41 protein-coding genes (2 of these 41 cut by a window edge) are annotated in these 57,671 nt (G+C 43.6%); 24 read left to right on the plus strand and 17 right to left on the minus strand.

The annotated features are described in order from the left end of the window. Nucleotides 1-522: the 3' portion of a gliding motility protein GldB gene (locus DXD68_RS16270; RefSeq protein ID WP_122362578.1), read on the plus strand. It extends 474 nt beyond the left edge of the window; 522 of the gene's 996 nt are visible here — the last part of the coding sequence; its start codon lies off the left edge, out of view; its stop codon occupies nt 520-522. 77 nt (nt 523-599) lie between these two features. Here DXD68_RS16270 and DXD68_RS16275 read toward each other — a convergent pair whose 3' ends face one another. The 5 genes from DXD68_RS16275 to DXD68_RS16295 form a co-directional block, all read right to left on the minus strand. Beyond that, the gene (locus DXD68_RS16275; RefSeq protein WP_122362579.1) at nt 600-2,216 is read right to left on the minus strand and encodes an ABC-F family ATP-binding cassette domain-containing protein; all 1,617 of its coding nucleotides are present in this window, start codon (nt 2,214-2,216) and stop codon (nt 600-602) included. Between the two features lie 340 nt (nt 2,217-2,556). Next, entirely contained in the window at nt 2,557-3,450 is an 894-nt protein-coding gene (locus DXD68_RS16280) for an aldo/keto reductase (protein ID WP_122362710.1), read from the minus strand. Between the two features lie 37 nt (nt 3,451-3,487). After that, complete coding sequence (locus tag DXD68_RS16285) at nt 3,488-4,066, minus strand: lactate utilization protein C (RefSeq protein WP_122362580.1); 579 nt, start codon at nt 4,064-4,066, stop codon at nt 3,488-3,490. Between the two features lie 43 nt (nt 4,067-4,109). Then, nucleotides 4,110-5,477 (minus strand): lactate utilization protein B, encoded by a 1,368-nt coding sequence (locus DXD68_RS16290; RefSeq protein ID WP_122362581.1) that lies wholly within the window; start codon nt 5,475-5,477, stop codon nt 4,110-4,112. Next, on the minus strand, nt 5,474-6,214 hold the full coding sequence (locus tag DXD68_RS16295) for a (Fe-S)-binding protein (RefSeq protein ID WP_122362582.1): 741 nt from the start codon (nt 6,212-6,214) through the stop codon (nt 5,474-5,476). The genes DXD68_RS16290 and DXD68_RS16295 overlap by 4 nt, the downstream gene beginning before the upstream one ends. 308 nt (nt 6,215-6,522) lie before the next feature. Between DXD68_RS16295 and DXD68_RS16300 the strand changes: the two genes are divergently transcribed. Together DXD68_RS16300 and DXD68_RS16305 are read left to right on the plus strand one after the other, a co-directional pair. Beyond that, complete coding sequence (locus tag DXD68_RS16300; RefSeq protein ID WP_122362583.1) at nt 6,523-6,747, plus strand: hypothetical protein; 225 nt, start codon at nt 6,523-6,525, stop codon at nt 6,745-6,747. Next, complete coding sequence (locus tag DXD68_RS16305) at nt 6,738-7,034, plus strand: type II toxin-antitoxin system RelE/ParE family toxin (protein WP_122362584.1); 297 nt, start codon at nt 6,738-6,740, stop codon at nt 7,032-7,034. The genes DXD68_RS16300 and DXD68_RS16305 overlap by 10 nt, the downstream gene beginning before the upstream one ends. A 62-nt stretch (nt 7,035-7,096) precedes the next feature. Here DXD68_RS16305 and carB read toward each other — a convergent pair whose 3' ends face one another. From carB to DXD68_RS16325, 4 genes are all read right to left on the minus strand, one after another. Then, entirely contained in the window at nt 7,097-10,321 is a 3,225-nt protein-coding gene (carB, locus tag DXD68_RS16310) for a carbamoyl-phosphate synthase (glutamine-hydrolyzing) large subunit (RefSeq protein ID WP_122362711.1), read from the minus strand. A 195-nt stretch (nt 10,322-10,516) separates the two neighbouring features. Next, nucleotides 10,517-11,674 carry a glutamine-hydrolyzing carbamoyl-phosphate synthase small subunit gene (gene carA, locus DXD68_RS16315; protein ID WP_122362585.1) on the minus strand — a complete coding sequence of 386 codons (1,158 nt, stop codon included), beginning with the start codon at nt 11,672-11,674 and terminating at the stop codon, nt 10,517-10,519. A gap of 22 nt (nt 11,675-11,696) precedes the next feature. Beyond that, complete coding sequence (locus tag DXD68_RS16320; protein ID WP_122362586.1) at nt 11,697-13,583, minus strand: amidophosphoribosyltransferase; 1,887 nt, start codon at nt 13,581-13,583, stop codon at nt 11,697-11,699. Between the two features lie 237 nt (nt 13,584-13,820). Beyond that, a complete protein-coding gene (locus DXD68_RS16325) occupies nt 13,821-16,760 on the minus strand; it encodes a DEAD/DEAH box helicase (RefSeq protein ID WP_122362587.1) in 2,940 nt (979 codons plus the stop codon). 81 nt (nt 16,761-16,841) lie between these two features. On the opposite strand from DXD68_RS16325, the gene DXD68_RS16330 reads away from it, so the two are divergent. Continuing rightward, on the plus strand, nt 16,842-17,390 hold the full coding sequence (locus DXD68_RS16330) for a DNA-3-methyladenine glycosylase I (RefSeq protein ID WP_122362588.1): 549 nt from the start codon (nt 16,842-16,844) through the stop codon (nt 17,388-17,390). A 3-nt stretch (nt 17,391-17,393) separates the two neighbouring features. Here the strand turns inward: DXD68_RS16330 and rhuM are convergent, their stop codons facing one another. The 3 genes from rhuM to DXD68_RS16345 form a co-directional block, all read right to left on the minus strand. Next, nucleotides 17,394-18,248 (minus strand): RhuM family protein, encoded by an 855-nt coding sequence (rhuM, locus tag DXD68_RS16335; RefSeq protein WP_122362589.1) that lies wholly within the window; start codon nt 18,246-18,248, stop codon nt 17,394-17,396. Between the two features lie 72 nt (nt 18,249-18,320). Continuing rightward, nucleotides 18,321-18,701 carry a hypothetical protein gene (locus DXD68_RS16340; RefSeq protein WP_122362590.1) on the minus strand — a complete coding sequence of 127 codons (381 nt, stop codon included), beginning with the start codon at nt 18,699-18,701 and terminating at the stop codon, nt 18,321-18,323. Between the two features lie 19 nt (nt 18,702-18,720). After that, nucleotides 18,721-19,146, minus strand: coding sequence for a hypothetical protein (locus tag DXD68_RS16345; protein WP_122362591.1), 426 nt, complete (start codon nt 19,144-19,146; stop codon nt 18,721-18,723). 128 nt (nt 19,147-19,274) lie between these two features. On the opposite strand from DXD68_RS16345, the gene DXD68_RS16350 reads away from it, so the two are divergent. From DXD68_RS16350 to DXD68_RS16370, 5 genes are all read left to right on the plus strand, one after another. After that, nucleotides 19,275-20,267 (plus strand): helix-turn-helix transcriptional regulator, encoded by a 993-nt coding sequence (locus DXD68_RS16350; RefSeq protein WP_122362592.1) that lies wholly within the window; start codon nt 19,275-19,277, stop codon nt 20,265-20,267. Nucleotides 20,268-21,164: 897 nt separating this feature from the next. Next, nucleotides 21,165-22,190: an acyltransferase family protein gene (locus DXD68_RS16355; protein ID WP_122362593.1), complete on the plus strand. Its 1,026-nt coding sequence runs from the start codon at nt 21,165-21,167 to the stop codon at nt 22,188-22,190. 80 nt (nt 22,191-22,270) lie between these two features. After that, a complete protein-coding gene (locus DXD68_RS16360) occupies nt 22,271-22,966 on the plus strand; it encodes a hypothetical protein (RefSeq protein ID WP_122362594.1) in 696 nt (231 codons plus the stop codon). Between the two features lie 54 nt (nt 22,967-23,020). Continuing rightward, nucleotides 23,021-23,212 (plus strand): hypothetical protein, encoded by a 192-nt coding sequence (locus tag DXD68_RS16365; protein WP_122362595.1) that lies wholly within the window; start codon nt 23,021-23,023, stop codon nt 23,210-23,212. A 156-nt stretch (nt 23,213-23,368) separates the two neighbouring features. Then, nucleotides 23,369-24,952, plus strand: a complete 1,584-nt coding sequence (locus tag DXD68_RS16370) for an SIR2 family protein (RefSeq protein WP_122362596.1) — start codon at nt 23,369-23,371, stop codon at nt 24,950-24,952. A 142-nt stretch (nt 24,953-25,094) separates the two neighbouring features. Here DXD68_RS16370 and DXD68_RS16375 read toward each other — a convergent pair whose 3' ends face one another. Together DXD68_RS16375 and DXD68_RS16380 are read right to left on the minus strand one after the other, a co-directional pair. Continuing rightward, nucleotides 25,095-28,166, minus strand: coding sequence for a DEAD/DEAH box helicase (locus DXD68_RS16375; RefSeq protein WP_122362597.1), 3,072 nt, complete (start codon nt 28,164-28,166; stop codon nt 25,095-25,097). 95 nt (nt 28,167-28,261) lie between these two features. Then, complete coding sequence (locus DXD68_RS16380) at nt 28,262-28,969, minus strand: DUF169 domain-containing protein (RefSeq protein WP_122362598.1); 708 nt, start codon at nt 28,967-28,969, stop codon at nt 28,262-28,264. Between the two features lie 155 nt (nt 28,970-29,124). On the opposite strand from DXD68_RS16380, the gene DXD68_RS16385 reads away from it, so the two are divergent. From DXD68_RS16385 to asnB, 6 genes are all read left to right on the plus strand, one after another. Beyond that, complete coding sequence (locus DXD68_RS16385) at nt 29,125-29,580, plus strand: GNAT family N-acetyltransferase (protein WP_122362599.1); 456 nt, start codon at nt 29,125-29,127, stop codon at nt 29,578-29,580. A gap of 100 nt (nt 29,581-29,680) precedes the next feature. Then, nucleotides 29,681-31,225, plus strand: coding sequence for a sensor histidine kinase (locus tag DXD68_RS16390; protein WP_122362600.1), 1,545 nt, complete (start codon nt 29,681-29,683; stop codon nt 31,223-31,225). A gap of 306 nt (nt 31,226-31,531) precedes the next feature. After that, nucleotides 31,532-36,085, plus strand: coding sequence for a glutamate synthase large subunit (gltB, locus tag DXD68_RS16395; protein ID WP_122362601.1), 4,554 nt, complete (start codon nt 31,532-31,534; stop codon nt 36,083-36,085). A 34-nt stretch (nt 36,086-36,119) separates the two neighbouring features. Continuing rightward, entirely contained in the window at nt 36,120-37,553 is a 1,434-nt protein-coding gene (locus DXD68_RS16400; RefSeq protein WP_122362602.1) for a glutamate synthase subunit beta, read from the plus strand. 109 nt (nt 37,554-37,662) lie between these two features. Beyond that, nucleotides 37,663-37,824 carry a hypothetical protein gene (locus DXD68_RS24140; RefSeq protein WP_158585902.1) on the plus strand — a complete coding sequence of 54 codons (162 nt, stop codon included), beginning with the start codon at nt 37,663-37,665 and terminating at the stop codon, nt 37,822-37,824. Nucleotides 37,825-37,829: 5 nt separating this feature from the next. Next, the gene (gene asnB, locus DXD68_RS16405) at nt 37,830-39,494 is read left to right on the plus strand and encodes an asparagine synthase B (RefSeq protein ID WP_122362603.1); all 1,665 of its coding nucleotides are present in this window, start codon (nt 37,830-37,832) and stop codon (nt 39,492-39,494) included. A gap of 117 nt (nt 39,495-39,611) precedes the next feature. Here the strand turns inward: asnB and DXD68_RS16410 are convergent, their stop codons facing one another. Then, nucleotides 39,612-39,950: a cupin domain-containing protein gene (locus tag DXD68_RS16410; RefSeq protein WP_122362604.1), complete on the minus strand. Its 339-nt coding sequence runs from the start codon at nt 39,948-39,950 to the stop codon at nt 39,612-39,614. Nucleotides 39,951-40,129: 179 nt separating this feature from the next. On the opposite strand from DXD68_RS16410, the gene DXD68_RS16415 reads away from it, so the two are divergent. From DXD68_RS16415 to DXD68_RS16425, 3 genes are all read left to right on the plus strand, one after another. Next, on the plus strand, nt 40,130-42,349 hold the full coding sequence (locus DXD68_RS16415) for an alpha-N-acetylglucosaminidase (RefSeq protein WP_122362605.1): 2,220 nt from the start codon (nt 40,130-40,132) through the stop codon (nt 42,347-42,349). A gap of 329 nt (nt 42,350-42,678) precedes the next feature. Continuing rightward, a complete protein-coding gene (locus DXD68_RS16420; RefSeq protein ID WP_122362606.1) occupies nt 42,679-43,257 on the plus strand; it encodes an RNA polymerase sigma-70 factor in 579 nt (192 codons plus the stop codon). Between the two features lie 62 nt (nt 43,258-43,319). After that, complete coding sequence (locus tag DXD68_RS16425; protein WP_122362607.1) at nt 43,320-44,342, plus strand: FecR family protein; 1,023 nt, start codon at nt 43,320-43,322, stop codon at nt 44,340-44,342. A gap of 251 nt (nt 44,343-44,593) precedes the next feature. Here the strand turns inward: DXD68_RS16425 and DXD68_RS24535 are convergent, their stop codons facing one another. Further along, a complete protein-coding gene (locus DXD68_RS24535) occupies nt 44,594-44,776 on the minus strand; it encodes a hypothetical protein (RefSeq protein WP_233577193.1) in 183 nt (60 codons plus the stop codon). On the opposite strand from DXD68_RS24535, the gene DXD68_RS16430 reads away from it, so the two are divergent. The 6 genes from DXD68_RS16430 to DXD68_RS16455 all read left to right on the plus strand — a co-directional run bounded on the left by DXD68_RS16430 (nt 44,775) and on the right by DXD68_RS16455 (nt 57,123). Then, entirely contained in the window at nt 44,775-48,059 is a 3,285-nt protein-coding gene (locus tag DXD68_RS16430; RefSeq protein WP_233577195.1) for a TonB-dependent receptor, read from the plus strand. The two genes, DXD68_RS24535 and DXD68_RS16430, sit on opposite strands and share 2 nt — an antisense overlap. Before the next feature lie 18 nt (nt 48,060-48,077). Next, on the plus strand, nt 48,078-49,790 hold the full coding sequence (locus DXD68_RS16435; RefSeq protein ID WP_122362609.1) for a RagB/SusD family nutrient uptake outer membrane protein: 1,713 nt from the start codon (nt 48,078-48,080) through the stop codon (nt 49,788-49,790). A 407-nt stretch (nt 49,791-50,197) separates the two neighbouring features. Further along, the gene (gene dapF / locus DXD68_RS16440) at nt 50,198-51,007 is read left to right on the plus strand and encodes a diaminopimelate epimerase (RefSeq protein ID WP_122362712.1); all 810 of its coding nucleotides are present in this window, start codon (nt 50,198-50,200) and stop codon (nt 51,005-51,007) included. 66 nt (nt 51,008-51,073) lie between these two features. Continuing rightward, nucleotides 51,074-52,300, plus strand: coding sequence for an LL-diaminopimelate aminotransferase (locus tag DXD68_RS16445; RefSeq protein WP_122362610.1), 1,227 nt, complete (start codon nt 51,074-51,076; stop codon nt 52,298-52,300). 401 nt (nt 52,301-52,701) lie between these two features. After that, nucleotides 52,702-54,888: a glutamine synthetase III gene (locus DXD68_RS16450; protein WP_122362611.1), complete on the plus strand. Its 2,187-nt coding sequence runs from the start codon at nt 52,702-52,704 to the stop codon at nt 54,886-54,888. A gap of 303 nt (nt 54,889-55,191) precedes the next feature. Beyond that, on the plus strand, nt 55,192-57,123 hold the full coding sequence (locus DXD68_RS16455; RefSeq protein ID WP_122362612.1) for an NAD(+) synthase: 1,932 nt from the start codon (nt 55,192-55,194) through the stop codon (nt 57,121-57,123). Between the two features lie 92 nt (nt 57,124-57,215). On the opposite strand, the gene DXD68_RS16460 is transcribed toward DXD68_RS16455, so the two are convergent. Beyond that, a protein-coding gene (locus DXD68_RS16460) for a Gfo/Idh/MocA family protein (RefSeq protein ID WP_122362613.1) crosses the window boundary here: on the minus strand, nt 57,216-57,671 show its end. Its footprint extends 948 nt past the window's final position; only the last 456 of its 1,404 coding nucleotides appear in the window; its start codon lies off the right edge, out of view; the stop codon is at nt 57,216-57,218.

Raw genomic sequence — 57,671 nt, forward strand, 5'->3', positions numbered from 1 at the left:
ATCGATAAATATATGGGGCAGGATTATCCGCTATACCAGGATTTTTTCTATGATTATCAACTTCGCAAGATGCAACCGTCACATATAGTTCCCGATTATGTCGCAGGTTGGCTGATGTCCGAATATCCTTTCACCGGCAAAGAGAATGTACTACTCGACCGGATGGTCTATGAAGGTAAGATCAAATATCTGGTTTTATCTGCCTTACCGGATATGTCTCCCGCCCAATTGTTCGGTTACACGGACGAAGCATGGGAATGGTGCAAAAACAATGAAGCAAATCTTTGGAAAGCGATTGTCGAACGTAAACATTTGTACACACCGGATCAGATGGCTACTACAAAATATTTTGAAGATATGCCCGCACAATTCCTGGCAAGCGATGCTCCCGGCAATATCGGAAGCTGGGTAGGACTGCAAATCATTCTGAAGTATATGAATGAAACCAATGCAACCCCCGAAGCACTGATGAAAAACGAAAATGCACAGGATATACTAACTCTATCTAAATATAAACCATAAGACATAAAAAAACCGCCCTATTCTCACGAACAAGACGGATAACCTAATCTAACTTAATTCTAATACCATGAAAAACACTATATCTTAATAACAGGGGTTGAAGAAAAAAGTTCAACGAACCTGTTTATTTTTATTTCTTTCACAAAGTAAAGATCGTGCGAAACCAAAAGCACTGTACCATTGTAGTCCTTGATGGCCGCTGTTATTATACTAACACTCCGGATATCCAAATTGTTCGTTGGTTCATCCAAAACAAATATATCCGGCGTGCTATTACTGACCATCAGGCAGCAGATAGCAAGCCTCATCTTCTCCCCACCGCTTAATTTTGAACAGTTTTTATCCCATGTACCGACCGGAAAAAGGAAACGGCTCAGGATCATTTTTAACTCATGCTCCGGTTTGGCAAACAGGTTGAATTGCTCCAACTGTTCAAAAACCGTCAGGTGAGGTTTCACGATCGAATATTCCTGGTCGATATATACATATTTGAAGTCTGCACGGGTAATCGTTCCCTCAGTCGGTTCCAATTCGCCCAGCAGCAACTTCAGCAATGTCGTTTTTCCCGCTCCGTTATTTCCGCTGAACTGGATACGGTCGCCACTCCGAACCTGCAGGTTCAACGGTTCTTTCCATAAACCATCCTGACCATAGCCAAAGTTCATATCCTTTACAGTGATCAATATTTTACCGGTATGAAGATTGGGGGAATTGAAATCCGTCTTCATCTGTTTCATATCCGGCAGCGTGTTCTGGATATCCGTAATGGTGGAATTGATCGAACCCATTTTCTCATCGTGTATATCCTTCAATTTAACGGTACTTTGTTCGGCATGCTGTTTCATGGCTCCCATCATTATCCGGGGAATGCCTTTCTTTATGGCTGCTTTCTCCCCTCTTACACTCGATTTGCTCTTTCTTTCAAGTGTTTCCCGGGCAATCTTCTTTGCCAACCGCAACTCTTTTTCTTTCTCGCTCAATTGATTCTGCAAGGCTGTCAATGCGAACTCTTTCTGTTTTTTATAAAAGTCGTAATTTCCACCATACAATGTAATCTTACTTCTTTCCAGTTCACAGGTGTAAGGCAGCAGGTTGAGCAGTGTCCTGTCATGGCTGACAATAAGCATGGTGGCACGGCTCGACTCGATAAAGCTATAAAGTTTCTTTCTGCTATTTACATCCAGATGGTTGGTCGGTTCGTCCATCAGGATGATCTCAGGAGAATGTATCTGAATACCGGCTAAATACACTTTCGTCTTTTCACCGCCGCTCAATGTACTCATCGATTGGTTCAGCCGGATATGTTCCAATCCCCAGGAGGAAAGGGCGGCCAGGCTTCGTTCTTCAATATTCCAGTCATCATCCAGAACGGTAAAATTATCGGCCGACGCATCTCCCGCTATAATGGCATGTAATGCATTGATTTTGGATTCGACCAACAAGGCTTGTACCACAGTCAACTGATCGTATTGACCGAAATGTTGCGGCACATAATAGGGTTTGGAAGAACAAACGACCTCCCCGGAGGAGGGTTTCAGACTTCCTTCAATAATACGTAACAAAGTTGATTTACCGGAACCGTTATTTCCCACTAATGATAATTGCTCCCCTTTGTTTACCGTCAAACTGATATCTTGAAATAGTGGTTCTTTATCCGCATGGATATAGCAAAGCTGTTGTACTGATATGCACATAGTCTATCTGCTTTAAAAATGTTAGAAACTAAAATCTGGAAATAAAAAATGCGCCAGGATACAGCGCAGGACATAGCCGAAAGGTTATACAGAAACTTACTCCCGTTTAGATCGGGAGCTACTCATAAATATGTTCTGAAACCGGCTTACTTGGATATTTTCATCGGACTATTTATAAAATTATGGGGCAAAGATAGGCGTTTTTTTGAAATAACAAGAATGTTCTGCACTAAAACCGTAAAATACACGATATTATCAGCAGGATCAATGCGATTCCTGCTAATATATATCGAAGATTTTTATTTGTCACCGTTGCCCCTAAACAAGACAATGCGTAGCACTATCGGATATTTTTTACATTCCTCATTACCCTTTCAATGGCATCATCCATCTGGGCGATCGACTCCAGGCCAAGCGTCATACAGTGTAAATTGCTCCCGGTAACAGCAAACCGGATCGAACGTTCGCGTTCATCATCTGCAACATGCTTTCCTTCACCGAATATTTTCATTCCCATGATACCTTTTCCATTCTCCCGGGCCTTCCCTAAAAGAGCATTCACATCTTCAGGTGTTCCGTCCATATGGCTCTGGAAAGGATTCAGACGGGCCAGAATAATATCGCACCACGGATTATCGGCTGCTTCCTTCATAGCCTCCCAGTTATGGCAGGATATTCCGACAGCCTTCACAATACCCTCTTCTTTTGCCTGGGCAAGACCGTCCATATAGAATTTACGTGTTTCAGGCCAGTCACCGCTGGTCATGCAATGCATCAGTAAGATATCGAAATATTCGGTACCGGCTTCCTGACGGAAACGGTCGAGGGTTTTCCTGACCGGTTCTCTTTTCTCCGATCCATCATCATACGTCCACATCTTTGTCATCAGAGTTACTTTTTCACGAGGCAGTTCTTTTAAGGCCTTACCCACGAAAGGCTGGGAACCGTACATATCGGCCATATCGAAGAAACGGATTCCCCTTTCATAGCCGTGATGAGCCAGTTTCAGGAAATTATCCATTCCGATACGGGTTTGGTTGGATTCATAATTCCATCCTTTCGTTCCGGTACCCAAAGCGATACGGGAAACTTCCAGTCCCGTTTTGCCTAACTCCACTTTATCGACCGTCACATCGGAAGGAAGTACCCGCTGCATATCAGCCCAACCAACCTGTGCCAGCGACAAACCAGCTACTCCGGCAACACCTGTCCGGATAAATTTTCTTCTGTTCATCATTTTTATGTTGCTCATGGTAAAAGAATATTGAGTATTATTTTAATACAACCAAGACATTCATCGGTCCATGTGCACCGAACACCAATGCCTGTTCTATATCGGCTGTTTTGGACGGACCGGAGACAAAAAAGCCATACTTATAATCGGTTCCTTCCACCCGCTTATAAGCTTCGTGCATATTATTAACCAAATCTTCCTTATTGATAAGGATCACCAATCCGGTCGAGATGAAATAAAGTGCTTTATGTTTTACTTGCTGCGTAATCCATACGGCACCATTCTCGGCAACCCCGAAACAACCCTCCACAATAGCAAGGTCTGTATTATTCAATTCCCTGGGGTCGGATACCGAATCAGGATCGAAAGTGGCACAAGTTATTTTAGACAGATTCGACGCAATACGTTTCGCGTCAGGAAAATGTTTCCGGATCAGCTCATTGATATCTTCCCCCGCTTGCAGAACAACGGCCTCACCACCTGCAGCCTTTAACGATTCGGAAAACTGTCCGGTTTTATCTTCATAATGAATGGCATCCAGTATGATTTCCGGCTGCTCGTAACGAGTACCGGTATGACTACGGATACGGGATAATATAGATTCTTTACTACTCATTCTTTCCTATGTTTTTACAGGCAGGCAAACCCTACCCCTACAGTTATTGTATCTTGTTTTTCTTCCACATATCATTGAACGATTCTTTGGCAAAGGTCGGTAACTCACGCCCCTTTCCCCAGGCATTCAATCCGTTATAGATCATAAAACGAGGTAATTTATTTACCAGAGGAGCAAACTTCAACGCTGTATTGAACAGTGCCGGACGCTCCATCAGGAACTTCATACCGCCCGACATTACTTTCTTCTCCGAGCTGGCCTTTCCAATCTTGTCCAGATCCTGACGCCAACGGTAAATCTGTTCGCCCAGGTCTATCTTTACAGGACAGACATTTGAACAGGATAAACACAGGGAACAAGCCGAAACATTATCAGAATACTCTTCCGGATTTTTCAACATGCCCAGATTGATGCCGATCGGACCGGGTATAAAATAGGTATAGGAATAACCGCCAGTCCGACGATATACCGGGCAGGTGTTCATACATTCGCCGCAACGGATACAATTTAGCGTACGGATATGATCCGGCTTTGCCAAAATATCACTACGCCCGTTATCTACGATGATTAGATGAAACTCACCACCATCCTGAGGTTTACGGTAATGAGAAGTATAAGAGGTTATCGGCTGTCCGGTACCGGAACGGGCAAGCAGGCGGGTAAAGACGCCCAAAGCCTCCTGGTTGGGAACGATCTTCTCCATCCCGAATGTAGCGATATGGACTTTAGGGAATGAAGTCCCCATATCTGCATTTCCCTCATTGGTACAAACCACAATTTCACCGGTCGAAGCAACGGCAAAGTTGGCTCCCGTCATAGCAACATCAGCCGTCAGGAATTTTTCACGCATATTCTTACGAACAGCATGTGTCAGATAAGTTGGATCTGAATTGCCTTTCTCCGTACCCAGCACACGTTCCATCATCTCGCCCACCTCCTGGCGTTTGATATGGATGGCAGGCATCACGATATGGCTCGGATGAAGGTGCATCCATTGAAGGATACGTTCACCGAGATCACTCTCGACGATGTCATACCCTTTTCCGAACAGATACTCATTCATACCGCATTCTTCCGTCAGCATAGATTTGCTCTTGATCAGCGTATGTGCATTATGCTGCTGAAGGATCTTTTCGACGATCTCATTGTGCTCCTTCGCATCTTTCGCCCAATGTACGATGGCTCCGTTGGCTATGGCGTTCTTTTCAAACTCTTCCAGCAACGTATCCAAATGGCTGTTGGAATACATTTTGATATCACAGGCCAACTCACGCAAACGCTCCCATTCGGGAAGCGAATGACTCATCTTATCTCTTTTGGCACGTACCATCCAAAGGGTCTCATCGTGCCAGGCTTCCTGTTTCCTGTTAGCTATGAAACGGGCAGCTGCTATTGAATGTTTCGTACTCATAATCCTGCGGCTAATATTTGAGTGATATGAATGGTCTTTATCGGCAGGTGTTCACGCTCGATGACACCCTGCATATGCATCAGACAGGAACTATCGGCTCCGGTGATATATTCGGCCCCGGTACTCATATGGTCTTTCACCTTGTCATGTCCCATACAAACAGAGACTTCCGGCTCTTCGACGGCAAACATTCCTCCGAAACCGCAACATTCGTCGATGCGCTTCGGTTCGAGTATCTCGATGCCTTTTACCAACTGCAACAGATCACGCAGTTTGGAAAAGTATGGGATATTCATTTCGCTGGGGGATGACAGATGCAACTCGCGCACCCCGTGGCAACTGTTATGAATACTCACTTTATGGGGGAAAACAGAAGGCAGTTCTTCCGGTTTCACTACATCATGCAGAAACTCGCAGATATCGTATATCTTACTGCTGTTCTGACAAACATGTCCGGCCTTTTCCAGGATGCCGGGATGATTCTCTTTTACGAATGCAACACAACTGGCAGACGGTCCGACCACATAGTCGTACTGTTTAAATAAATCTTCCATACGGAGAGCCAGTTTCAGGGATTCGTTTTCAAAACCGGCATTTGCCATCGGCTGGCCGCAACAAGTCTGGTCTAAAGGATAATCGACGTCCAGGCCCAAATGCTTCAAGAGTTTGTAGGAGGCTACGCCAACCTCCGGATACACCGCGTTGATATAACACGGGATAAATAGTCCTATCTTCATATTGGTTGAATTATAACATAAGTATAACTGTTCTCTCTTAAGATATGTTTTCCAACGAACTACAAAATTAAAATAACTTCTTAACTATTCTCCATATATTTGTGCAACTAAAGCTAATAAATTTAAATGGATATTTTAATTTTATATGCAAACCCATATCATCGGTTTCCACACCATCCGAAAAGATGATTCAGCTTCCATAAAGTTATATAAACCATTTGCTGTAATTCTGTTTTGATATCTCATGCGGTGTAAAATATTATACTTACATTTGTTGCATAGTATAAACAACTTAATCTATAATCTTTATGACAACAAAGCCTTACAAAAATGAGAACAAGCCATCCGACAAGGTTTCCGAACCTGTGGTAAGTTATGCCGTAACTGAAAAAATATCCCTTAACGACTCAGGAATATCTTCTAACACATTCAATAATCTGGTTGAAAGAGCAGAAACTGATTTTGCGAATGGACAGTACATCACAGCAACCGATCTGTTACATAAAATCAAACAACAACGAGGATGGTTGTAATTTGGTCTGCATTAGCGGAAGAACAACTTAACAATGAAATCGATTATTATCTTAAAGAAGTCAGTCTCTCCGCGGCTAAAACCTTACTGGAAACACTTATTTGCTCTACCAATCGCCTTACAACATTCCCCTATTTAGGCATACTAATTGTTGAGAATCCTCTATATCGTGTATTGGTAGAAGGTCATTACAAAATAATCTATTCTGTAGAAGAAGAATATATAAGGGTTGCTTTCTTATTCAATACCCGTCAAGATCCTGAGAAATTACAATCTTTTTTACGATAAGATTATGAGGATATAAAAATGGGGCCATAAAAGCCCCATTTTTATATCCTCATAATTATCTGTTACCTATATTCCTGCCAGCTCTTAATCTGTATATCATCTACCGTCAGCGTACAGAACGCTTCGATAAAGGCACTTGCCAGACGGGCATTTGTGATAAGTGTCGTATTCAGGTCGATAGCGGCACGGCGGATCTTATAGCCGTTATCCAACTCACCGGCGGAAAGGTCACGCGGGATATTTACTACCATGTCGATCTTTTTTTCGTGGAGCATAGTGAGTGCCTGCGGCTGTTTACCTTCCTCGCTCGGCCAGTAAACACGGGTGCTCGGGATACCGTTCTCTTTCAGGAAACGATGTGTTCCGCCTGTCGCAAAGAGATTGTAACCCTTTGTCGCCAACATCTTGGCAGCATCCAGCATCGCCACCTTCTGTTTCGGCGTACCGGTCGAAAGCAGAATATTCTTTTCCGGGATACGCAGACCGACGGAAAGCATACTCTTCAGGATCGCTTCGGAGACATCATCGCCGATACAACCCACCTCACCGGTCGAAGCCATATCCACACCCAGTACAGGGTCAGCTTTCTGTAAGCGGTTGAAAGAGAACTGGGAAGCCTTGATACCTACATAATCGAGGTCGAACTCATTCTTATTCGGCTTTTCGACAGGCAAACCCAACATGATACGGGTAGCCAGCTCGATAAAGTTTATCTTCAGGACCTTGCTCACGAACGGGAAGCTGCGCGAAGCACGGAGATTACACTCGATTACCTTGATCTCGTTGCCTTTAGCCAGATACTGGATATTGAACGGGCCGGAGATATTCAATTCCTTCGCAATCTGCTTGCTGATACGTTTGATACGGCGAACCGTTTCCACATACAACTTCTGCGCCGGGAACTGGATCGTTGCATCACCGGAGTGTACGCCTGCAAACTCGATATGCTCGCTGATCGCATACATTACGATCTCCCCATGATCGGCTACCGCATCCATCTCCACCTCCTTGGCATGTTCGATGAACTGGCTTACTACCACCGGATGCTTCTTGCTGACGTTAGCCGCCAGTTGCAGGAAGCGTTCCAGTTCCTCCTTGTTGGAGCAGACATTCATGGCCGCACCACTCAGTACGTAACTCGGACGAACCAATACCGGAAAACCAACTTCCTCCACAAACTGATTGATATCTTCCATACTACTCAACTCTTTCCAGCGAGGCTGATCCACCCCGATACGGTCGAGCATGGCTGAGAACTTCTCACGGTCTTCCGCATTATCGATACTCTTGGCCGATGTTCCGAGGATATTGACATGCTGTTCATCCAAACGCATCGCCAGGTTATTCGGGATCTGGCCTCCGGTAGAGACAATCACACCGTGCGGATTCTCCAGTTCGAGAATATCCATTACACGTTCGAATGTCAGCTCATCGAAGTAAAGACGGTCGCACATATCGTAGTCGGTCGAAACCGTTTCAGGATTGTAGTTGATCATAACAGAGCGCCAACCCTCCTTGCGGATCGTGTTGAGCGCCTGCACACCACACCAGTCGAACTCTACCGAGCTACCGATACGGTAAGCACCCGAACCCAGCACCACGATAGAGCGTTTATCTCCCAGATAATGCACATCACTTTCCGTACCGCTGTAAGTCAGGTACAGATAGTTGGTCTGTGCCGGATATTCAGCAGCCAACGTATCGATCTGTTTCACCACCGGAAGGATGCCGCGGTATTTACGGTCCTGACGAACCTGAAGGATTGCCTTTTCACCGTCTTCCATCTGATCTTTGAAGATAGCACGGGCAATCTGGAAATCAGAGAAACCTTGCTTCTTCGCCAAACGGAACAGATTGTCGGGGATATCGACTATCCGGCTGAAACTTTCCAAAGCTCCTGCGGTCTGGATAATATTATATAGTTTCTGAAGGAACCATTTGTCTATCTTTGTCAGGTCATGGATTTGGTCGATCGTATAGCCGGCACGGAAAGCCTTGCTTATTACGAAGATACGATGGTCGGTCGGTTCATTCAGCGCCTTGTCGATATCCGGGATAAGCAGCTCTTTGTTTTCCACAAAGCCGTGCATACCCTGACCGATCATACGCAGACCTTTCTGAATAGCCTCTTCAAATGTGCGGCCGATAGCCATCACCTCTCCTACCGACTTCATGCTGGAACCCAGTTCGCGGGCAACGCCATGGAATTTACCCAGGTCCCAACGCGGTATCTTGCAGACCACATAATCGAGTGCCGGTTCAAAGAAGGCACTGGTCGTTTTCGTTACCGAGTTCTTCAGGTCGAACAAGCCGTAGCCTAAACCCAATTTAGCAGCGACAAAAGCCAGCGGATAACCTGTAGCCTTCGATGCCAATGCCGAGGAACGGCTCAGACGGGCATTCACCTCGATCACTCGGTAATCCTCGCTTTCAGGGTCGTAGGCATACTGCACGTTACATTCTCCCACAATTCCGATATGGCGGATGATGCGGATAGCCAGTTCGCGCAGTTTGTGATAATCCGTATTGCTCAGTGTCTGTGAAGGAGCGATCACAATCGATTCGCCGGTATGGATTCCCAGCGGGTCGAAGTTCTCCATGTTACAAACCGTGATACAGTTGTCGAAACGGTCGCGCACTACTTCGTATTCCACCTCTTTCCAACCTTTCAGGCTCTTCTCAACCAAGACCTGCGGAGAGAAAGAAAAGGCTTTTTCAACCAGCACATCCAGTTCTTCTTCATTATCACAGAAGCCCGATCCCAGACCACCCAGTGCATAAGCGGCACGCACGATCACCGGGTATCCCAGTTCGCGAGCAGCACGGCGTGCATCTACGATGTTTTCTACCGCTTCGCTCTTGATCGTCTTTACATCGATCTCGTCGAGCTTGCGAACGAACAGTTCACGGTCTTCCGTATCCATGATGGCCTGTACCGGAGTACCCAGCACACGCACGTTATATTTTTCAAGCACGCCGCTCTGATAGAGAGCCACCCCGCAGTTCAGCGCCGTCTGTCCGCCGAATGCCAGCAGGATACCCTCGGGACGTTCCTTTTCGATAACCTTTTCTACAAAGAAAGGAGTAACGGGCAGGAAATAAACCGTGTCCGCAACCCCTTCTGAAGTCTGTACCGTTGCAATGTTCGGATTGATAAGCACCGTCCGGATGCCTTCTTCCTTGATGGCTTTCAACGCCTGGCTGCCTGAATAATCGAACTCGCCCGCCTCACCGATCTTGAGAGCGCCGGAACCTAATATCAGGACTTTCTTTATATCTTCTTTCATATTGACCATATTTTTCTTATTAACATTTTTTAGGCGCACCGTCTAACCAATGTTGGTCAGGCCGACGAACCCTCTCTGGTCAGGAAGCCTTCCTAACGTTGGTCAGCCTCCCTAACCAACGTTAGTCGGAGTGTCTAACTAACAGTTGGTCAGATAGCCTAACCAAGGAGAGGAAGAAAATACCTACCTCACCACCTATAGTAACTCAACGAATTTATCAAACATAAACTCCGTATCCGTCGGCCCGCTACAAGCCTCGGGATGGAACTGCGACGAGAAGAAAGGTTTCGTTTTATGCTTGATACCTTCGTTCGTACCGTCATTCATATTGATAAAAAGCGGTTCCCAATCGGCACCCAGCGTCGTGTTATCCACCGCGTATCCATGATTCTGCGAGGTGATGAAACATTTCTCCGTTCCAACCATCCGGACCGGCTGGTTGTGGCTGCGGTGTCCGTATTTCAGTTTATAGATGGAAGCACCTCCTGCTTTTGCCAGCAACTGGTTTCCCATACAGATACCACAAATAGGTTTGTCGCCTGCCAGCGCTTTGCGGATATTCTGAACGGCTGCGTCGCAGGTATCGGGGTCGCCGGGACCGTTGCTAATGAACAGGCCGTCATATTCCAGTGTATTGAAATCATAGTTCCAGGGGACCCGGATCACGGTCACATTCCGTTTCAGCAGGCTGCGGATGATGTTATGTTTCACGCCGCAATCGAGAAGCGCAACGCGCTTCAATTGAGAATTGAGAATTGAAAATTGAGAATTAGAAAAGCCTTCTATCGAAAAAGTATGGCTGATTCCGTCCGGCTGATAACAGATAATCTCCTTACAAGACACCCTGTCCACATAATTGACATCCCCATAATTCTCCATTTTCAATTTTCCATTTTCAATTATATTATCGGCCTCGCCGATAATAACGCGTCCCATCATGACACCGTGCTCACGCAGTTTCTTGGTCAGCGCACGTGTATCGATTCCGTAAATTCCGGGAACACCCTCTTCTTTCAACCAGCTTCCCAGGCTTCCGACAGCATTCCAATGACTGTATTCATGACTGTAATCACTTACAATAATCGCCTCCGCATGGATCTTTTCACTTTCCATAAACGTGGCGATCCCGTCCGGACCGAATGTACGGGGAGGTACACCGTAGTTACCCACCAGCGGATAAGTCAGAACCATCAGCTGACCGGCATAAGAAGGATCGGTCAAACTCTCCGGATATCCCGTCATGGCTGTGTTGAACACTACTTCGCCTGTAACCTCCTTCTCGCAGCCGAAAGAAAGACCGCGAAAAACAGTCCCGTCGTCTAAGATCAATGTTGCTGTTTTTTCTGTTTGCATAAACTTATGTTTGAGTTGACAGTTATCTGATTAAATATTCTTCTTCCATATAATGGATGAAAGCCTTGTTCACCATCCGTGCACCGCCCGGTGTCGGATAATCACCGGAGAAATACCAGTCTCCCGGATGATTCGGACAGGAAGCATGCAAGCCGTCCAATGTCTGGTAAACGATCTCTACCTTGGCACGTGTACCCGCCGGAGTCAGCAAATCGACCATCTTGGCCGAAATCTCCTCATCAGTGAACGGTGCGTAAATTTCCTTTACAAAATTCACGATCGTACCGTCCTCCTGTGCCTGTTGTTTCTTGGCTTTCCAATAAGCATCCGTTATCACCGACTCCATTCCCCGCTCTTTCAGCAAAGCCACCGCTGCCCTGAAAGCGATAAACTCGTTCATCCGCGACATATCGATCCCGTAATAATCCGGATAACGCACCTGCGGAGATGAAGATACGATCACGATCTTCCGCGGATGCAGACGGTCCAGGATACCGATGATACTTTGTTTCAGGGTCGTTCCGCGAACAATGCTATCATCTATTACAACCAGATTATCGACGAATGGTTCGATACTTCCGTAAGTAACATCGTACACATGGGCTGCCAGGTCGTTACGGCTGTTACCTTCGGCGATAAAGGTACGCAATTTTATATCTTTAATCGCTACTTTTTCAGCACGAACGCGCATGGAAAGTATCTGATCCAGTTCTTCTTCCTGCAAAAGATGACTGCGGTCGGCGATCCATTCTTTTTTCAGTTTGTTCAGATAGTTATTCAGTCCTTCCTGCATACCGAAATAGGCGACTTCCGCCGTATTGGGAATGAAAGAAAAGACAGTATGTTTGAGGTCATAATCGACAGCTTTCAGTATCGGGTGAACCAGATTCTCTCCCAACTTCTTACGTTCGCGGTAAATATCCACATCGCTACCGCGGGAGAAATAGATACGCTCGAAAGAGCAGGCTTTATTCACCTTCGGCTCCACGATCTGCGAAGTGCGGAAACGGCCGTCTTTACTGATAAACATCGCTTCGCCGCGTTGCAATTCCTTTATATCTTCGGCCTGCACGTTCATCGCCGTCTGGATGACCGGACGCTCGGAAGCCAGTACCACGATCTCATCATCCGCATAATAGAACGCCGGACGGATTCCCCAGGGGTCACGCACGCTGAACGATTCGCCGCTACCGGTCAGACCGCAGATCACAAATCCTCCGTCCCAGGTCGGTACACAACGTTTCAACACGTTCGACAAATCGACATGTGCCTCGATCGCATGGGTTATATCCATCCCCTTCATTCCTTCGTCTTCATACTTCTGGTATAAACGTTCGATCTCCCGGTCCAGACGGTGTCCCATCTGTTCGAGCATGATATACGTATCGGCAAACTTACGCGGATGCTGGCCGATCGCTGTAATTTCTTTAAAGATGTCGTTTACGTTTGTGAGATTGAAATTTCCGCAAAGAGCGAGGTTCTTGGCTCTCCAGTTGTTGCGGCGTAAAAAAGGATGGACGTAGGAAATACCGGACTTACCGGTCGTACTGTAACGGAGATGACCCATATAAAGCTCTCCGGCGAAAGGAAGATTTGATTTTGCGAAAAGCGGATCATTCAATTTACCGGGCGGTAAATCTTTGTAATGTTCATGAACGGCGGCGAATATCTCGGTTATAGCTCCTGTTCCCAATGCTCTTTCCCGAAACATGTATTCTTCACCGGGGGTTGCTTCTAACTTCACGCAGGCTAAACCGGCTCCTTCCTGTCCCCTGTTATGCTGCTTCTCCATCAGTAAATAGAGTTTATTCAGCCCATACATCCAGGTACCATACTTTTGATGATAATATTCTAAAGGTTTCAGTAACCGGACCATGGCGACTCCACACTCATGTTTAAGTTGTTCCATCTGGTTCTATCTTGTTTATTTCGACCACAAAGATACGCACTTTATCAAACACAATGTTCATATTAATGCAAAATAATTGACACATTAATAGAAATAATCATTTTATCCGGCATTTGGTTAAAATATTATATATTTCCGTATTGTTTCGACAAAGTTACAATTACATAGCCGAAAACCACTCCCGACATAAAATTTGTAAGGAGAACGGGGGTATACGATATAATTAATAACACTTATTCATAATAGCTCTTCCCAATCCTTATCTGTCAGCGACTTGAACGGATCGTTTTCCGTAATAAATGTTTCAGCCAGCTCACTCTTGGATTCCTGGAGGTTACGGATCTTTTCCTCGATCGTATCGGCAGTGATGAAGCGATAGGCAAAGACCTGTTTATCCTGCCCGATGCGATGGGCACGGCTTTCCGCCTGCATCTCAGCCGCCGGATTCCACCAGGGATCGATAATAAATACATAATCGGCATCCGTCAGGTTCAGTCCTACCCCACCCGCTTTCAGCGAGATGAAAAAGGCGGACACATCCTGGCGGGTTGAAAAACGGGCTATTTCGCCCTCCCGGTCCAATGTACTGCCGGTCAGCATTGCATACTGCCATCCATGTTGCGTAAAAGCATCCGCCAACAATTTCAGGTGTGTGACAAAAGAAGAAAAGATCAATACTTTATGCCCTTCGCTCACCAGTGTTTCAAAAGCATCCAGCACCTGTTCCATCTTTCCCGAACCACCCGTATATTCCGGTAAAACCATTTGCGGATGATTAGCCAGCTGACGTAAACGGGTGATACCATTCAAGGCGACAAAAGAATTTTTGTAACGTTCCTGCAAGATCGTGTTCCGCAACACATTCTTTTCTTTCTGATACACTTCGCGTTGCTCCGGTGTCATTTCACAATACACGACCTCTTCCGTCAATGGCGGAAGTTCCGGTGCCACCTGTTGTTTGGTTCGTCGCAAAAAGAAAGGACGGATGATTTGTTGCAAACGTTTACGGGCATTCTCATTCCCCTCCCTGGTAATCGGATGGATGAAATGTTTCCGGAAACCGTCTGCCGATCCCAATAAACCGGGATTGATAAAATTGAATTGTGCCCATAGATCTTTCAGTGAGTTTTCGATAGGTGTTCCGGTCAGTACCAGCCGGTGTTCACATTGCAGACGGACCACCGAATGATAGGTCATGGAAGCCGGATTCTTTATGTTCTGGCTTTCATCCAGTATCACATAAGTATAACGATACTTCTCCAGCAGTTCGATATCACGCCGCAACAGTCCATAAGTGACCAGCACGATATTATACCGGTTGAAGTTTTTACAGGGATCTTTCCTTTTCTGATCTCCGGTATAAGTATAGACACTCAACATGCTGAACTTACGGATTTCCCGTTTCCAGTTAGGCAATAAAGAAGTAGGCACAACAATCAGGGAAGCGGGAATAGCCTCTGATTCTTCCTGCCTGTCCTTCACTTCCTCATAGAGTTTGTCATCCGGCGAATCTGTTCCGAAAAAGGAAAGTTGCCCGCTTTGATCGACTGTAACATTCTCCGGAGCGGATGGAGAAATCGTGGCCTCTTTAGGTTCCTCCGGATCATATATCTGTTGCAGCAAGGTAATAGTCTGCAATGTCTTCCCCAATCCCATATCATCCGCCAGGCAACCACCGAAACCATTCGCCGCCAAATGGACCAACCAGGAAAAACCTTCCTGCTGATACGGACGTAACGTCGTCTTTATCTTTGGTGGAATAGCAACCGATTCTTTCTGCACATACTCCTTCGATACGGATTCATCCTGCTCCAAGGCAGAGACAATTCCCAAATGCATCTTACGGACTCTGATCTCCCCGGTCCGGTCATCGCCGAAAGCAAACAGATCGCTATATTTCTCAAACCAATCTTCTGGCAATAAGGCGACTTGCCCGTCCGGTAAAACAAACTCACGCTTCCCCTCCAGAATATGTTTTCTGAAACGGATAAAAGGGAATTGAAAATCACCCATACGAACCGTGATACGAATATCGAACCAATCGGGAGAAGGGGAAATTTCCTGTGTCAGCGAAATATCTCCCAGATAGAACCGCAAAGAGGTATCGGTCTGCACAAAAGAGAAACAGGCTTCCAACTCGCTTTTATGTTGTTGCAGCCAATCGATAAATGTATAACCACCCGCTTCTGTGGTCCGAACGAACTGTACATCGGTTATCTGCTTGAAATGCCATTGTTCAAGTAAGCTGATGTACGTTTGTTCCAATTGCAAATCACGTGTAAAATAATAAATGACCGGTTTCCCTTCGACATGTTCCAACCGGGGATAAGCGAACTGGTTTCTTTTTCCCGGCGTAAAAGAACGTTCTCCATACCTGAAACGCAGTTGAAGTGCCGGTTCATCATTGATAGAACGCTCCACTGACAATTCCGGGACACAAGTGCGAGGCTCATGGATCATATCAAATCCGGAAGAACTGGCCGGATAATCACTAATCAAAGGAAGTGCCACCAGTTCCAGATATTTTTCAGTCTCAGCCAACGGAACTTCCACGTATTTCCGTGAAAGGAAAGGTGTAACTTTCGCCGCTTCTATTCGTTTGAATACTAACAACTGGTCATCCAGCAGGAATATAGCAGGCTTTGATGATAACAACAGAAACCGCCTCTTTTTCAACAAAGACACTTCCACTCCATTCATGTGACATAAGGCTGTGTACCGAAAAGAATGGTCTGTTATCTCGAAACGAAAAGAAATCTCAGCCTCCTCCCCGGAAAAGCGCACCCGGTCATGTTCATAAAGCAACTTACTTCCTGCTTCCTTTATATATACAGACAAATGGTTTGCCTGTATCAACCGGACCATCTCCCTTATCTTTTTATCGATGAACGGTCGGAGTTGTTTCTTCAGCATCTCCAGTGTCACCAAATTCAGAAAGCCGGTAACTGTCTGTTGCCGGGAATACACCTGCATCAGTTTCTTTTCCGAGTAACTCTGTGCAATCGCGATTGCCCGTTTCTCCAGATCAGACAACCTAGCTTCATTTCCGGCGTGCGTGGCTTGCTCTTCCACGCTGATCACTTCCGGCGATACAGTTCTGGCAAAATAAGGAATAAGCAAAGGTCCCAAAACAGGATGGTTACTTAACGCAATGATCAATATTTGATTTTCGGGCATCAACGGTTCATTTTTATTAAAACTACAAAGTTACAAGAAAAACAATTATCTTTATCTCCCATAACAAACAAAACAGAATTTATGTCCTATTGCGAATATGTAAAAACATCTAAGGATTCAGCCGTCGAGCTTAATAAAGCCTATCATGATACAAGTTACGGTTTCCCTATCGAAGACGATAACGAGCTATTCGGCAGACTTCTCCTGGAGATCAATCAGGCGGGCCTAAGTTGGTCGACGATATTAAAGAAAGAACCGAGCTTCCGTTCTGCTTACGATAATTTCCATATTGAAAAGGTTGCAAATTACACGGAAACAGATGAAGCCAGACTTTTATCCAATTCCGGCATCATCCGGAATAAATTAAAAATAAAAGCAGCCATCCACAATGCCCAAGTCATTGTACAACTGCAAAACGAATACGGCTCATTCAAAAACTGGCTGGACCATCATCACCCTAAAACCAAAGATGAATGGACCAAATTATTCAAAAAGACATTCAAATTCACCGGTGGTGAGATCGTCAACGAATTTCTGCTAAGTACCGGCTATCTTGAAGGGGCCCATACACCGGATTGCCCCATATATCAAAAGATTCTGGAAAAGAATCCGGCATGGAACAAACGGTAAAAATCAAACAATCTTTCTCATTATATCATTCATGTCAAGATTGAGTTTTGAAAAGGCGAACCATTTCTTTCCCAGGTCTTTCAAAGAAGCACCAATATGGTAAATATCCTTTTCATCGATCAACAGAAAACGATCGTGCGATTGTTTGAATTGTTTGATTATGATAGGTTCGTATTGAGCATTGTGCCGTTGCAAATCCAAGGTCAGTTGTTTCGATATCTGTGCTGTATAAATTGTTGCTGCAACATTTACATCTCGTTTAGTTAGCAACATCAATACACTTTCATCCACGTAATTATCTATGAGGATAATTGATTTGCGAGCAGACTTTATCAAATCTGCCGCAAATTTATAAGCATCAAATAGCTGACCGTCAAAGAAGATGCCTTCAACAGGAGGAAGAGAAGTACGAATAAAAAAGTCAAACTTCTGATCATATTCAGAAAATTTAGTATCCATGCGTTCTTCAATATGCTCTATCCGCTTATTAAAAGAACTCCCTTTCAACAAATAATCTCTTATTATTTTCATGGCCCACTGACGAAATTGAGTACCACGTTTAGACTTAACACGATAACCAACAGATATTATCACATCTAAATTATAATATTCTATCTTTCGCTTAACAGAACGATCTCCTTCTTTTTGAACTGTCAAGGAATACTTGACAGTTGAACTTCTTTCTAACTCATTTTCTTTATATACATTATTGATATGTAAACTGATATTCTGTTTTGTGGACTGGAACAATTCCACCATTTGCGCCTGAGTCAGCCAAACAGTCTCGTCTTCTAAACGAACTTCTATTTCGAGGGTATTTTCGGGATGATAAAGAATGATTTCTCCTTTATTTTTCATAGCCTAACGTTTTTGTTGGCTACAAAGTTAAAACTATTTCCGAATATATTTAATATTTTATTCGGTTTTTAGTTAGACATGTTTTCGCATTGCCGGAACAAGGAACAGGACTGCCCCCAATAAGAAAAATAAAGTCCAAATAATTGTCGAAACTTCTCCCTGTTTCCAAAATACAAATTGCTGAACTGCCCTGACAAACCAAAACCCTGCACTACCTATCAGGAAACACTTTCCAAGTTTTGTTGTCAGGAGTTCTTTCGGAAACACAAAGCAAATAACAGCAGTAAAGATAAAGTAGTAGATTATCTGAACGTTTAGAATCTGCATAATCCACCTATTGATAAATGATAACTTTTCTAATTCAGTGTCCCAGCTCCATATTTTCCAAAATCCGCAGTGAAACAAGGCAAGAATAACATTATATATTCCTCCGAATAAGATCATCCTTTTCATTTCTTTGATTTATTGATTTCTAATTACTTACAGTCTCTTTTATTCTCCATTTTTTAATTCCGCCGATCAGATATAATAGTCCAACGAAAACAGCGATCAATGAATAACAAGTATCTAAAGTAGGATATTTTGATTGACTTGCAATTATGGGAATAAATCCAGCGATACCTCGAAGTAAATAGATTCCCGCAATTATAAAAATAGCCGGTTTCAAAAATGGTAACTTCCTGAATTTGTCGTCAGCCGACAAACCATATAATCCAAAAATAAGAAAAGCGACCACAACTAAAATAGTCAGTAAATATGGCAGCGTTGAATGTATTTGCATTAGATATGCCATCTCATCAGCAACACCTGTCAATTCAAATACTTGCTCAGCCCACAAAAGGCTGACTACATGCCCGATTGCTATTAAAATATTAATATATCCTCCAAGTTTCAGCATAACTTATTATTTAAATTTTGTTGTGATAAATTGAGTGCTAATCATAATGCAAAGATATGGAAGGCCGATAGTATGATTATTGAAAATAAAGCCATATTTTTGTCCTTTTACGACAAAAATGATTTCACATGAAGAATGTCTCAGTAGGATTACTTAATATTTTCTTAACGCAATTTAGAGAGTTAAATATTGATCTGAATCGGATTTTAAATGAGTTCGAAACAAATCGAAGTGTACTCGACAATCCAATCAACCAAATAGATATGGGAATCTTCGGTCGTTATATGGAAGAAATTGTAAGATTATCCGGGAATCAACATGTTGGTTTTGAAGCAGGTTTTATGATCCCGTTTATGGTGACTACCACCTACTTCAATTTATACCATGATTGCAAAACGGTCGCCGATTTTTTCGATAAATTAGAGAATATCGAAGACGTTGATTCAATAACACGTCACAAGACATTTACTGATGGTGAATATTTTCATTATCAGATCATTTCCTCCGAAAGTTTTACAGAAAAGTACCCCGTTGCCGCACGACAATGGAACGAAGCCCAGTTTGGTATTGGACTTCAATATGCTTACGGTTATTCCGGTAGATTCTTACGACCTAAATTTGCATATACAATTTATAGCGAAGACAACAATGACAAGCTGATAGAGGAGTATCTGGATTGCCCTGTATTCTATGAAAAAGAACGGATGGGTATGGCATTCAAAAAAACGATCTTGAATCTTCCTATTCGAACTGCAAACAAAGAGTTATTGCCGATCTTTGAAGAAATGATGGCAGAAATGAAACATATGCAAAACAAGGACTTGCTGTCGAGTAGTGTCCGCAGATATCTTACACATAGCCTTTTAACGTCTGACCTTAGTCTTAAAACAATCGCAGAGAGATTCAATATGAGTGAACGAAATTTCCAGCGAAAACTGAAATCAGAGGAAACTTCGTACCAACAAATTCTTGATAATTTGCGTATAGAATTAGCTCGGAAATACCTTCGGGAAAGAATACCATTAGCTGAAATAGCTTTTTTGTTAGGATTCGAGAGCCAAAGTGCCTTCAACAAGTTCTTCAGCAAACATTTTCATACAACACCAAGCCAATTCAAATAAATAGATTTATAGATGAGTTATCTAAATACCCCTTCATAGGCAATCTCATCTTTGCCAAGATACCCGCCAAGCGTACCGATCTTGCTGCAAATCTAAAAACAGATCAAAAATGATTACGCACTACCCGATACAGATCAGCCGTACTTTCATCGCCGCAGGAACGTTTATCCTCTTCCTGCAACAGCATCTGTCCATAAAAATTTCTTTTCTTCATACTCTTTCTCCATTTTATTCGGATTAATCAAAAAGATAAAGATAAACATTCATTGCTTTCAGAATGTTCGATTTTTACTATTCAGGCTAACAGCGGTTTTCAGTCACATACCCGTTCCGGAAGAAAAACCCGCCTTATCAGCCTGTTTTCCACTCTTCATAACCTCTCCTTTCGGAAATCATTGCAATGATTCTTCCCTATCATCGCAATGTCCGGACGGAGTCATCACAATGACTTCACGCACTCATCACAATGAACCGGAACAATCATTGTGATGAAAATTTAACACTACAAAATATAAGGAAATTATCTTCGGGATTATACTCTAAAACCAGGTTTACGTGTCTTTCTGAGAGTTAGAAGCTCTTTCTGAACAGTTCATTTTCAGTTGACAGATTGCAGCAAATTTTGCTTTTTCCCTGTCACTAGCCCTGAAATCATCACGATGATTGTTTTATTGTCTTATTAAATTTCTTTTCTATCTCCTACAAAAATCTTTATGATAAACCTCAACCTCTGCTGAGGCCTCCCAAGAGCATTTCTCACCTACCCTTCTCCATACAAAGCAAGAAAATGAAGGGATAATTATCAAAATAACAATCTGTAATGATTAGACGAATCGTTAGGACGTGAGACTACTTTAAATTATCTTTGCAGCCCTAATAAGAAATAAAAATTCAGACATGATAAAACCTCTTACCTCGTTAAGGTTTATATTTGCATTGATGGTATTTGTCGCACATTGTTATGTGATCGATCCTCATTTCTCCCATTTTTTATATAAAGAAGGGTTTGTCGGGGTAAGTTTTTTCTTTGTATTAAGTGGTTTTATCATCGCATATAATTATCAACGAAAATTTGAATCCAAAAGTATATCTCGTCGTGAGTTTTGGATAGCCCGCTTCGCACGAGTTTATCCATTGCATATCGCCACTCTTATGTTGTATCCTCTAGTCGGAGGGGCTCTATTGGCTATGAACTGGGACACGGTATTAAAACTTGTGTCACAATTATTTTTGGTTCACCCGTTCATTCCGCAGACGGACTACTTCTTTGCTTTCAACTCCCCCTCCTGGAGTTTGGGATGCGAACAATTGTTTTATTTCTTATTTCCATTTTTAGCTTTATGGCTAAGCGATACCCGTAAGTTATTTTGGATATTGATTGCAACAGGTTTAATAGTCGTCTGTGGTATGTATTTTACTCCTGAAGAACAGATACGGGCTTATTGGTATGTGAATCCATTGACTCGACTACCGGATTTCCTGGTAGGAATGTTGCTTTTCAAACTGTATGACAAGAGTACAGGAAATTGGAGTATAAACCGGGCGACATGGTTTGAAATCGGGGCGGTAGCATTATTCATTGCATTTTATTATTGTGGTTCAGCCGGTGTACTACCTAAAGTATATCGGTATTCGGTATATTATTGGTTACCTGTCTCTTTGCTTCTTTACGTCTTTGCAATAAACAAAGGAATGATTTCCCGTTTTCTGAGTAATAAATATCTTGTAATTGGTGGCGACATAAGTTACGCCATGTACCTTATCCACCTGTTTATTATAGAATTATACAAAAGCACCGGTTGGAATTATCCGTGGCAAATAGTAATCCCAATCTTACTCCTGATTACCATCTGTTGCAGCCTACTGTCGTACCGCTATTTTGAAAAACCGGTGAATAAATACATTCGGAAGCATTTAAAATAAAAATACACCTCAGACTTTGAATATTAATCAATGTTTATTATTACATTTGTGTACGCAGTGTTAACTTAAACAATACATTTATGCTTACCGATACAATGACTTTGGCAGAAATGCAAAAAGAAGTTGGAAAAGATTATGATCCGCTTTTTCGCCGCATTTATCATTTTAAAGATGAGACTCGTCGTATTTTTTTGAAATCTAAAATTTTTCCAGTCTATAAATTTATTAACTGGAAATCATACGTGACCAACAATGAATGGACAGTCATTTTACTTGTCAGGGAAAAGAAATATGTCAATGAACCTGCCGTTATCCCTTTTGCCAAATACCAAACATACGGAATGGGAGTTGTTTATATGCGACCTATCACAGACAGGTCATTCTTCATCATAAATTATACACCTCATTTTTTCAGTCGATATCATGATCGATATATCACTCCGCAAAACTATAATATTACTGACGCTGGAAAAAGAATCGAACATTTCTTCGTAAACAATTCAATGCCTTCCTACGACTTCTCTCCTGCTGGTGATAATTTCATCGGATATTACAACCAAGGTATTATTTTCGGAGAACACACAGAAGACAGGACCGCCCTTAAAGCTAAGACTTTTGTATCAAGAGCTATGTTATACAACGATCAAGTAAGTACAGACGATGATATTTCATTCATAAGACAAGAGGTTGCCACTTCTCCAGATTATCTCCGTGACAGAAATCAATTCTGGGGAATGGAACGCTATGGTAAGCTTAATCTACATGGGGAATTTTAATCTTCCTCCAAATACAAAACTAAAGATAATGTCAATTATAAAAAACAATTGTTCATGAAAAAAGTGATTGAAAGCCCATTTGCAGAAGGTAACGCAACTTTAGCAAATGAAACGAATAAAATCGAATTTAATGGTTCAAAATATACAGTGACATCCTATTATTATAAATGTGATATCACTGGCAAAGAGTTCACTACAACTGAACAAGATGAATTGTGGTCAAAGCAACTATATAATGAAATATGAACTCTCTAAACTGTCTAGAAAATAAATAAGAGTAAAAAAATTATCGCATATAGAAAATTTCAAATAAATGATTTTTCTACATTTCATAAACGATATATCTACTTTTTATCTAAATTTGTAACAATTACAATAATCATATGATTTTATAATAGATTTATGTTTCAAGAAGAATTCACACAACATATAGCACAATTTACAACGTCACCATTTCTATTTATTGGTTCGGGGTTTTCAAGACAGTATATTAATTTACCTACATGGGAATATCTTTTAGTAGAAATGTGTAATCGATTAAATCTTCCTCGTCCATACGAATATTATAAATCCAATGCAAATTCTGATTTACCCGAAGTAGCCAATCTTATGGGGTTAGATTTTAATAATATTTGGTGGACCTCTTCTTTATTTGAAGACAGTAGAACTCATTTTCAAAAAGAGGCAAAGACAAAACTTTCACCTCTAAAATATGAGATTTGTAAAAGAATAAACGAAAATTCAGTTTTAATAAATGATAATATTCTTGAAAATGAAATACGTTTACTAAAAAAAATAAATATAGATGGTATTATTACAACTAACTGGGATAATTTAATAGAAAGATTTTTTCCTGACTTTAACAGGTATATAGGTCAAGAAGAATTAATATTTTCTGATCTATACACAATTAGTGAAATATACAAAATTCATGGATGCACTTCATCTCCAAATTCTTTGATATTGACTACAGATGATTACGAAAACTATCAGGAAAGAAATTCATATTTAGCAGCAAAATTATTAACTATATTTATTGAAAATCCCATTATTTTTATCGGATATAGTCTTGACGATAAAAATATACAAAACATATTAAAATCAATAATAAAATGTCTCACAAAAGATAATGTAAAAAAACTGAAAGAAAGACTAATCTTTTGCCAATGGAGTGATTTACCAATAACTCCAAGTATAACAGACAGTACAATGCTTATATCTGAAACAATTATACCTATAAAATTAATACAGTTACATAATTTTATTGATCTATACACTGTATTAGCAAATAACAAGAAAAAGCTACCAACCAAGGTTTTAAGACAAATGAAAGGTATGGTATACGATTTTGTAAAAACAAATAATTCCAAGCAAAAGGTATTTGTCACTGATAATCTCGAAAATATAGAAGATATTCATAAAGCAGAGTTCGTATGGGGAGTAGGATTACGTGATAAGCTTGCTGAACAAGGTGTAAAAGGCATTGAATTAAAAGATATACTAAAAAATGTCATATTAAATGACAATAGTAAATGGGATTCCTCCACTGTTTCTAAACTAGCACTCCCCATGATGGCGATTAATAGTACTTATGTTCCTTATTTCAAATATCTAAGAAATGCTAATTTACTAAATCCAGAAGGTCAAATCAATGAAGATACTGAAATTATAGAATTCACACCCAGCTTCATAAATAAAGTCAACAGCGTAAAAATCAAGAATTTCTATCCCTCAAAATCTTACACCAAAAAGAAAGATGAAATAAACAAGACATATAATTCTTTCTTAGAATTAAGAAATGAATGTAAAGATAATCATCTACATATAATGATGTACACACCATTATTATCTATTGAAAAAATAGATCTAGAAGATTTGCGCCTCTATATGGAAGAAAATATATTTTTGATAGATAATAATAGATATGGCACTCATTTTCGTAAATTGATTTGTCTATATGATTATTTAATGTACAAACATAAATAAATTATATTTTTAATCTGTGATAGAGATAGCTTATAAATAATAAATTACATTCATAATATATAAGCAGTCTCTATCAATAATACAAACAAAGATAAGTAACCAATTCAATAACTTTAGTAATTAATGCTAAAATCTAAATGTTCTACATTTTCAACTTACAAAAATAAGGTTGCCCCAACCAAACCTTTCCATCTCCTACAGCTACAAACCGTAATTTAGCACGTGTCAAAGCCACATTCAGCAAATTGGGTTTGGATGAAGCCCAGGCAGCAGCGCCTTTTGTCTTTTCATCAAGTCCCAAACATAAAATGACACCTGCAGCCTGTTTTCCCTGGAAAGTATGGACCGTTCCGATATGAGCATCCAGCCATTTCTTTAGCTCATCATCTCCGATCGGTTTAAAGGGGGCAAGTGCTTGCTTTATCGGTTGACGCAATTCTTTTTTTAGGACAGATGGTATTTCCGAAAATGGAGAGATGACAAACAAATCCGGTAAATCCTGTAATTGACGGATCTCATCCATAATCATCAGTTTGATGACAGTTCCTTGTTCCGGCACATAATGACGACCACGCACCTGACCCTCAACCTGTACAAATCCATTCTGCATCATCAAATCAGACGAACCTCCCTGAGTCGAATTATACATCATATTATTATATGCGATCTCATTAGCAATGGAAAACATCGGATCGATACAACGGCGGTGAACCCGTAAAGGTGAACCAGTCCAGGTATCATTAGTAATCCAGCCATACGGATTCGCCCGGTCAGCCATCGACTGAACGGAAAGTGAAGTATGTATCTGCGTCTTATCCAATCCAAAATAACGACTAAAATTATTGATGATCTGCTCCGGTATCGTTACGACAGGCTCTATCTGGAAAGGGTCACCTACAATAACGGCCCGCTTCGAACGCCAGATAGCACCGGCTGCCGCCTGTGGAACGGCCTGTCCTGCCTCATCTACAAATAACCACGGAATAGAACCCGCACCCAACGTACTGAACATACGCTGGATAGATGCAAAAGTAGAAGAGACGACAGGAACAACCAACCAAAACGTATTCCACATCGCCTGTATCTCCTTTTCGGTAAGGTCGCCACCCGTTTTCAGGTAATTGAAGAAACCATCCAATGTCGTTTTTATCCGACTCGATGTTGCATTTGCCCGGAGTATAAACAGTTCGTTCACCTTCATTGCTTCGATGAACAATTCGGATTGCAACTGCTTCAGTTTCTGAGAATACCAGGGAGAGGTTTCTTGTGTTTCCTTCGATTCGATTTGTTTCCAAAACTCAGCATCAGCATAGGCTCCTTTTAACTCCTGACGAGCTTTTTCAGTAGAATCTACCAGCTGAGTATATAATGCATTTACTTTATCATAATCCTTTTTACTCTTCTCCTGTCTCTTTTTCAGCTTCTCTATTTCTGAATAAAGCGCCTGTAACCGGGCTTTCTGCTCTGCAATAGTCTCTGTCTGCTTATTGTATTCCGACAAAACAGAAGCCACAGCCTTTTTATATTGAGTTCGTACTTCCTTGCTGAACCAATATGTAAAAAATCCGGGACGAGTAGACTGCAACAGTTGCATTTCACTCTTTATTTCATCCCTTCTTCGCGTACCCTCTTCTATTTCAGCAGACAACAGAGCAGATGCATTTTCCCGTTTATTCAATTCTTCCTTATCAAAAGTCAAACGGTTCTCTGTATCTTCACACTGAATCCGAATCTTCTCTCTGTTTTCCTCATCTTTCATAAAACCGGTCAGACGGGATTTCTCTTCCCCGACTTCATGGAGCTTCTTTTTAAAAGACGATACAACATTTAACCATTCTTCTTCTGTGGGTTTATAATCGGCTAACTGTTGCTTTAACGTATAGGTTTCCTTCTCCGAATTCCCATTCCAGATGCTACCGATCAGTTTTCGTTGATTTTCTTTATTTCCTAATACAGCAGCGACTATTCCCCAATATTGTTCATCCAGACATTCCTCACTAACCTGCCGGAAATATCCAACCTGATCAGAATAACCTTTTACTTCTCCTTTTAAGGGTAGTTCTTTTGAGATATTTTCTACCGCTCCATTATTCGAAGAAGCAACAACAATACCTCCATCACTGATGGAAGGATCCGGTTCATAAATAAACGGAGTATATTTATCACTGACCTGTACCTCACCTATTTTACGGAAAGCCTTTGCCGGATCAGTAAAACCAACCATCTTTTTAGCACGCTTCACCAGAATTGCAGCAATAATATCCCTTAGCAAGGTTGTCTTTCCTGTTCCGGGAGGTCCGTTTACAGAAAATAGTCCCTCTTGTTTCTCGCCGGCCAACTCTTTATTAACAGTGTTTACAGCAAACTGTTGCATCAAACTTGCCCCATAAGGAGACGGCCAACAACCATCCGGATAATTTTCCGGCACCAGGCTTTCTTTCAAAATCTCAGGATGCAGGGATAGGTCTGAATGAGCGAAATCTTCATTCAAACAGGCAGTCAAATAATTCTTAAATGCTGTATTATAACCTTCTTTTTCATAAGAAGCAATTATCCGCTCCAAATCGTCGATATAGAAACTGTTCAATATATCAGCATTCGATTCATCCGGATCTGAAGGATTATTTTTCTTGAAAACTTCTTCTGTCCGGATGTATATTTCCGTTTCGAGAGAAGTACTCCACTTCAGTTTCCGTATGATTAATGATTGAATATCTTGTAGATTTTCGAGAGTCTGGGTATCTGACAAATAACTCAGAAAGTCTTCAGCCAGTTCTTTCCGGTTCTCGGTTAATTGTTCAAACAGATTATATTTTAACTGATTAAAATCCTCCGACCAGGTATCGGTTTCCACCTTATCTTCTTCCAGCTGTTTCAATGCCCAGGGCATCGTAGAAAGGCCAAATGTATTTTGTATGTATATACCCTGACAATCCAGTTTAAAAGAAGCATAACAAACCTTGGCATTAACCGGATTCGGGTTGACGCTTTCATCCTTAAAGAATTTTTTTACAAAATCGGAAACAGATGTCAGAGAAAAGACACCCAGATAAATAGTGTATTGAATCGTCTTTCTCGGATCTTTTGCTTCCAACGGACGCATCCATGGAAGCTCCTCTCCCAATCGTTTTACACTATTATCTTTCGGAAGAAGAGCCGGAGAAAAATGTTCCAGTTTGTGCCAACAGGAAAGTATATGTTTATAATCTGGCATTGTATTATTTGTTAGCTGTTTCTATTAACCACCAACAAAATTACTAAATCATTTTAAATACAATGCATAGAGGTTTATACAATATCAGAAATTCTTTATTCCATCCTGGCTTTGACCTTTCCCCAGGCATGCGTATCGAACAAACAACTACTCCGCATTGTATCGTACATTTCCCTGAAACGTGACATAGGTATCATAAAACTTAAAATATCCGGTTCAAAATAAGGACGTACAGAAGGGTCGAAGAATCCGATAAAAGTGCGCTTTCCCCCTCTCGCATTCTCAATAACGGCTTGTGTGACTACAGAGCAACAACCGGAGCCAAATAAAGAAGTAACGGCATCCTGTGAATTATTATCGAAAAACGCCCAGGTAGCCAAGCCGGAAAGCATATCGGGTGTTGCCAGGAACAGAATTCCTTCCAGATTATCGAAGTTCTCAACTTTATCCATTCGGGCAAAATTCAGATAATCCATCTTTGCTCTCGGAACTTGCAATTCCTCCAAAAACTCAGAAACGCCTTCAGGGGTTTGTTTGTATTTTTCTTTTAAAGACACAAATCCGGGAATCCGTTCGGGCATCTCTGTAAAGCCGGTATAGAATTTCCCGCCGCCACAACCGATATTTTCCACACTCAAAGTAACCGTTTGCCCATCCCTGACATCCTTCATACATTTGAATAAACATCCTCCGATTTTATCAACAGAGTTTACCGGTTGCTCCGAATACCAAAAGACGATTGGAAGATCCACTTTTTCACCAAATGCTTCACGATAATTATTGAGAAATACCTTTATATCCATGATCTGATTATTTATTGGTTTTGTCAAATATACGAAAAATTAAATTCTATAGAGTATCTTTGTATTTCCGTAAGAATAAAATTTAAGATTCTTGCGGATAATCATTTTAATAGAATACTGGAAAAGCATTCATTCACCCCATTAAATACAACCTCATGAAAATTATATCTGTAAAAGAAAATCCGGCTTACAAAGACATAGCGATCAACTATCTGCAAAGTAAATGGCCTTCTGTATATCCTATCATGTATGAGGATAGCATCAATCATTGTATAGATTCTCCGAGTTCTTTTCCACAGTGGTATTTGTTGGAGAAAGATGATCAGATCATCGGCTGTGCAGGACTGATCACGAACGATTTTATCAGCCGGATGGATTTGTATCCATGGGTTTGCGCTGTGTATATAGACGAAACTCAACGAGGAAATTTTTACAGCAGCCTTTTATTGGAGAAAGCCAAAGAAGATACGGTTAAAGCTGGTTTTAACAAATTATACCTCAGCACTGAGCACATAGGCTTCTATGAAAAGCTGGGATTCAAATATATAGGACAAGGATACCATCCCTGGGAAGACGAATCACGGATATACGAAATAGAAATAAAAGTATAATTTCTTCGAATAACAGAGATTATGCTGTAACTTTTTCAACCTAATTCATGCTTTGATTTTGAATAAATACATATATTTGCTTCTAATAAAAATAAAGTTTATGAGAATCACGTATTTTATTATCACCCTCGCAATTTGTTTTTGTACTTCGCTTTTTGCGGAGAACAAAGCAAACGATTTAATGAAACAGGCACAGAACAGCCTGGAACAAAAGGACTTTACCAAAGCCCGTTATCTTTATATCCAAGCTTACAAAGCCTTCTCGAACGAAGGAGACTATACGCAAGCCATTGATTGTGGAACAAAAGCGACATATCTTTATTACCGCGAAAACTACTATCAGGAAGCGTTTGAGCTTTGCCGGCAAATGACCCAGTTTCTGTTGACCGAAGAACAAAAAGCACAGAAAACATTCTACGACCAGCGTTTCCAACTGACAAAAGAACGGCTACAAATGTACATCAAGCTCAAAAATGCAGCGCAGGCCCAACTTCAGTTGAATACTCTGGATAACCTGGTCAGTCAGGCCGGTAGCGACAAGCTCGCCGAAGATTTATTATATACCCAGGCAAGCTATTATTATACCTTCGGACAAAACGATCAGGGAGACGCCAGTTTTAACAAACTGATCAACCAGTTCAAAGACAAAAAAGAATACGACAAAGTGAGTGAATGTTACAGACATCTGATCTCCATTGCCCGTACGGCAAATAATGCTCCGTTAATGGAACGTACCTATGAAAAATATATCGTCTGGACCGATTCAGTAAAGGCACTCAATGCACAGGATGAACTGGGAGCATTGCAACTGAAATATGATGAAAGCCAGAAAACCATACAGGAAAAAGATGACAAACTATCGGGCAAACAATACATGATAGTAGGTCTCTGCACATTGGTGGTTATTCTTATCGCGGCTTTGGCTTTACTTGCCTTCCTGTTGTTACGTTTCATTGTACTCAACAAAAAGCTGAAAAACATTATCCAGACAACCAACGAGCATAGTGAACAGCAAACCAAATTTATTCAAAGTATTTCCGAACAAATGGAGCCTACGCTCAATATGCTTGATACGTCGGCTGGAGAATTACGTAATGCAGCTCCCCAACAAGCGGCTTCTATCCAGAAACGTGTAGATGCTTTGAAACAATTCAGCCTGAACATTCAGGAACTTTCTTCTCTTGAAAGTTCTTTAATGGAGACTTACGAGACACAATCCTTCAACATGGGAAGTTTCTGCAAAAAAGCGATGGATAAAGTAAAGGATAAAATACACCCTGATGTAGAAGTGATCGTAGATGCTCCTCAATTGGAAGTAAAATCAAATCCGGAACAGCTGGAACGTGTCTTACTACATTTGTTGAATAATGCTGCTTCATACACGACATCCGGCAAAATATGGCTGGAATTCAAGAGAAAAGGAGCTCATCTTTGCCATCTTATCGTAACAGATAACGGTACAGGAATTCCTGATGAACAAAAAGAGAACCTGTTCAAGCCATTCAACGAAGTCAAAGACCTGGCAGATGGCGATGGACTCGGATTGCCAATCTGTGCTCTGATCGCCAATAAACTGAATGGAAACCTGTCGATCGATAAAGACTACAAAAAAGGATGCAGGTTTATTCTGGTATTACAGATCTAAGAGAAACATTAATCACTTTATTTTCTATATAAAAGCCTTTCAGGAAAACTGGAAGGCTTTTTTGTTATTTATTTGACCATTTCAAAAAGAACTTCTTTCAGATTAAAAGCAAAAAGAACTATACATATTTCATATTGACACCAAAACAACAATTATTATATCAAACAGAAACCATTCATTCAGATAAAGCAAAAAAACGTCACACTTTAACACCACAACATATATCACAATGAAAGAAACATTCTATATTTGTCAAACAATTTGACAACAAAAACAGGCATTACACAAACATAAGGTCAACAAACAATGAAAGAACAGATCTATTTGAACAGAAAGCAGGGATTATATGATCCAGCGAATGAACATGACGCCTGCGGTGTAGGAATGTTGGTAAACATTCACGGAGGAAAGTCGCACGACATTGTAGAGTCAGCCCTTAAAGTATTGGAAAATATGCGTCACCGTGGTGCAGAAGGTGCAGATAACAAGACGGGGGATGGTGCAGGTATTCTATTGCAGATTCCTCACGAATTTATTCTGTTGCAAGGGATTCCCGTACCGGAAAAAGGGAAATATGGTACAGGTCTGGTCTTTCTTCCTAAAGACGAAACACAGCGATCCGCTATCCTCAGTATTATGATCGAAGAGATTGAAAAGGAAGGACTTACCCTGATGCACCTGCGGAAAGTTCCGGTCAACAGCGATATATTGGGGAAGGATGCCCTGGCAACTGAACCGGATATCAAGCAGCTCTTCGTGACCGGATGCGATAACCAACAAGAGCTGGAATTGAAGTTGTACGTTATCCGTAAACGCATTGAGAATAAAGTAACAACCTCTGACCTGCCAGGCAGAAATGACTTCTATGTGACCTCGTTATCCACTAAAAATATTGTATATAAGGGAATGCTGGAGTCGATGCAACTTCGTCATTATTTCCCCGACCTGACAAATAATTATTTCACAAGCGGACTGGCATTAGTTCACTCCCGCTTCAGTACGAATACGTTCCCGACATGGAGCCTGGCCCAACCGTTCCGTCTGCTGGCACATAACGGAGAGATTAATACGATCCGTGGAAACAGGGGATGGATGGAAGCGCGGGAAAGCGTACTCACCTCACCTACGATCGGGAATATAGAAAGTATCCGTCCGATCATTCAGCCGGGGATGAGCGATAGTGCCTCACTGGACAATGTGCTGGAGTTTCTGGTCGCTTCCGGATTGAGTCTGCCTCATGCCATGGCGATGCTGGTACCGGAAAGTACAAATGAGAAGAATCCGATATCGGATGACCTGAAAGCGTTTTATGAATATCATTCTATCCTGATGGAACCGTGGGACGGACCGGCAGCTCTGTTATTCAGCGACGGACGGTTTGCCGGAGGTATGCTGGATCGTAATGGTTTGCGTCCGGCACGTTACCTGATCACGAAAAACGACATGATGCTGGTAGCTTCCGAAGTGGGCGTAATGGATTTTGAAGCAAACGAGATCAAAGAGAAAGGCCGTCTGCAACCGGGAAAAATATTGATGGTCGATACAGAGAAAGGTGAAATATATTATGACGGCGAACTGAAAAAACAACTCGCCGAAGCCAAACCTTATAAGAGATGGCTGTCAAACAACCGCGTGGAACTGGACGAACTGAAATCAGGACGTAAAGTACCCCATACAGTCGAAAACTACAGTAAAATGTTACGCACCTTCGGGTACAGCCGCGAAGATGTGGAAAAGATCATCATGCCGATGTGTACCGGAGGTGCCGAACCGGTTGGTTCTATGGGGAATGATACGCCATTGGCCGTTCTATCCGATCGTCCGCAGTTATTGTTCAATTATTTCCGTCAGCAATTTGCCCAGGTGACCAATCCTCCGATCGACCCGATCCGAGAAGAACTGGTCATGAGTCTGGAAGAATATATAGGAGCAGTAGGCAATAATATCCTTGTGCCGAGTGAAAGCCATTGTAAAATGGTACGGCTGAATCATCCGATCCTGACCAACACGCAATTAGATTTGCTCTGCAACATCCGCTATAAAGGATTCAATGCAGTCAAACTGCCTATGTTGTTTGAAGTGGAAAAAGGATGGGAAGGCCTGAAAGCAGCCCTCGACGAGCTGTGCAAACAAGCGGAACAATCCGTTACCGACGGCGTGAACTACATCATCCTGAGCGATAAGAACGTAGATGAAAAGAGGGCACCTATCCCGTCGCTGCTTGCCGTCAGCGCCGTACATCATCACCTGATCTCCGTACAAAAACGTGTACAGACAGCTCTGGTCGTTGAAACCGGCGAGATGCGCGAGGTTATGCATGCCGCCCTCCTGCTGGGGTACGGGGCAAGTGCCATCAATCCATATATGGTTTTTGCCATCCTGAAAGAGCTGGAAGGGAAACATGAAATCCAGCTGAACTACGAAACGGCACGCAAGAATTATGTAAAATCCATTTGCAAAGGGCTTTTCAAAGTGATGAGTAAAATGGGGATCAGTACTATCCGCAGTTATCGCGGAGCCAAACTGTTCGAAGCCGTCGGTTTGGATGCCGGACTGGCACGCACCTATTTCGGCGGTACGACCAGCAACGTCGGCGGTATACGCCTGGATGAGATCGCCCGTGATGCGATCGTTCTGCATCAGCAGGCTTTTAACCTTCCAATTGATGAGATGCTGGAACATAAAGGGATATACAGCTTCCGGAAAGACGGGGAGAAACATGCCTGGAACCCGGAAACCATTTCTACCCTGCAACTGGCTACACGTCTGGGCAGTTACAAGAAGTTCAAAGAATATACCCATATGGTGGACGAAAAAGAATCGCCCATCTTCCTGCGTGACTTCCTTACTTTCAAGAAACAAAAATCTATTCCGGTCGAACAGGTGGAACCCGCCTCCGAAATCATGAAGCGTTTCGTCACAGGCGCCATGAGCTTCGGCTCCATCAGCAAAGAAGCACATGAGACGATGGCCATGGCGATGAACAAGATACACGGCCGGAGCAATACCGGTGAAGGAGGTGAAGACCCGGCACGTTTCACGCCACGTAAAGATGGCTCGTCACTCCGCTCCGCGATCAAACAGGTGGCATCCGGACGTTTTGGCGTTACTACGGAATATCTGGTCAACGCGGATGAGATACAGATTAAGGTTGCCCAGGGTGCCAAACCGGGAGAAGGCGGTCAGTTACCGGGATATAAGGTCAATGATATCATTGCCAGGACTCGTCATTCCATACCGGGTATTTCGTTGATCTCCCCTCCTCCCCACCATGATATTTATTCGATCGAAGATCTGGCACAACTGATCTTCGACCTGAAGAATGTCAATCCGAAAGCAGAGATCAGTGTCAAACTGGTATCGGAAAGCGGCGTCGGAACGATCGCTGCCGGAGTTGCCAAGGCGAAGGCCGACCGTATTGTCATCTCCGGGGCAGAGGGAGGAACAGGTGCGTCACCGATCAGTTCGATCCATTATGCGGGATTACCCCCCGAACTGGGTTTGTCGGAGACGCAGCAGACATTGGTCATGAACAATCTGCGCGGACAAGTCCGCCTGCAAACCGACGGGCAACTGAAGACCGGACGCGACATCGTCCTGATGGCAATGCTGGGAGCCGAAGAATTTGGTTTTGCCACCTCTGCCCTGATCGTCCTGGGTTGTGTCATGATGCGCAAATGTCATATGAATACCTGCCCTGTCGGCGTTGCGACACAAGATGAAGAGCTGCGGAAACGTTTCCACGGACGGCATGAGTATCTGGTAAACTTCTTTACTTTCCTGGCAGAAGAGGTGCGCGAATATCTGGCAGAAATGGGCTACAGCAAACTGGATGATATTATCGGACGGACAGATTTTATAATTAGAAAAGGGACGCAGATGACGCAGAATACGCAGACGGGCGCGGACCAGAAAACAACTAATTCCAAATATGATTTACTGGACTTCACGCACCTGTTACATCTTCCGGAACAAGCGGCTCACACAGCTATCCATCATCTGACCAACCAGGTACATCAAATAGAGAATGTGAAAGATGTGGACATCATCCGTCATGCACAGGCAGCCATCGAACAGCAGCAGGAAGTATCGCTCGATTATGCCATCGCCAACACAGACCGCAGCGTCGGCGCCATGCTTTCCGGTGAAATAGCCAAACGTTACGGAAATGCCGGACTGCCGGAACATACGCTCAATATAAAATTTAAAGGTTCGGCCGGACAGAGCTTCGGTGCCTTCCTTGCCCACGGCGTTCATTTCCGCCTGGAAGGAGAAGCGAACGATTATCTCGGAAAAGGTCTTAGCGGCGGACGTATCAGCCTGATGCCACCGGTACGCTCCACCTTCGTTGCCGAGGACAATACGATTGCCGGCAATACCTTATTATACGGGGCAACCGGTGGAGAAGTCTACATCAATGGTCGTGTCGGCGAACGTTTCTGCGTGCGTAACAGCGGAGCCATAGCCGTAGTAGAAGGTGTAGGAGATCATTGCTGCGAATATATGACCGGAGGCCGCGTGGTCGTCCTCGGTCGCACAGGCCGCAACTTTGCAGCCGGAATGAGCGGCGGTGTGGCCTACGTATGGAACAAGGCGGGCGATTTCGATTATTACTGCAATATGGAAATGGTCGAACTCTCCCTGATCGAAGACAGTGCCACCCGCAAGGAATTGCATGAACTGATCCGTAAGCACTACCACTACACAGGCAGCCATCTGGCCGGAAAGATGCTGGACAACTGGGATAAACAGGTAGATGAATTCATCCGGATCGTCCCGATCGAATACAAGAAAGTCCTGCAGGAAGAACAGATGAAAAAGTTGCAGCAGAAGATTGCGGAGATGCAGCGAGATTATTAAACTGATTTTTTTTGACATTAGACATTTAAACATCATGGGAAATCCAAGAGCATTCCTCACCATACATAGACAAGAAGCAGGCTATCGTCCTGTAGAAGATCGTATCGACGATTTCAGCGAAGTAGAACAAACACTCAACAGCAGCGATCGCCGCCGTCAGGCTTCCCGTTGCATGGACTGCGGCGTTCCTTTCTGCCATTGGGCTTGCCCGCTCGGAAACAAACAACCGGAATGGCAAGACTTCCTTTATAAAGGACAATGGCGTGAAGCCTATCACGTACTGGAACAGACCTGCGACTTTCCGGAATTTACCGGCCGCATCTGCCCTGCCCTCTGCGAAAAAAGCTGCGTGCTGAAACTGAGTTGCGACGAACCCGTCACCATCCGTGAGAATGAAGTCGCCATCATCGAAGCTGCCTTCCGTGAAGGTTTGGTACAGCCGGTCACCCCCGTACGTAACGGTAAACGCGTCGCCGTCATAGGCAGCGGTCCGGCAGGACTGACTGTTGCCAACCAGTTAAACCGCAAAGGATACGAAATCACAGTCTTTGAAAAAGACGAACTACCGGGTGGCCTGCTCCGTTTCGGCATCCCGAACTTCAAACTGAGCAAAAACATCATCGACCGGCGTATCCGCCTGATGGAAAAGGAAGGTATCCGTTTCCGGGTCAACACCATGGTAGGAAAAGAAATCCTTGCCAAGGATATAGTAAAGGAATACGATGCCGTCTGCATCGCCATCGGAGCAGAAACACCCCGTGACCTGCCGATCGAAGGCCGCAACCTGAAAGGCGTCCATTTCGCCCTCGAACTGCTGGGACAGCAAAACCGTCTTTTGGAGGGTATCGTCATCCCTCCCAAAAGCATCATCAACTGTAAAGGCAAGAAAGTTCTTGTCATCGGCGGCGGTGATACCGGAAGCGACTGCGTAGGAACAGCCAATCGTCACGGTGCAGCAAGTGTGACACAGATCGAGATCATGCCGCAACCGCCTATCGGTCATAACCCTGAAACTCCCTGGCCCATGTATCCACAGGTACTAAAGACCAGCAGCAGCCATGAAGAAGGTTGCCTTCGCCGGTGGAATCTCGCTTCCTGCCGTTTCATCGGAGATAAAAATACGTTGAAAGGCGTAGAAGTAGAGGAAGTAGAATGGCATTCATCTGCAAACGGAGGCCGTCCCGAAATGAAACTGACGGGAAAGAAAGAGATCATCGAAGCCGACCTCGTATTCCTGGCCATGGGTTTTGTCCATCCCGAACAGGAAGGTCTTGTCAAAGAGCTTTCACTGGTAGTAGATACCCGTAAAAACATTGTCGTCGACCATAAGCACCAGATAGCCGACAGCAAACTATTCGCCTGCGGCGATGCCGTCAGTGGCGCCAGCCTGGTCGTTCGCGCCATGGCTTCGGGCAGGGAAACGGCAAAAGCAATAGATTGTTATCTGCAACCAGACAGCAACACCTAAAAACAGTCGGCATCGGCCATCCCAAGAGAACGCTTTGCGTTCTTGAAAGGCCTCAGCGGATGAGCGTTAAACGAAGGAGGAAGACGGAGCGATTAAAAAAATCCGTTGTTTGAGCGCAGCGAGTTTCGGATTTTTCAGCGTAGTCTTTCGCCGGAGTAGCGAAGCCGGTGCAGCCTTGATCTTTTCTTTGCTTCGTTTCTTTTGGATCAAGCCAAAAGAAATGAAGGCCCGCCCGGTGGCAAACCGGATAAAACGAACATTAAAACAATAACGATTATGTGTGGCATTACAGCAATCTTCAACATCCGTGAAGACGCCTCCGCCCTCCGTGGCCAGGCATTGGAAATGAGTAAACGAATCCGTCACCGCGGACCGGACTGGAGCGGCATCTACCAGGGACGCACTGCCATCCTTGCCCACGAACGCCTCTCCATCGTCGACCCAGCCTCCGGTGGTCAGCCTCTGAAAAGCAAAGACGGCAAACTGATCCTGACCGTGAACGGTGAAATCTATAACCACCGCGAAATCCGTCAGGAATTAAAAGATGAATACGAATTCATGACCGGTTCCGACTGCGAAGTCATCCTCGCCCTCTATCGTAAGTACGGTACCGGTTGTGTCGAACGGCTCAGCGGCATCTTTGCCTTCGCCCTCTACGACGAAGAAAACGACACCTACCTGATTGCCCGCGACCCTATCGGCGTCATCCCCCTGTATATGGGTTACGACGACCACGGCCATCTTCTCATCTCTTCCGAACTGAAAGGTCTGGAAGGTTTCGCCACCATGTACGACCAGTTCAAACCCGGCCATTATTTCTATAGCAAAGATATCGACCTCACCCGATGGTACGTCCGTGACTGGATGGATTATGAAAATGTAAAAGAGAACCCCGCCCGTGTAGAAGAATTGCACGATGCCCTCGAAGCCGCCGTCCAGCGTCAACTGATGAGTGATGTCCCTTACGGTGTCCTCCTTTCCGGCGGCCTGGACTCTTCCATCATTTCAGCCATTGCCAGGAAATACGCTGCCAAACGTATCGAAACCGATAACAAAGCCGATGCCTGGTGGCCGCAACTCCACTCTTTCGCTATCGGCCTGAAAGGTGCCCCTGACCTGGCCGCAGCCAGGAAGGTAGCCGACTATATCGGCACCGTCCACCACGAAATCAACTATACGGTACAGGAAGGTCTCGATGCCATCCGCGACGTAATCTATTATATCGAGACGTACGATGTAACGACCGTCCGCGCCTCTACTCCGATGTATCTCTTGTCCCGCGTGATCAAAAGTATGGGTATCAAGATGGTGTTGAGCGGTGAAGGAGCCGATGAAGTTTTCGGTGGTTATCTCTATTTCCACAAGGCACCCGATGCCCAAGCATTCCACGAGGAGACCTTACGTAAACTAAGCAAATTATACATGTATGATTGCCTACGTGCCAACAAAAGCCTTTGTGCCTGGGGTGTGGAAGGCCGTGTCCCCTTCCTCGACAAAGAATTTCTGGATGTGGCAATGCGCCTGAACCCAGCAGCCAAAATGTGCCAGGGCAAGACCATCGAAAAGAAAATCCTCCGCGAAGCCTTTGCCGGCATGTTACCGGAAGAAATCGCCTGGCGTCAGAAAGAACAGTTCTCCGACGGTGTAGGTTATAGCTGGATTGACAACCTAAAGAAGATCACCGACGAACTGATCACCGACGAAGAGATGAAACATGCGGCAGAACGTTTCCCGATCAATACGCCTCAAAACAAAGAGGAGTATTATTACCGTACTATCTTCGAAGAGCATTTCCCCAGCGAAAGTGCCGCACGCAGCGTTCCTTCCGTTCCGAGCGTCGCCTGCTCCACAGCTGAAGCATTGGCGTGGGATGCTACTTTCAGTAATATGAACGAACCGAGCGGACGTTCTATCAAAGGAGTACATGAAGCGGCTTACTGACCGTGACAATAAAAGTGTTTCACTGGGAAGAAACAGTTGTTTCTCCTAGTTGAAACACTTGTTTCTACCTAATGAAACACTTTCAAGGTTATAGTCGTCCGGGTAACATTCCGGCAGTTATAAAAAATCTTCCCTAACCGGACTAAACGTATCGATCAACACACCGGTTTCCACACATTCGCATCCATGCAAAACACCCGGTTTCATATAAACGCCATCTCCTGTCCTGACGATCTTTGTTTCCCCGTCCGTCGTAAACTTAAACACGCCACTGGCCACATAAGTAGTCTGTGTATGCGGATGTGTATGAGGTGCCCCGACTGCTCCGGTCTCAAACTTCACCTTTACCATCATCAAATCATCATTATATCCCATGATCTGACGCTGCACACCTCCACCGAGGTCTTGCCATTCTATCTTTTCTTCAAATTGAAAATTAGCACTTTCCTGATTCATAATTTCCTTTTCATTAATTCGTTGTTCAATGCGTAAAGATAACTGATAATGTAGTTTTTTCAAATATCCATAGGGTATTCACTATATTTACACGTCAATTATCCGGTATATTAGAATACCACTAATTATTTTACACATGAAAAACATTATATATTGAATACTAAATAAGTTTTTATCAAATGAAATTGCGACTGATTTTATGTTGCCTTTTACTATCCCTCGGAAGTATATGGGCAAAAGATGATGTAAGAAAAGCCTCCGAGGCTCTGATCAAACGGGTTATCCCTGAAAAGGCAGCCTCGTTTAAAGTGGAAACGATTCAAGCGGAAGACGGTAAAGATCGTTTCGAAATCGAATCCAAAGGCAGTAAGATTATATTACGGGGAAACAACGGTGTATCTGTAGCGTCTGCACTTTATCATTATTTGAAATATTATTGTAACGCGCATATGTCATGGAACGGGGATAATCTGAATCTCCCGTCACGTCTTCCAAAAGTTCCGGAAAAAGTGGCGTGTCCGACCGCTTTCGACCATCGTGTCTATCTGAATTATTGTACCGTCAGCTACACAATGGCCTGGTGGGACTGGGAACGTTGGCAACGTGAAATTGACTGGATGGCCATGCACGGTATCAATATGCCCCTGGCCGTAATCGGGCAGGAAGCTGTCTGGCAAAATACTTTACGCCGGTTTAAAATGAATGACGATGAGATCCGTACATTCCTGGTCGGTCCGGCTTTCCAGGCATGGCAATGGATGACGAATATTGAAACATACGGAGGTCCGCTGCCACAATCGTGGATTGATTCCCACAAAGAACTCGGACAGCAAATCCTGGAACGTCAGCGTGAACTGGGAATGACTCCTATCCTGCAAAGTTTCACGGGTTTCGTACCGATCAAACTAAAAGAGAAATATCCCGAAGCCCGCATCAAAGACAAGAATCGTTGGTGTAATGCGTTTACCGCCACCGTACAACTGGACCCGCTGGATCCTTTATTCAAAGAAATGGGACAAGCCTTTTTGGAAGAACAGCAAAAGCTATACGGCACAAACCATATTTATGCCGCCGATCCTTTTCACGAAGGGGCTGCTCCCAGCAATGAGAAGTCATATCTTGAAGCAGTAGGAAAAGTGATATGGGAAGTTGCCTCCGGTTTCGACCCCGAAGCCATCATAGCGATGCAAACCTGGTCGTTACGTGAAGCTATTGCCCGCACGTTCCCGCAAGATCGTCTGCTCTTATTGGATTTAGGAGGCTGGAACGTAGAGAAGTTCGACAGTTTTTGGAACTACCCGTATGTAGCGGGTGTATTGCATAATTACGGCGGACGTGTTTATATGGGAGGAAATCTGCCATTATATGCCAAAAATGCACATGAATTGAAGAAAAACCCTAAAGGAGGGAATATACAAGGTATCGGTCTCTTCCCGGAAGCGATCGAACATAATCCGGTCGTTTACGAACTATCTACAGAAATAACCTGGATGCAGGATGCTCCGGTATTAGAACAGTGGGTCATGGATTATGCACGTGCCCGTTACGGAAAACTACCTCAGGGAGCCGAACAAGGCTGGAGAGTATTACTGGAAACGGTATATAGCGATAAAGCAGGCAGATTACCTAGTACAGAAAGTGTTATGTGTGCCCGCCCAGCTTTAAACATTCAAAAAGTGGCAGCCAATGGCGACTTAAGCCGCCCCTATTCTACTTCCCGTTTATGGGATGCCGTCAATTATTTTCTCCAGGCATCCGATGACCTGAAAGCAAGCGACACCTACCGATATGACCTGGTCGATGTCATGCGCCAATGTCTTTCCGATCTTTCTCTGCCTTTACAAAAACAAATAACAAAGGCTTATCAGTCTGGGGATAATGAGAAATTACAACAGGCAGGAGATCAGTTCCTCACATTAATCGATGACTTCGACCGGTTACTGGGAACCCGTTCCACGTTCTTGCTGGGTAAATGGATAAAAGAAGCGCGTCAATGGGGAACAACCGACGAAGAAAAAGATTTATATGAATGGAATGCACGTACATTAGTAACGGTATGGGGTCCGAAACATCCTTCTGCCCACCTATTTGAATACTCGAACCGCCAATGGGCAGGCTTAATGAAAAGTTATTATAAACCTCGTTGGGAAAAATTCATCAGTTATCTGAAAGTCCAGCCTAAAGGCGAATGGCGTTATGATGAACAGTATATCCGTAAATCATTGGCTGAACGCCCGGCTTTGGATGCGAGCGATTTCTATACCCGTCTAACTAATTGGGAATATGAATGGGCCTTCAATAAAGAAACCTATCCGGATACACCGCAAGGGAACGAAATCGAAATTGTAAAGGAGTTATATGCCAAATGGCTTCCGGTAATGAAACAAGTAAGTAAATAAGAAATTTGTTTCATATTCATAAAAGATGCAATTTTATTATCAAACACACGATAATAAAATTGCATCTTTTTATATCAGTTCTTGAAGAACTATTGCATCCACGTGATGCAAATATAGGATATATTTTATAATAAGTAGTTAAAAACCTGTCATTAATCAACTGTTTCTTTATTTGGAGTGATTTTTAATTATAATAGTTTTTTCTGTATTTAATCTCTTTTATTTTGTTGTATGCTTTGAAATATAATCGATATCGTTTCGGCTTTTGGCGTGAGTTCTTCAAGAACTACGTACTATTTAAAAATCATAGCTTCCCCGCTATAAACAAAATGAAAGAAAAGGAGACAAGTTCTATTGACGGTTTATTTTGGAAGATTGCAATCAAAGATGATGAAATTGCATTTCGCACTCTTTTTTTTCAGTTTTTCTCTCCGTTATGTGTTTTCGCTCATAGATATATTGATCGTTGGGAAACATGTGAGGACATTGTACAGGAAACTTTTTTCAAAATATGGAAAAACAGAAAGAATATTGAAATCAATACATCTAGCCGTAACTTTCTTATCACAAGCGTCAAAAACTCTTGTATCGATTTTCTTCGTAAACAGGAAACAGAGCTCAACTGGCAACAAAAAGAGATCGAAAATAATCCCTTACAATATACTTCAGGAGATATCTATTCAACCATAGAACTGGAACAGATGCTTTCTGCTGCACTAGCTAAACTTCCTGACAATATTCGGATCGTCTTTGAGAAAAACAGGTTCGAAGGTATGACTTATACTGAGATTGCAGCAGAACACAATATCTCGGTTAAGACAGTTGAAGCCTATATGACAAAAGCATTAAAACATCTCCGGATCGAGTTAAAGGATTATTTACCGCTGATGATTTTGTTGCTTTGGTAATAAAAACACTCTTTAACATAGGGTCTCCCATAGGTTATACGTCTAATTTATAAAAAGCAAAAGTGGACATTCATACAGAACATATAATAGCATATCTTGAAGGTAAGCTTTCCATAGAAGAAAGAATAGCTTTCGACCAACAAATGCAATCCTCTCCCGACTTCAAAAAAGAAGTAGACGACATTCGTTTCATCTGGGAAACCACGGCTGAACTCAAATTACATAAACAGATAAACACTCAGCAGAACTGGAAAAAAATATCAAAACAGATTGCTACAGATAAATATAAAAAGAAAATTCTGAGTTTTATTCGGACAGCAGCTGCGGTATTATTAATTCCGGTTTTATTTGCAACGTATACCTTATTCAACACAGTAAGGGAATGGAACAATATACCAGTAGAACAAGTGGAACTGAATACGGCTTATGGCCTAATATCCAAAATCACACTTCCCGATGGTTCTGAAGTATGGTTGAACTCCGGTTCTTCCATCTCCTATCCTAAACGCTTTACCAAGAATAAAAGAAGTGTGCAACTGGCTGGCGAAGCTTATTTCAAAGTAACATCCGATAAATCAAACCGTTTTGATGTAACAACAGCCAATGGATTGCAAATCAGTGCCTATGGTACTGAATTCAATGTAAAAGCCTACGAAGATGAGGATAAAATAGAAGCAACTTTGGCAAAGGGACATGTAGAAGTATCAGAAATTGGACAACCGGTATCCAGAACATTACACCCGGGCGAACAGGTGATATATTATAAAAATACCAGCAGAATGGAAGTCGACAAAGTCAATCTGGCAGTAGAAACTTCATGGAAAGACGGAAAAATGATATTCAGACGTGCCAACATGAATGAAGTTGTACAACGTCTTGCCCGACATTTTAATGTTGACATCAAACTGGAAGGAGAAGAATTATATGATTATAAGTATTCTGCCACATTTACGACGGAGACCCTTCATGAGGTTTTACTTCTGTTAGAAAAAACGGCTCCTATAAAATGTACAGTTATAGAACCGGAGCAAACGTCTGATTTTACATATTCACGACGTATAGTTATCATAAAAACAGTAAAGTAAGAACCACAAAAAAGAAAAAAAGAAAAAAGTTCATTTTCTCATAGGGTGTTTGCCCACACGTTACGTCTAATATCAAAATAAAGATAAATGTTATAATTGTTAACTTAAAAAAGTATTGTATGAGAATGGAAACCTAAAAGAAAAGCAGAAAAATGCTGGTCACATTTTCCTGCTTCAATCAAAAGAATTACCAATCCGAAAATCTCACCTGACGAATGGTAATCCCCAACCAAGTTATTTTTCAAACCTAATTAAATTTGATAATGTGAATTTATGAAGAATTTATCAAACCCAGAAGGTTTTAAGTCAAATTTTGACTTATTACCAAAAATTCCAATGCGTATGAAACTTGCAGCATTATGTTTGACTTGCTTTTTAAGCACGGCAAGTGCAAGCTCATTGTACTCCCAGTCTGCCAGAATTTCTTTAGACATGAGGAATGCTTCTGTAGAGCAAGTCTTACAGGAAATCGAAGAAAGTTCCGACTTTTATTTTATGTATAATAGTCAGCTTATTAATGTTGACCGTAAAGTAAACATTAAAGTAAAGGAAAAATCCATCGAAACTATCTTGAATGAAATTTGTAAAGCCGCAAACATTGAATATAGCGTCAATGACAAACAAATCATTCTACGTCCGAAAAATATGGTAGCAGAAGCTACACAACAAAAGACAAAAACAATCAAAGGAGTAGTCAACGATCAATTCGGTCCTATCACCGGTGCGAACGTATCTGTCGACGGTACTACCATTGGCACAATCACCGACATGGATGGTCGCTTCACTTTGGAAGTTCCGGAAAATGCAACATTACAAGTATCTTTTATCGGTTATCTGACTCAAACCGTAAAAGTGGCAGGACAAACCGATTTCACAATCAACCTACGGGAAGATACGCAGAAGCTGGACGAAGTCGTCGTTATCGGTTACGGTACACAGAAGAAAATGAACCTGACCGGATCTGTTGCCACTATCTCCGCTGATAATATTGCCACTATCCCGGTGTCTAATATTTCAAATGCAATGGCAGGACGTATGCCGGGCATCTTCTCTTACAACAAATCCGGTATGCCGGGTGTATCTTCCCCCATCACCATTCGTGGTGTCAATACCCCGAATAATACGAATCCTACTTATGTGATCGACGGTGTCGTTCGCGAAAAAGCCGACTTCGATGCTTTGGATCCGAATACGATCGAAAACATCTCCGTATTGAAAGATGCTGCATCGGCCGCCGTTTACGGTTCGCGTGCATCCAACGGTGTAATCGTTGTTTCGACCAAACGCGGTAAGAACCAAAAACCACAATTCAGTTACTCAGGATTGTTCGGTACAGATCGCCCTACCCGTACACCGGAAGTGATGAATGCCTATGACAGAACAGTGTACTTAAATAATCAATTTATGTACAATGGTATTCCTGAAACAGACTCTCGTTACTATACAGCCGACGAACAGGAATATTTCAAGACACATAGTACAGACTGGTTCGACCTTGCCTGGAAAAATCCGTTCACCACACAACATAACCTCAGCGTAAATGGTGGTAGCGACCGTATTAATTACTATATGTCTGCAGGTTACTACCAGCAAAGCGGTACATTCGACAATCTGGATTTCAAACGTTATAGCTTCCGTTCCAACGTGGATGCCAAAATTGCCGACAACTTTACAATCGGACTGGATGTGGACGGTAATATGAGCGACCAACGCACACCGTATTGGCCTCATGACTCAGATAAGGAATTGATGAACGACATGTATCGTGCCTTATTAAATTTCCCGTCGACAGAACCGGCTTATATCAATGGCCAGCCAAATGCGACTATTTATAACTGGAACATCCTGGAAGCAATCAAGAATGGTCATGTATCAAAGAAACATAGTACATTGAATACAAAACTGAGTGCTAAATGGGATATTCCCTGGGTAGAAGGTCTGACGGCCAATGCAATGTTCAACTACCGCCGGTATTATGAAAATGAAAAACAGGCAGGAAAGAAATATACATTATATATTCATGAAACGACAGGCGAACATAATCATATCATCCGCGATGACGCTCCGGTAGTTGGTACCCGTACAAGAACAGAAAATGGTAACTTCGTCCGGAAAGATTTCAACGAAACCAGTGCTTATACACTGAACTTGCAATTGAACTATAACCGTACATTCGGCAAACATGATATCGGTGCCATGTTCCTGTATGAACAATATGAAGAATGGGGTGATAAATTCTGGGCACAACGCAAAGAGTTACTTTCCCCTTCCTTGGAACAATTGTTTGCAGGTAGTGCCGATAGCCAATGGAAAGACGCCGATGGAAATGAATCGGAAATCGGACGTATCGGTTATGTAGGCCGTATCAATTATGGATTCGACAACCGCTATTTACTGGAAGCAAACTTCCGTTATGATTCATCAGTAAAATGGATTCCGGGCAAACGTTGGGGATTCTTCCCGTCAGTATCTGCCGGTTGGCGTATCACGGAAGAGAGCTTCTTCAAAGCCAATGAGAAACTGAACTTTATCAATAACCTGAAACTCCGTGCATCTTATGGTACATTAGGTAACGATGGTGGCGACGATGTTGCTTACTATCAATATCTCAGTAAATTCACAACACAAACAGACAAAATCCCGACCAATGTTGTATTCGGTACCGGAGCAACAGGTATCCTTCCGGGCGTTTACCCCAGCTTGGGTATTACTTGGGAAACAACAACTACTGCCGACGTCGGTTTCGACTTAGGTCTGTGGAATGGTTTATTAAGTTTTGAATTTGACTATTTCCATAAAAAGACTTCAGATATCCTGATGGATCGTGTCCGCACTATCCCGGGAACATTCGGAGCTACGCTTCCCAAAGAAAACTATGCGGAAATGGTAAACCAGGGTTGTGAATTCTTAGTGCGCCATGATAACAAAATAGGAAACTTCACTTATTATGTGTCAGGAAACTTCTCTTTCGCACGCAACCATTATACAAAGATCGATGAGTCGGCAAATGCTTACGAATGGGAATTAAAAACCGGCCGGCCTATCAAATACATCACCGGTTATCTTGCAGACGGCATTGCCCGCACAGATGCGGACCTGGTTGGATTGCCACAATATAACGGTGGATTCGACTGGTCGAAAGGTGATATTATCCTGAAAGACATCAACGGAGCAGGTGGTGTCGGTGGTCCTGACGGTATTGTCGACGGAAACGATAAAACCGTTCTTTCCCTCTATAGCAAGGATCCTGAAATCATTTACGGTATGAGCCTGGGAGGCGAATGGAAAGGCATTGACTTCACCGCCTTCTTCCAGGGAGTTGGCCATCGTGCGATCATGTTCCCGAACCGTGGCGACACATGGACGGAACAGACGGTATTGAATATATGGACAGATGCTTATTCTCCCGATAACATCAATGGTAAATATCCCCGTGTCGGTGGTACAGGTTCAAAAGGTGCTAATGGACAGGAATCATCATTCTGGTTGATGAACGGTAACTATTTCCGTTGCAAGAACATCGAGATCGGTTATACGTTGCCTAAACAATGGATGGGTGCAATCGGTGTAGATCGTTGCCGCGTCTATGTATCAGGTACCAACTTGTTTGTATTTGATCACATCGGTATCTATGATCCTGAAAACAGTGGTGACCGTGGTGCTTACCAATACCCGCTCACTAAGAGCTTCAACTTTGGAATTAATGTAAGTTTCTAACAATTTGAGTAATTCGATATGAAAAAGATATTTATTACATGCGCAACTATTCTGGCATTACTTTCTTCCTGTTCCAGCATATTGGATAAGGAAGACCTGAGCTCCATCTCAGAAGAACAGGTTTGGGAAGACGAAACCCTGACCACCGCTTTTTTGAACGCATTATATATTTCCATCCCCAGCTGGGATCCGGCCCTTGCTGATGCCAGCGATGAAGCAACAGGAGGCGGAGGCTGGACAAACGGAACAACTACTCCCGATGATATGAGCAAAGCCGGGGATAATAAACCCAGCTGGGATTCTGCACCAACCTGGTACTGGCCCTACAAAGATATCCGTAATTGCAACACTTTTATACAGAATGCACAAAATACGGACCTTTGTACAATCGACCGGGAGTTGGCGGATCGTCTGACCGCTGAAGCTCGCTTCATCCGTGCGTATATTTATTTTGAGATGGTAAAACGTTACGGAGGTGTTCCTCTGATCACCGTTCCGCAGGCATTGACAGACGACCTGTACGTAAAACGTGCTTCCACCAAAGATTGTTTTGATTTCATTATCAGCGAGCTGAAAGCCTGCGCTGAAAGTCTGCCAGCTTCCTACTCAGGTGATAATCTGGGACGTGCAACAAAAGGAGCAGCTAAAGGGCTTCTCGGTCGTGTCCTTTTATTCCGTGCCAGCCCGCAATTCAACCCGAATAAGAATAGCGAACATTGGCAGACGGCTTATGATTACAACAAAGAAACGCTTAATTATCTGATTGGTCAGGGACACGCACTTTATAGTGATTATGGAAAACTGTTCCTGGAAGAAATGAACCAGGAAGTGATCTTCTCTATCCGCTACGAAAACCCGACACGCACGCATACCAGAGATGCAAAGGTTCGTCCGATCACATTCTCTATGAATAATTCCGGAGGTGATCATCCTACTCAGGAAGTGATCGACCGTTTCCCTACCGTAGATGGAAAAACGTATACCTATGCCGACTGGGAAAAAGAGGGAAGCAATGACATCTTTACCTTATGGAAGAATCGCGACAAACGTTTCTATGCAACAGTAGTATATCAGGGTATTACTTATTTCAATACCGTTATGGAACTGAATGAGAATGCACAAAACGATTATGCTTACGGTAAAAACGTTGGTTCCAAAACGGGTTATTACTCAAAGAAAGGTATCGATGAAAGCATTTCCATTTCCGATTGTCAGAAATCCGGTACCGACTACATCGATATCCGCCTGGCTGAAGTCATGCTGAACTATGCAGAGGCAGCCGTTGAAGTTGGTAAGCTAAGTGAAGCATTCGATGTTCTGAAACAAATTCGCGAACGTGCAGGTATCAATGAGACAAGCTCCGATCCTGAATTGAAAGGCATGCTTTACGGATTAAACCCGAACATGAATCAGGATGAAATGCGTGAAGCAGTACGTGAAGAACGTTTCATCGAGTTGTTGTTCGAACAGAAGCGTATGTGGGATCTGCGTCGCTGGATGATCTACGACAAGCTTATGGTAGGCCAAGATAAACGTCATGCACTGGTGATGAATAAACAAGCCGACGGTAGCTATACGACGTATTTGTTCGATCGCGACAATACTCCGATGATTGCTAATACAAATATGTATTTCCTACCGATGAAACGTAGTGAAATGAGCAACAACCCCAACCTGGAACAAACAAAAGGATGGGAAAACGGTACATTCGACCCACAAGCCGGCTTATAAAAACGGCCTTTTCAACCAGCTAAATAAAACGGGAGCTAAGAGTAATCTTTTAGTTCCCGTTCTTTTTACAAATAGACGTCATTTTGAACGATTCACTTACTTTTCGTTCAGGATGGCGTCTATTTCATCTCCTTTCATTGACAAATAGTCATACTTACCAGCTATAACAAGTATCCTTTTAACGATATTTCAACAAGTTTTCACTTACGCCAACTTACAATATGCTCCTATTTACTGTTATATAGTTATAATTCATAACAAACAAAGGGGATTATTGAAACAATTTATCGTTACACATCGTTTTGTAGAACATTTAGATGCATTTATCGTATATAAAATACCAAAACGTCGTATATTTGCATTATAACAAAACAAAAAGAAATATCCAAAGGAGTAAAACAATCGAAATGACAAATCCAATTAGATTCACAAAGATGCACGGAGCCGGTAACGACTACATATACGTAAACTCGATGGCTTATCCGCTGGAAAATCCGGAAGAGCTGGCCATTAAGTTAAGTGCACCGCATACAGGTATCGGATCGGATGGATTGGTTTTAATCGGTTCATCGGAAAAAGCCGATTTCAGCATGCGGATATTCAATGCCGACGGCTCCGAAGCCAGGATGTGCGGAAATGCTTCCCGTTGTATAGGTAAATATGTGTATGAAGCAGGACTGACCAACAAAGAGATAGTCACACTGGAAACATTATCAGGCATCAAGATTCTGCAACTAACGGTTTCCAACGGGACCGTAACCGAAGTAACGGTCGATATGGGAACCCCGGAAATAATTGAACCATCCATCGAACTGGAAGCCGACGGACAAACCTATACCGGCACTATCCTGTCGATGGGAAACCCTCACCTGGTTATTTTTGTTACTAATATAAACGATATCGACTTGCCGGCTATCGGACCTAAGCTGGAATGTCATCCCCTCTTCCCCGACCGGACAAATGTTGAGTTTGTACAAGTTTTAAAAGACGATGAAGTCCGGATGAGGGTATGGGAACGGGGATCAGGGATTACCCAAGCTTGCGGAACAGGTGCTTGTGCAACGGCCGTCGCAGGAGTCGTATGTGGCAAGACCCAACGTAAAACAAAAGTGATCATGGACGGCGGACCGCTCACCATCCACTGGGATAAAGACAATGGTAAAGTCTATATGACCGGAGGAGCAGTCACCGTATTTGAAGGGACAATAGAAGTATAACAAAAGGATAAAAGACAGGTAATCCCCTGTCTCCACAAGACAACAACATAAAACAACAGAACGAATATGGCACTGATTAACGAACATTTCCTGAAACTACAGAACAGTTACCTGTTTTCCGACATTGCGAAAAAAGTAAACAGTTTCAAGATAACGCACCCTAAAGAAAAAATAATCCGCATGGGAATCGGTGATGTAACACAACCACTGGCACCAGCCGTTATCGAAGCGATGCACAAAGCCGTCGACGACCTGGCAACCCAGGAGAATTTCCACGGCTACGGTCCCGAACAGGGTTATCCTTTCCTGATCGACGCTATCATCAAGAATGATTATGCCAGCCGAGGGATATTTGTGGAGCCGGGCGAAGTTTTCGTCAGTGACGGTGCCAAAAGCGATTGCGGAAATATAGGCGATATTCTCCGCCATGATAATAGTATCGGGGTACTCGATCCGGTCTACCCCGTCTATATAGATTCCAACGTCATGAGCGGACGTACCGGAGTGTTGGAAAACGGGAAATGGAGCGATGTCGTTTATATTCCCTGCACGGAAGAAAACGATTTCATTCCAGAACTTCCGAGCCGCCGGGTGGATATCCTCTACCTCTGTTACCCCAATAACCCGACAGGCACAAGCCTGACAAAAGACGAGTTGAAGAAATGGGTAAACTACGCACTGGCAAACGATGTTCTGATCATGTACGATTCAGCTTACGAAGCTTACATACAGGACCCTAATATCCCCCACTCGATCTATGAAATCAAAGGGGCGAAAAAGGTTGCCATCGAATTTCGTAGCTTCTCGAAGACCGCCGGTTTCACCGGAGTACGTTGCGGATATACGGTTGTGCCGAAAGAACTGAACGGCTTTACGTTGGGAGGCGAAAAGGTACAATTGAACAAGCTATGGAACCGCCGTCAAACGACCAAATTCAACGGGACCAGCTACATCACCCAGCGGGGTGCCGAGGCGGTCTACTCTCCGGAAGGAAAAGAACAAGTGAAGGCTACGATCAACTATTATATGACTAACGCACGTATTATGAAAGAAGGTCTCCAGGGTTGCGGTCTGAAGGTATGGGGAGGTGAAAATGCTCCTTATCTCTGGGTAAAAGCTCCGAAAGGGCTCTCCTCCTGGAAATTCTTTGATAAGTTGCTTTACGAAGTCAATATCGTTGGTACACCGGGCGTAGGATTCGGCCCGAGTGGAGAAGGTTATCTGAGACTCACCGCCTTTGGCGACCGGGACGACACTTTAGAGGCAATGGCCAGGCTGAAGAAGTGGCTCTGAATAATTGAAAATTGAGAATTGACAATTAACAATTGACAATGTAGGAAGCAGGATGGAACAAAAGAGCTAAACAATGTATCAATTCAGGTTATCTCATGAAAAGGACCGTATAGAGAAGCCGGCCGCAGCTTTTCGATTTTATAGAATGTTATACCGCAATGCCAAGCCCCAACTATGGCGGGTAACTCTATACTCCTTTTTATAGGGCAGCAATCCCTCCACATACGTGACTACCGCATCGGGATAAGGCTACCTACCGCATCGGGATGAGGCTACCTACCGCATCGGGATGAGGCTGATTACCTTACCTGAGTGAGGTGCTATAGGATACGGAAAGGAAGGTACCTTCTCCCTTCCCGGAAGATAAATAATAACAAACACTTACTTTAAAATCAAATAGTATGTCAAAGTTAAGATTCAGAGTTGTAGAATCGGCCTTCAAGAAAAGAGCCGCCGAAGTAGCTACCCCGGCAGAACGTCCGTCGGAATATTTCGGAAAGAACGTATTCAACCGTGAGAAGATGTTTAAATATCTTCCGGAAAAGGCTTATGCCAGACTAGTCGATTCTATCGATAACGGAACTCCTCTTGACCGGGAAACGGCCGATGCCGTAGCCTCCGGTATGAAAAAATGGGCGATCGAAATGGGAGCAACCCATTATACCCACTGGTTTCATCCTCTGACCGAAGGAACCGCCGAAAAACATGACGCTTTCGTAGAACACGACGGCAAAGGCGGAATGGTTGAAGAATTTGCCGGCAAACTCCTGATCCAACAGGAACCGGATGCTTCCAGTTTTCCGAACGGCGGTATCCGAAATACGTTTGAGGCACGCGGCTATTCGGCCTGGGATCCTTCCTCCCCTGCTTTTATCGTTGGCGATACCTTATGCATACCGACCATCTTCATCGCTTATACCGGCGAATCGCTGGACTATAAGGCTCCCTTGCTGAAAGCATTGGAAGCCGTTAATAAAGCTGCCGTCGACGTATGCCACTATTTCAATCCGGATGTAAAGAAAGTATATGCTTATCTGGGATGGGAACAGGAATACTTCCTGGTAGACGAAGGTCTGTACGCCGCCCGTCCCGACCTGTTGCTTAGCGGTCGTACGCTAATGGGCCACGAAAGTAGCAAGAACCAGCAATTGGAAGATCATTACTTCGGTGCCATTCCTACCCGTGTCATGGAATTTATGAAAGAGTTGGAGATCGAATCCCTCAAATTGGGTATCCCACTGAAGACCCGCCACAACGAAGTAGCTCCCAACCAATTCGAACTGGCTCCTATCTTTGAAGAATGCAACCTGGCAAACGACCACAACCTGCTCGTCATGGCCTTGATGCGTAAGATCAGCCGCAAGCATGGTTTCCGTGTCCTGTTGCATGAAAAGCCATTCAAAGGAGTGAACGGATCGGGTAAGCACAACAACTGGTCGCTGGGTACCGACACAGGCATCGGCCTGATGGGTCCGGGGAAGACTCCGGAGGACAACCTGCGCTTCATCACTTTCGTTGTAAATGTTTTGATGGCCGTTTACCGTCACAACGGATTACTGAAAGCAAGTATCTCCAGCGCAACCAACGCCCACCGCCTGGGAGCCAACGAAGCACCTCCCGCAATTATCTCCAGCTTCCTCGGGACCCAGTTATCACAGGTTTTAGACCATCTGGAAAAGAGTGAACCGGAGGATCTCATGCTGGCCGGTAAACAGGGAATGAAACTGGACATTGCCCGTATCCCCGAATTACTGATCGATAACACCGACCGTAACCGTACCTCTCCTTTCGCTTTCACCGGAAACCGTTTCGAATTCCGCGCCGTAGGTTCCGAAGCCAATTGTGCCTCGGCGATGCTGGCTCTGAATGCCGCCGTTGCCGAACAATTGAAGCTATTTAAAGCAGAGGTAGACGGAAAGATCGCAACCGGTAAAGACAAGTTTGCCGCCATCCTGGAAGTGCTCCGCAAAGACATCAAAGAATGTAAAGCCATCCATTTCGACGGCAACGGTTATAGCGATGAATGGAAAGAAGAGGCCAAACGCCGCGGCCTGGATTGTGAAACCAGTGTACCGGTCATTTTCGACAACTACCTGAAAGAAAGTAGCATCAAGATGTTCGAGTCGACAGGCGTCATGACCCGCAAAGAGCTGGAAGCCCGTAACGAAGTGAAATGGGAAACATATACAAAGAAGATACAGATCGAAGCCCGTGTATTGGGCGACTTGACGATGAACCATATCATCCCTATCGCCACCCGCTATCAGACTTCGCTGGTCGACAACGTTTATAAAATGAAAGATCTTTTCCCGGCAGACAAGGCATCTGTCCTTTCCGCCCGCAACCTGGAGATCATCGAAGACATCGCTTGCCGCACCAACTTCATCAAAGAAAAGGTCGACGAAATGGTCGAAGCCCGTAAGGTTGCCAACAAGATCGAGAGCGAACGCGAAAAGGCCATTGCCTACCACGACACCATCGCCCCGATGCTGGAAGAGATCCGTTACCACATCGACAAACTGGAACTGGTTGTAGACGACCAGATGTGGACATTACCGAAATATCGCGAATTATTATTTATCAGATAGTTTTTTGTTGATTGTTTTGTGTTTGCAAGGGAAGCATGCTACGAAGTATGGCTTCCCTTCTTTCATATTCCCGGAGAAATACATACCTTTGGAGCATCATTATATAAGAAAGGAGTTTACGTTATGACGGCAATGGAATTACAACAATGGAGAGAAAACTTCATCGAGGAATATCTCAACAAGATAGACAACATTGAAGATATGAAAAAGCTTGTAAAATACACGAAAAGTATTTGGCCCAAGAAAAAAGAGACACCCCGTCCCTGTGTCGTCCATTCACAGGATACGATAAACAAATAGAATATGAACTACGGATTTATAAAAGTAGCAGCAGCCGTCCCCCACGTACAGGCGGCAGACTGTTCTTATAATATAGGGCAGATAGAAAACCTGATGCGCCAAGCATCGGAAAAGGGAGTCCAGCTGATCGCTTTCCCCGAATTGTCGGTGACGGCCTATACCTGCCTCGACTTGTTTGCCCAGCAAACTTTACTGAAGAATGCAGAACAGGCCCTATTAAAACTCGTGGGTGACACCGCCGACCTGAACCTGCTCACCATCGTCGGTGCCCCGCTCGTAACGGACAACCGACTGATCAATGCCGCCATCGCTTTCCAGAGCGGAAAGATAATAGGCGTAGTTCCCAAAACATATCTGCCGAACTACAAAGAATTTCAGGAACAGCGCTGGTTTACTTCCGCTACCGAGCTATGGGATAAAACCATCTCGATCGGAAACAACCGATACCCAATGAATAGTCACCTATTATTCACCTCCGGACAGGTAAAAGTCGGTATCGAGATATGTGAAGACCTGTGGGTTCCCGTTCCCCCCAGTTCCCTACTGGCGATGGAAGGAGCCAATATCCTGGTAAATATATCCGCCAGCAACGAACTGATCGGTAAACACCATTACCTTCGTTCGCTGATCCGCCAGCAATCTGCCCGTTGTATGGCAGGATATGTCTATACCTCCGCTGGTTTCGGAGAATCCAGCACAGACCTTGTTTTTGCAGGTAACGGCATCATTGCCGAAAACGGAAATCTCCTGGAAGAATCACCGCGCTTCACCATGCAGGAACAACTAATCATCAGTGAGATCGACGTTGAAAACCTGCAAAACGACCGTCGCGTGAACACCAGCTTCATGCACGGAGCCTCCACATTATTACCGGAGGAAACGATCGTAGTCCCGTTCGCCCTGTCCGAAACTTCCGGAGATCCGGTACTGACGCGTACGATCGACCCGCATCCATTCACTCCTTCCGGCGATGCTCTAAAAGAGCGTTGCGAAGAAATCTTCCAGATCCAGGTAGCCGGACTAGCCAAACGCATGGTCCATACCCACTCTAAAACGGCGGTTGTCGGTATTTCAGGTGGACTGGATTCCACATTAGCCCTGTTGGTAACCGTGATGACCTTCGATGCGCTCGGCATCCCCCGGGGTCAGATACTCGGTATCACCATGCCCGGCTTCGGAACCACCGACCGCACCTATACCAATGCTTGCGACCTGATCCGCCACCTGGGTGTCACCCTGAAAGAAATTTCGATCAAAGATGCCTGCCTCCAACACTTCAAAGACATCGACCACGATCCGTCCGTCCATGATGTAACCTACGAGAACAGCCAGGCACGCGAACGTACCCAAATCCTGATGGACGTTGCCAACCAGGTAGGCGGTATGGTGATCGGAACCGGCGACCTGTCGGAACTGGCACTGGGTTGGGCGACCTACAACGGCGATCATATGTCGATGTACGGCGTCAACGGAAGTATCCCTAAAACATTGGTCAAATACCTGGTAGAATGGGTTGCCCACAACCGGGTGGATGAAGCCTCCCGCGCTACCTTGCTGGATATCGTCGATACCCCTATCAGTCCCGAACTGATCCCGGCAGATGAAAACGGAAATATCAAACAGAAAACGGAAGACCTGGTAGGCCCCTACGAACTACACGATTTCTTCCTGTATCATTTCCTCCGCTTCGGCTCCTCACCTGCCAAGATTTACTTCCTGGCCGGGCAGGCTTTCAAGGACAATTACGACAAGGAGACAATCAAAAAATGGCTCTATACGTTCTTCCGCCGTTTCTTCCAGCAACAGTTCAAACGAAGTTGCCTGCCCGACGGCCCGAAAGTCGGTTCCGTCAGCCTTTCCCCACGTGGCGACTGGCGTATGCCGAGCGATGCAATGGCAACGTTGTGGCTGAAAGAGATAGAAGGGTTGAAGTAAACAAAAAAGGCCATCGGAATCCCGGTGGCCTTTTCATTTATATTGTTGTTCCGTAGGGGCGGTTCGCGAACCACCCTTACACCCCCGACATATTACATACCGAATTCCGGTTTACGGTTAATCCATTGTCCGCGAGTAAAGTCTGGGAAGTCAACCAATGCACCGCCACGAGCGATAGACATTTCTGACAAAGCGGAGATAGCACTCCAAGCAGCAGCATCATAGCAATCCATTGGAGCCGGACGTTTGTTCTTGATGCGATCGATCAGGTCATACATCATGATAAAGTCCATACCACCGTGACCGGCTTCTTTTGCCTGAGCATCCAACTGAGCCCATAGTTTATGGTCGTATTTCTTGAACCATTCGTCAGAATTATCCCAACGGTGAGGTTTAGACTGGCCTTCCACATATACATGATCACCATCGTTCATCCACAAACCATCTGTACCCTGAATACGGAATCCCAAAGAATAAGGACGAGGAGAATTTGTATCGTGAGTCACGATGATCGTCTGTCCGTTCGCACATTTGATCATAGAAGTAAC

The organism is Parabacteroides sp. TM07-1AC (assembly GCF_003480915.1).
Lineage (GTDB): Bacteria > Bacteroidota > Bacteroidia > Bacteroidales > Tannerellaceae > Parabacteroides > Parabacteroides chongii.

What these genes read in the sequence shown, in the direction of transcription:
- DXD68_RS16420 (WP_122362606.1), top strand. Translation starts at nt 42,679, where the DNA reads ATGAAAGAAAAGGAGACAAGTTCTATTGACGGTTTATTTTGGAAGATT.
- DXD68_RS16415 (WP_122362605.1), top strand. Translation starts at nt 40,130, where the DNA reads ATGAAATTGCGACTGATTTTATGTTGCCTTTTACTATCCCTCGGAAGT.
- DXD68_RS16455 (WP_122362612.1), top strand. Translation starts at nt 55,192, where the DNA reads ATGAACTACGGATTTATAAAAGTAGCAGCAGCCGTCCCCCACGTACAG.
- dapF (WP_122362712.1), top strand. Translation starts at nt 50,198, where the DNA reads ATGACAAATCCAATTAGATTCACAAAGATGCACGGAGCCGGTAACGAC.
- DXD68_RS16350 (WP_122362592.1), top strand. Translation starts at nt 19,275, where the DNA reads ATGAAGAATGTCTCAGTAGGATTACTTAATATTTTCTTAACGCAATTT.
- DXD68_RS16410 (WP_122362604.1), bottom strand. Translation starts at nt 39,950, where the DNA reads ATGAATCAGGAAAGTGCTAATTTTCAATTTGAAGAAAAGATAGAATGG.
- DXD68_RS16300 (WP_122362583.1), top strand. Translation starts at nt 6,523, where the DNA reads ATGACAACAAAGCCTTACAAAAATGAGAACAAGCCATCCGACAAGGTT.
- DXD68_RS16445 (WP_122362610.1), top strand. Translation starts at nt 51,074, where the DNA reads ATGGCACTGATTAACGAACATTTCCTGAAACTACAGAACAGTTACCTG.
- DXD68_RS16360 (WP_122362594.1), top strand. Translation starts at nt 22,271, where the DNA reads ATGCTTACCGATACAATGACTTTGGCAGAAATGCAAAAAGAAGTTGGA.
- carA (WP_122362585.1), bottom strand. Translation starts at nt 11,674, where the DNA reads ATGCAAACAGAAAAAACAGCAACATTGATCTTAGACGACGGGACTGTT.
- DXD68_RS16340 (WP_122362590.1), bottom strand. Translation starts at nt 18,701, where the DNA reads ATGAAAAGGATGATCTTATTCGGAGGAATATATAATGTTATTCTTGCC.
- DXD68_RS16285 (WP_122362580.1), bottom strand. Translation starts at nt 4,066, where the DNA reads ATGAGTAGTAAAGAATCTATATTATCCCGTATCCGTAGTCATACCGGT.
- DXD68_RS16375 (WP_122362597.1), bottom strand. Translation starts at nt 28,166, where the DNA reads ATGCCAGATTATAAACATATACTTTCCTGTTGGCACAAACTGGAACAT.
- carB (WP_122362711.1), bottom strand. Translation starts at nt 10,321, where the DNA reads ATGAAAGAAGATATAAAGAAAGTCCTGATATTAGGTTCCGGCGCTCTC.
- DXD68_RS16385 (WP_122362599.1), top strand. Translation starts at nt 29,125, where the DNA reads ATGAAAATTATATCTGTAAAAGAAAATCCGGCTTACAAAGACATAGCG.
- gltB (WP_122362601.1), top strand. Translation starts at nt 31,532, where the DNA reads ATGAAAGAACAGATCTATTTGAACAGAAAGCAGGGATTATATGATCCA.
- DXD68_RS16390 (WP_122362600.1), top strand. Translation starts at nt 29,681, where the DNA reads ATGAGAATCACGTATTTTATTATCACCCTCGCAATTTGTTTTTGTACT.
- DXD68_RS16370 (WP_122362596.1), top strand. Translation starts at nt 23,369, where the DNA reads ATGTTTCAAGAAGAATTCACACAACATATAGCACAATTTACAACGTCA.
- DXD68_RS16345 (WP_122362591.1), bottom strand. Translation starts at nt 19,146, where the DNA reads ATGCTGAAACTTGGAGGATATATTAATATTTTAATAGCAATCGGGCAT.
- DXD68_RS16380 (WP_122362598.1), bottom strand. Translation starts at nt 28,969, where the DNA reads ATGGATATAAAGGTATTTCTCAATAATTATCGTGAAGCATTTGGTGAA.
- DXD68_RS16320 (WP_122362586.1), bottom strand. Translation starts at nt 13,583, where the DNA reads ATGGAACAACTTAAACATGAGTGTGGAGTCGCCATGGTCCGGTTACTG.
- DXD68_RS16365 (WP_122362595.1), top strand. Translation starts at nt 23,021, where the DNA reads ATGAAAAAAGTGATTGAAAGCCCATTTGCAGAAGGTAACGCAACTTTA.
- DXD68_RS16305 (WP_122362584.1), top strand. Translation starts at nt 6,738, where the DNA reads ATGGTTGTAATTTGGTCTGCATTAGCGGAAGAACAACTTAACAATGAA.
- DXD68_RS24535 (WP_233577193.1), bottom strand. Translation starts at nt 44,776, where the DNA reads ATGTCTAAAGAAATTCTGGCAGACTGGGAGTACAATGAGCTTGCACTT.
- rhuM (WP_122362589.1), bottom strand. Translation starts at nt 18,248, where the DNA reads ATGAAAAATAAAGGAGAAATCATTCTTTATCATCCCGAAAATACCCTC.
- DXD68_RS16450 (WP_122362611.1), top strand. Translation starts at nt 52,702, where the DNA reads ATGTCAAAGTTAAGATTCAGAGTTGTAGAATCGGCCTTCAAGAAAAGA.
- DXD68_RS16325 (WP_122362587.1), bottom strand. Translation starts at nt 16,760, where the DNA reads ATGCCCGAAAATCAAATATTGATCATTGCGTTAAGTAACCATCCTGTT.
- DXD68_RS16290 (WP_122362581.1), bottom strand. Translation starts at nt 5,477, where the DNA reads ATGAGTACGAAACATTCAATAGCAGCTGCCCGTTTCATAGCTAACAGG.
- DXD68_RS16280 (WP_122362710.1), bottom strand. Translation starts at nt 3,450, where the DNA reads ATGAACAGAAGAAAATTTATCCGGACAGGTGTTGCCGGAGTAGCTGGT.
- asnB (WP_122362603.1), top strand. Translation starts at nt 37,830, where the DNA reads ATGTGTGGCATTACAGCAATCTTCAACATCCGTGAAGACGCCTCCGCC.
- DXD68_RS16435 (WP_122362609.1), top strand. Translation starts at nt 48,078, where the DNA reads ATGAAAAAGATATTTATTACATGCGCAACTATTCTGGCATTACTTTCT.
- DXD68_RS16295 (WP_122362582.1), bottom strand. Translation starts at nt 6,214, where the DNA reads ATGAAGATAGGACTATTTATCCCGTGTTATATCAACGCGGTGTATCCG.
- DXD68_RS16430 (WP_233577195.1), top strand. Translation starts at nt 44,775, where the DNA reads ATGAGGAATGCTTCTGTAGAGCAAGTCTTACAGGAAATCGAAGAAAGT.
- DXD68_RS16275 (WP_122362579.1), bottom strand. Translation starts at nt 2,216, where the DNA reads ATGTGCATATCAGTACAACAGCTTTGCTATATCCATGCGGATAAAGAA.
- DXD68_RS16355 (WP_122362593.1), top strand. Translation starts at nt 21,165, where the DNA reads ATGATAAAACCTCTTACCTCGTTAAGGTTTATATTTGCATTGATGGTA.
- DXD68_RS16400 (WP_122362602.1), top strand. Translation starts at nt 36,120, where the DNA reads ATGGGAAATCCAAGAGCATTCCTCACCATACATAGACAAGAAGCAGGC.
- DXD68_RS16330 (WP_122362588.1), top strand. Translation starts at nt 16,842, where the DNA reads ATGTCCTATTGCGAATATGTAAAAACATCTAAGGATTCAGCCGTCGAG.